Annotated in this window: 54 protein-coding genes, 1 pseudogene and 1 riboswitch (2 of these 56 cut by a window edge); of the genes and pseudogenes, 22 read left to right on the plus strand and 33 right to left on the minus strand. The window is 67.5% G+C overall.

The window, feature by feature from the left end; all coding sequences use genetic code 11:
* Window positions 1–154, minus strand: partial view of a DUF1206 domain-containing protein gene (locus tag BLR03_RS11675; protein ID WP_091252843.1) — the beginning only. It extends 653 nt beyond the left edge of the window; 154 of the gene's 807 nt are visible here — the first part of the coding sequence; its start codon is at window positions 152–154; its stop codon lies off the left edge, out of view.
* A 138-nt stretch (window positions 155–292) separates the two neighbouring features.
* Window positions 293–1249 carry a tRNA (guanosine(46)-N7)-methyltransferase TrmB gene (gene trmB / locus BLR03_RS11680; RefSeq protein WP_254788422.1) on the minus strand — a complete coding sequence of 319 codons (957 nt, stop codon included), beginning with the start codon at window positions 1247–1249 and terminating at the stop codon, window positions 293–295.
* A gap of 172 nt (window positions 1250–1421) precedes the next feature.
* Here trmB and BLR03_RS11685 point away from each other — a divergent pair, with 172 nt between their 5' ends.
* Window positions 1422–2654: an MFS transporter gene (locus tag BLR03_RS11685; RefSeq protein ID WP_254788439.1), complete on the plus strand. Its 1233-nt coding sequence runs from the start codon at window positions 1422–1424 to the stop codon at window positions 2652–2654.
* 79 nt (window positions 2655–2733) lie between these two features.
* Here BLR03_RS11685 and BLR03_RS11690 read toward each other — a convergent pair whose 3' ends face one another.
* Both BLR03_RS11690 and BLR03_RS11695 read right to left on the minus strand, forming a co-directional pair.
* Complete coding sequence (locus BLR03_RS11690; RefSeq protein WP_091252733.1) at window positions 2734–4023, minus strand: MFS transporter; 1290 nt, start codon at window positions 4021–4023, stop codon at window positions 2734–2736.
* Between the two features lie 23 nt (window positions 4024–4046).
* Window positions 4047–5312 (minus strand): M20 metallopeptidase family protein, encoded by a 1266-nt coding sequence (locus BLR03_RS11695; RefSeq protein WP_091252734.1) that lies wholly within the window; start codon window positions 5310–5312, stop codon window positions 4047–4049.
* A 194-nt stretch (window positions 5313–5506) separates the two neighbouring features.
* Here BLR03_RS11695 and BLR03_RS11700 point away from each other — a divergent pair, with 194 nt between their 5' ends.
* Both BLR03_RS11700 and BLR03_RS11705 read left to right on the plus strand, forming a co-directional pair.
* A complete protein-coding gene (locus BLR03_RS11700; RefSeq protein ID WP_175460509.1) occupies window positions 5507–6538 on the plus strand; it encodes an Lrp/AsnC family transcriptional regulator in 1032 nt (343 codons plus the stop codon).
* Between the two features lie 184 nt (window positions 6539–6722).
* Window positions 6723–8162, plus strand: coding sequence for an MFS transporter (locus BLR03_RS11705; RefSeq protein ID WP_091252849.1), 1440 nt, complete (start codon window positions 6723–6725; stop codon window positions 8160–8162).
* Between the two features lie 133 nt (window positions 8163–8295).
* On the opposite strand, the gene cycA is transcribed toward BLR03_RS11705, so the two are convergent.
* From cycA to BLR03_RS11745, 7 genes are all read right to left on the minus strand, one after another.
* Window positions 8296–9822: a D-serine/D-alanine/glycine transporter gene (cycA, locus tag BLR03_RS11710; protein WP_175460510.1), complete on the minus strand. Its 1527-nt coding sequence runs from the start codon at window positions 9820–9822 to the stop codon at window positions 8296–8298.
* 433 nt (window positions 9823–10255) lie between these two features.
* Entirely contained in the window at window positions 10256–10681 is a 426-nt protein-coding gene (locus BLR03_RS11715; RefSeq protein WP_175460511.1) for a hypothetical protein, read from the minus strand.
* Window positions 10678–11331, minus strand: coding sequence for an Asp23/Gls24 family envelope stress response protein (locus BLR03_RS11720; RefSeq protein WP_254788424.1), 654 nt, complete (start codon window positions 11329–11331; stop codon window positions 10678–10680). The genes BLR03_RS11715 and BLR03_RS11720 overlap by 4 nt, the downstream gene beginning before the upstream one ends.
* On the minus strand, window positions 11328–11915 hold the full coding sequence (locus tag BLR03_RS11725; protein ID WP_254788425.1) for an RNA polymerase sigma factor: 588 nt from the start codon (window positions 11913–11915) through the stop codon (window positions 11328–11330). The genes BLR03_RS11720 and BLR03_RS11725 overlap by 4 nt, the downstream gene beginning before the upstream one ends.
* Window positions 11916–12068: 153 nt before the next feature.
* Entirely contained in the window at window positions 12069–12299 is a 231-nt protein-coding gene (locus BLR03_RS11730; RefSeq protein ID WP_091252739.1) for a CsbD family protein, read from the minus strand.
* 733 nt (window positions 12300–13032) lie between these two features.
* Window positions 13033–13701: an SAM-dependent methyltransferase gene (locus BLR03_RS11740; RefSeq protein ID WP_091252740.1), complete on the minus strand. Its 669-nt coding sequence runs from the start codon at window positions 13699–13701 to the stop codon at window positions 13033–13035.
* The gene (locus BLR03_RS11745) at window positions 13698–14792 is read right to left on the minus strand and encodes a class I SAM-dependent methyltransferase (protein ID WP_175460512.1); all 1095 of its coding nucleotides are present in this window, start codon (window positions 14790–14792) and stop codon (window positions 13698–13700) included. Before BLR03_RS11745 ends, BLR03_RS11740 begins: the two co-directional genes overlap by 4 nt.
* Before the next feature lie 263 nt (window positions 14793–15055).
* On the opposite strand from BLR03_RS11745, the gene BLR03_RS11750 reads away from it, so the two are divergent.
* Both BLR03_RS11750 and BLR03_RS11755 read left to right on the plus strand, forming a co-directional pair.
* The gene (locus BLR03_RS11750) at window positions 15056–15361 is read left to right on the plus strand and encodes a hypothetical protein (RefSeq protein ID WP_175460513.1); all 306 of its coding nucleotides are present in this window, start codon (window positions 15056–15058) and stop codon (window positions 15359–15361) included.
* Between the two features lie 340 nt (window positions 15362–15701).
* A complete protein-coding gene (locus BLR03_RS11755) occupies window positions 15702–17609 on the plus strand; it encodes a DEAD/DEAH box helicase (protein ID WP_091252743.1) in 1908 nt (635 codons plus the stop codon).
* A 91-nt stretch (window positions 17610–17700) separates the two neighbouring features.
* Here BLR03_RS11755 and BLR03_RS11760 read toward each other — a convergent pair whose 3' ends face one another.
* From BLR03_RS11760 to BLR03_RS11785, 6 genes are all read right to left on the minus strand, one after another.
* On the minus strand, window positions 17701–18351 hold the full coding sequence (locus tag BLR03_RS11760; RefSeq protein ID WP_091252745.1) for an MBL fold metallo-hydrolase: 651 nt from the start codon (window positions 18349–18351) through the stop codon (window positions 17701–17703).
* 20 nt (window positions 18352–18371) lie between these two features.
* Complete coding sequence (locus BLR03_RS11765) at window positions 18372–19394, minus strand: aldo/keto reductase (RefSeq protein WP_091252748.1); 1023 nt, start codon at window positions 19392–19394, stop codon at window positions 18372–18374.
* Window positions 19395–19536: 142 nt separating this feature from the next.
* Entirely contained in the window at window positions 19537–19944 is a 408-nt protein-coding gene (locus tag BLR03_RS11770) for a DMT family transporter (protein ID WP_091252750.1), read from the minus strand.
* A 2-nt stretch (window positions 19945–19946) separates the two neighbouring features.
* Window positions 19947–20270 carry a DMT family transporter gene (locus BLR03_RS11775; protein WP_091252752.1) on the minus strand — a complete coding sequence of 108 codons (324 nt, stop codon included), beginning with the start codon at window positions 20268–20270 and terminating at the stop codon, window positions 19947–19949.
* Between the two features lie 9 nt (window positions 20271–20279).
* Window positions 20280–20347: riboswitch (guanidine-III (ykkC-III) riboswitch) on the minus strand.
* A 75-nt stretch (window positions 20348–20422) separates the two neighbouring features.
* Complete coding sequence (locus BLR03_RS25210; RefSeq protein ID WP_091252754.1) at window positions 20423–21190, minus strand: cache domain-containing protein; 768 nt, start codon at window positions 21188–21190, stop codon at window positions 20423–20425.
* 64 nt (window positions 21191–21254) lie between these two features.
* Complete coding sequence (locus BLR03_RS11785; RefSeq protein ID WP_091252756.1) at window positions 21255–21995, minus strand: FadR/GntR family transcriptional regulator; 741 nt, start codon at window positions 21993–21995, stop codon at window positions 21255–21257.
* 282 nt (window positions 21996–22277) lie between these two features.
* Here BLR03_RS11785 and BLR03_RS11790 point away from each other — a divergent pair.
* The 4 genes and pseudogenes from BLR03_RS11790 (at window position 22278) to BLR03_RS11805 (ending at window position 26489) form a co-directional block, all read left to right on the plus strand.
* Window positions 22278–23351 (plus strand): annotated as a pseudogene (locus BLR03_RS11790) (ABC transporter ATP-binding protein).
* Between the two features lie 115 nt (window positions 23352–23466).
* Window positions 23467–24654 carry an ABC transporter substrate-binding protein gene (locus BLR03_RS11795; RefSeq protein WP_091252758.1) on the plus strand — a complete coding sequence of 396 codons (1188 nt, stop codon included), beginning with the start codon at window positions 23467–23469 and terminating at the stop codon, window positions 24652–24654.
* Window positions 24655–24724: 70 nt separating this feature from the next.
* Entirely contained in the window at window positions 24725–25654 is a 930-nt protein-coding gene (locus BLR03_RS11800; RefSeq protein ID WP_175460514.1) for an ABC transporter permease, read from the plus strand.
* Between the two features lie 13 nt (window positions 25655–25667).
* The gene (locus tag BLR03_RS11805) at window positions 25668–26489 is read left to right on the plus strand and encodes an ABC transporter permease (RefSeq protein ID WP_091252760.1); all 822 of its coding nucleotides are present in this window, start codon (window positions 25668–25670) and stop codon (window positions 26487–26489) included.
* A 17-nt stretch (window positions 26490–26506) separates the two neighbouring features.
* Here BLR03_RS11805 and BLR03_RS11810 read toward each other — a convergent pair whose 3' ends face one another.
* Complete coding sequence (locus BLR03_RS11810; RefSeq protein ID WP_091252762.1) at window positions 26507–27112, minus strand: HutD/Ves family protein; 606 nt, start codon at window positions 27110–27112, stop codon at window positions 26507–26509.
* 116 nt (window positions 27113–27228) lie between these two features.
* Here BLR03_RS11810 and BLR03_RS11815 point away from each other — a divergent pair, with 116 nt between their 5' ends.
* On the plus strand, window positions 27229–27831 hold the full coding sequence (locus BLR03_RS11815) for a phosphoribosylanthranilate isomerase (protein WP_091252764.1): 603 nt from the start codon (window positions 27229–27231) through the stop codon (window positions 27829–27831).
* Window positions 27832–28023: 192 nt separating this feature from the next.
* Here the strand turns inward: BLR03_RS11815 and BLR03_RS11820 are convergent, their stop codons facing one another.
* The 8 genes from BLR03_RS11820 to BLR03_RS11855 form a co-directional block, all read right to left on the minus strand.
* Window positions 28024–28752, minus strand: coding sequence for a LamG domain-containing protein (locus tag BLR03_RS11820; protein ID WP_254788426.1), 729 nt, complete (start codon window positions 28750–28752; stop codon window positions 28024–28026).
* A gap of 74 nt (window positions 28753–28826) precedes the next feature.
* On the minus strand, window positions 28827–29006 hold the full coding sequence (locus tag BLR03_RS11825; protein WP_091252766.1) for a hypothetical protein: 180 nt from the start codon (window positions 29004–29006) through the stop codon (window positions 28827–28829).
* A complete protein-coding gene (locus tag BLR03_RS11830) occupies window positions 29003–29380 on the minus strand; it encodes a hypothetical protein (RefSeq protein WP_091252768.1) in 378 nt (125 codons plus the stop codon). The genes BLR03_RS11825 and BLR03_RS11830 overlap by 4 nt, the downstream gene beginning before the upstream one ends.
* The gene (locus tag BLR03_RS11835) at window positions 29370–31238 is read right to left on the minus strand and encodes a hypothetical protein (RefSeq protein WP_254788428.1); all 1869 of its coding nucleotides are present in this window, start codon (window positions 31236–31238) and stop codon (window positions 29370–29372) included. The genes BLR03_RS11830 and BLR03_RS11835 overlap by 11 nt, the downstream gene beginning before the upstream one ends.
* A 23-nt stretch (window positions 31239–31261) precedes the next feature.
* Complete coding sequence (locus BLR03_RS11840) at window positions 31262–33355, minus strand: glycosyltransferase (RefSeq protein WP_091252769.1); 2094 nt, start codon at window positions 33353–33355, stop codon at window positions 31262–31264.
* 11 nt (window positions 33356–33366) lie between these two features.
* Window positions 33367–34467, minus strand: a complete 1101-nt coding sequence (locus tag BLR03_RS11845) for a hypothetical protein (protein WP_091252861.1) — start codon at window positions 34465–34467, stop codon at window positions 33367–33369.
* A gap of 99 nt (window positions 34468–34566) precedes the next feature.
* A complete protein-coding gene (locus tag BLR03_RS11850; protein WP_091252771.1) occupies window positions 34567–35565 on the minus strand; it encodes a glycosyltransferase family 2 protein in 999 nt (332 codons plus the stop codon).
* Between the two features lies 1 nt (window position 35566).
* Window positions 35567–36346: a glycosyltransferase family 2 protein gene (locus tag BLR03_RS11855; protein WP_254788430.1), complete on the minus strand. Its 780-nt coding sequence runs from the start codon at window positions 36344–36346 to the stop codon at window positions 35567–35569.
* Window positions 36347–36734: 388 nt separating this feature from the next.
* Here BLR03_RS11855 and BLR03_RS11860 point away from each other — a divergent pair, with 388 nt between their 5' ends.
* Window positions 36735–37712: a glycoside hydrolase family 16 protein gene (locus BLR03_RS11860; RefSeq protein ID WP_091252864.1), complete on the plus strand. Its 978-nt coding sequence runs from the start codon at window positions 36735–36737 to the stop codon at window positions 37710–37712.
* A gap of 73 nt (window positions 37713–37785) precedes the next feature.
* Here the strand turns inward: BLR03_RS11860 and BLR03_RS11865 are convergent, their stop codons facing one another.
* Window positions 37786–38892, minus strand: a complete 1107-nt coding sequence (locus BLR03_RS11865; RefSeq protein ID WP_254788432.1) for a metallophosphoesterase — start codon at window positions 38890–38892, stop codon at window positions 37786–37788.
* A 336-nt stretch (window positions 38893–39228) separates the two neighbouring features.
* Here BLR03_RS11865 and BLR03_RS11870 point away from each other — a divergent pair, with 336 nt between their 5' ends.
* The 3 genes from BLR03_RS11870 to BLR03_RS11880 all read left to right on the plus strand — a co-directional run bounded on the left by BLR03_RS11870 (window position 39229) and on the right by BLR03_RS11880 (window position 40849).
* Window positions 39229–39783: a YceI family protein gene (locus tag BLR03_RS11870; protein ID WP_091252773.1), complete on the plus strand. Its 555-nt coding sequence runs from the start codon at window positions 39229–39231 to the stop codon at window positions 39781–39783.
* Window positions 39784–39886: 103 nt separating this feature from the next.
* Entirely contained in the window at window positions 39887–40303 is a 417-nt protein-coding gene (locus BLR03_RS11875; protein ID WP_091252775.1) for a YccF domain-containing protein, read from the plus strand.
* A gap of 72 nt (window positions 40304–40375) precedes the next feature.
* The gene (locus BLR03_RS11880) at window positions 40376–40849 is read left to right on the plus strand and encodes an SRPBCC family protein (protein WP_091252778.1); all 474 of its coding nucleotides are present in this window, start codon (window positions 40376–40378) and stop codon (window positions 40847–40849) included.
* Window positions 40850–40917: 68 nt separating this feature from the next.
* On the opposite strand, the gene BLR03_RS11885 is transcribed toward BLR03_RS11880, so the two are convergent.
* Entirely contained in the window at window positions 40918–41787 is an 870-nt protein-coding gene (locus tag BLR03_RS11885) for a DUF4031 domain-containing protein (protein ID WP_091252780.1), read from the minus strand.
* 167 nt (window positions 41788–41954) lie between these two features.
* Between BLR03_RS11885 and BLR03_RS11890 the strand changes: the two genes are divergently transcribed.
* From BLR03_RS11890 to BLR03_RS11905, 4 genes are read left to right on the plus strand one after another with little or no spacing between them, the layout of a single operon-like run.
* Entirely contained in the window at window positions 41955–42365 is a 411-nt protein-coding gene (locus BLR03_RS11890; RefSeq protein ID WP_091252782.1) for a TOBE domain-containing protein, read from the plus strand.
* A complete protein-coding gene (gene modA, locus BLR03_RS11895) occupies window positions 42362–43144 on the plus strand; it encodes a molybdate ABC transporter substrate-binding protein (protein ID WP_091252784.1) in 783 nt (260 codons plus the stop codon). The genes BLR03_RS11890 and modA overlap by 4 nt, the downstream gene beginning before the upstream one ends.
* Before the next feature lie 7 nt (window positions 43145–43151).
* Entirely contained in the window at window positions 43152–44015 is an 864-nt protein-coding gene (locus BLR03_RS11900; RefSeq protein WP_254788434.1) for an ABC transporter permease, read from the plus strand.
* Complete coding sequence (locus BLR03_RS11905; RefSeq protein WP_091252786.1) at window positions 44012–45061, plus strand: sulfate/molybdate ABC transporter ATP-binding protein; 1050 nt, start codon at window positions 44012–44014, stop codon at window positions 45059–45061. The genes BLR03_RS11900 and BLR03_RS11905 overlap by 4 nt, the downstream gene beginning before the upstream one ends.
* A gap of 124 nt (window positions 45062–45185) precedes the next feature.
* Here BLR03_RS11905 and BLR03_RS11910 read toward each other — a convergent pair whose 3' ends face one another.
* Entirely contained in the window at window positions 45186–45677 is a 492-nt protein-coding gene (locus BLR03_RS11910) for a carboxymuconolactone decarboxylase family protein (protein ID WP_091252787.1), read from the minus strand.
* Between the two features lie 1165 nt (window positions 45678–46842).
* On the opposite strand from BLR03_RS11910, the gene clpB reads away from it, so the two are divergent.
* A complete protein-coding gene (clpB, locus tag BLR03_RS11915) occupies window positions 46843–49512 on the plus strand; it encodes an ATP-dependent chaperone ClpB (RefSeq protein WP_091252789.1) in 2670 nt (889 codons plus the stop codon).
* 121 nt (window positions 49513–49633) lie between these two features.
* Here clpB and BLR03_RS11920 read toward each other — a convergent pair whose 3' ends face one another.
* Window positions 49634–50443 (minus strand): septum formation family protein, encoded by an 810-nt coding sequence (locus tag BLR03_RS11920; protein WP_175460515.1) that lies wholly within the window; start codon window positions 50441–50443, stop codon window positions 49634–49636.
* Window positions 50444–50735: 292 nt separating this feature from the next.
* On the opposite strand from BLR03_RS11920, the gene BLR03_RS11925 reads away from it, so the two are divergent.
* Both BLR03_RS11925 and BLR03_RS11930 read left to right on the plus strand, forming a co-directional pair.
* Window positions 50736–50969, plus strand: a complete 234-nt coding sequence (locus tag BLR03_RS11925) for a DUF3073 domain-containing protein (RefSeq protein ID WP_091252794.1) — start codon at window positions 50736–50738, stop codon at window positions 50967–50969.
* A 233-nt stretch (window positions 50970–51202) separates the two neighbouring features.
* Window positions 51203–52000, plus strand: a complete 798-nt coding sequence (locus BLR03_RS11930) for a VOC family protein (RefSeq protein WP_091252796.1) — start codon at window positions 51203–51205, stop codon at window positions 51998–52000.
* Window positions 52001–52092: 92 nt separating this feature from the next.
* Here the strand turns inward: BLR03_RS11930 and purM are convergent, their stop codons facing one another.
* The 3 genes from purM to BLR03_RS11945 form a co-directional block, all read right to left on the minus strand.
* Entirely contained in the window at window positions 52093–53262 is a 1170-nt protein-coding gene (gene purM, locus BLR03_RS11935; protein ID WP_091252798.1) for a phosphoribosylformylglycinamidine cyclo-ligase, read from the minus strand.
* Window positions 53259–54959, minus strand: coding sequence for an amidophosphoribosyltransferase (gene purF / locus BLR03_RS11940; protein ID WP_091252799.1), 1701 nt, complete (start codon window positions 54957–54959; stop codon window positions 53259–53261). Before purF ends, purM begins: the two co-directional genes overlap by 4 nt.
* A gap of 77 nt (window positions 54960–55036) precedes the next feature.
* Window positions 55037–55405 carry a hypothetical protein gene (locus BLR03_RS11945; protein WP_254788435.1) on the minus strand — a complete coding sequence of 123 codons (369 nt, stop codon included), beginning with the start codon at window positions 55403–55405 and terminating at the stop codon, window positions 55037–55039.
* 89 nt (window positions 55406–55494) lie between these two features.
* On the opposite strand from BLR03_RS11945, the gene BLR03_RS11950 reads away from it, so the two are divergent.
* A protein-coding gene (locus BLR03_RS11950; protein ID WP_091252801.1) for a class I SAM-dependent methyltransferase crosses the window boundary here: on the plus strand, window positions 55495–55792 show its start. The gene runs 551 nt beyond the window's last position; only the first 298 of its 849 coding nucleotides appear in the window; its start codon is at window positions 55495–55497; the stop codon falls past the right edge of the window.

Raw genomic sequence — 55792 nt, forward strand, 5'->3', positions numbered from 1 at the left:
CGTCGGCCTGGCCCTGGCCGCCCATGGCGAGCCGGATTGCGACCAGCCCGATGAGGAAGTGCAGCAGTCCCGACACGGCGAACCCCGCCCGAGCCACTACTTCGAGCGGCTTGGAATTGGTGACTTCCTCGGCGACCTCGGCGGCGTCCTTCATTTCTTCTTTGATGATCGTTTCCTTAGTGCTCACTGGCGAGTCCCGTTCCGGAGCCCTGGCAGCTGCGGCAACCGAACTTCTTCCGTAATCGTGCCACGCGCAGAGGTTCAGGAACAGATTCCCGCGAGCCGGTTCTTCCTAGCGGCGGCGGTAGCTGAGATCGAAGATCAGGCGCCCGGCTTCGTGGGCCTTGTTCTCAAAGCTGGTGAGGATCCGGCCCTCAAACCGCGGCGCCCAGCCGCCGGTCCCGTCGACGCCTTCGTTGGGCCCGGTGTGTTCGGTGCTGACCGGCGCCCGGCCTTCCTTGACGGGCGCTCCGCCCACCCGGGATTCGACGCCGGACTCCCAGACCTGGGTCAGGGGGCTGTCCGCACCGGCGCGCTCACCCTCGTGCAGGTTCTCGAACTCCGCAGAGCCCGCCATGACCTCGCGGACGTGGACGGCGTAGTTGGACCAGTCGGTCGCGATCCGGAAGATGCCGCCGGGCCTGATGGCCCTGGCCGCGAGGTCGGCGAAGGCCGGCTGGATGAGGCGGCGCTTGTGGTGCCGGGACTTGTGCCACGGATCCGGAAAGAACACCCACAGTTCCGTGACGGAACCGGCAGGCAGCATGGTGGCGAGCACCTCGGGGGCGTTCGCCTCCACCACCCGGACGTTGCTCAGCTTGCGGCTGTTGATCTTGATCAGGGTGTTGGCCAGGCCGGGGGTGTAGACCTCCACGGCCAGGAAGTCCTTGTCCGGGTTTTCCTCGGCGGCGTGGCAGACGGCGTCGCCCAGCCCGGAACCGATCTCCACAATCAGCGGAGCCTTGCGGCCGAATTCGGCTTTGGCGTCGAAGACGTAGTCCGGGTGCACCGAGGTGTTGGCGACGTGGCGCGGGACCTCCACCGCCCAGCGGTCTGCGTGCTCCTCCCAGGCGGCCTGGCGGCGTCCCTGCAAGCGTGTGCCGCGGCGAACGAAGCTGACCGGACGGCCCCCGTACGTGCCGAACGAGGCCTGGCTGCCCGGGGTCACGGGGCGGGGCAACTGCGTCTCGTCCGGGACGCCGGGCTCCGAGGATTCCGGCGTGCCGGGGGATTCTGGGGATTCGCTCATCCTTTCCAGAATAGTGGAGACCCGCCTACCGAAGTGATCGGCAGGTTGGTCGGACAGTGACGACGGTGACACGGCAGCCGGCGAAGAGCCTGCCAGAATGGGGTCCGTGATTGTACCGAAAAGCTCCCAGGACCCGACTGCCAGCGGCATCGGGATCGACGACCGCCCTGGCCTGCTGGTGGATGCTGAGATCGACGACGTTCCCGCGGCGGAACCCACCCGGGTCGGCAGCCGCCGCGGCCTGGCCTACCTGGGCGTGTGCCTGGTCCTGATCGGGCTGAACCTCCGCACGGTGTTTTCGAGTTTCTCCGCGGTCCTGCCCGAGGTGACAGCCGACGCCGGGCTGCCAAGCTGGGCCGTCGTCGTCCTCACCACGGTGCCGGTGACCCTGCTTGGGGTCTTCGCCCCGCTCGCCCCTGTCCTGGCTCGCCGCTTCGGCGCCGAGCGGGTATTGCTCGGTGCCATGGCGGTTCTCACTGGAGGGCTGCTGCTGCGGCCGGTGGAGCTGCCGGGAGCCGGTCACCTGCCGGCCCTGTTCGCCGGAACCGCCGCGTGCGGCGCCGCGATTTCGCTCTGCAACGTGCTGCTGCCCGGCGTCGTCAAGCGCGACTTCCCACACCGCCTGGGCCTCATGGGAGGCCTCTACACCACGGCGATCTGCGCCTCGGCTGCCCTGGGTGCCGGCTTCACCTTCCCTGTTTTCCGGGCAACCGGGCAGTGGACAGCGGCGCTTTGGTTCTGGGCGCTGCCCGCCGGCGTCGTACTTCTGCTGTTCCTGCCGCTGGCCATCAGGCAGCGGCACGCCCGGCACCAGACTTCACACGGCGGCGTAAATGTGTGGCGCTCGGCGGTCGCGTGGCAGGTGACCCTCTTCATGGTCCTGCAGGCCATGATGTCCTTCAGCGTTTTCGCCTGGCTGGCCCCGATCCTGCGCGAACGGGGTGTGGACGGCGGCACGGCCGGCCTGATCGTCGCGGCCTCGATTGTGCTGCAGATGCTGGGCTCGCTGTTCGCGCCGGCGCTGGCCACACGGTTCCGGGACCAGCGCGCCATCAACACGGTGGTGGCCCTCATGACCGGGGGAGGGTTCGCGCTGAGCATCTTCGGTCCCACCGAATTCCTCTGGCTGTGGACCGGCTTGCTGGGCCTGGGCCAAGGCAGCCTGACCGCCGCCGCACTGACCCTGATCATGGTCCGTACCCGCGACGGGCACACCGCGTCCCACCTCTCCGGCATGATGCAGGGCGTGGGCTACGGGCTTGGCTCCAGCGGCACCCTCCTGGTCGGCCAGCTCCACCAGGCCACCGGATCCTTTGCCGCGGCGGGCGTCCTGTTCCTGCTGGTGGGCTCGCTGGCCGCCGTGTTCGGCTACAGGGCCGGGCGGGACCGCTTCGTCGGCGGCTGACCCAACTAGCTAGCAGCAGGGGCCGTTATGACGTCTCATAACGGCCCCTGCTGCTAGCCAGTTGGGTGCTGCCCCTGCTTTAGAGGGTGAGGTCCTTGCCCTTCGTTTCCGGGATGGTGAAGACGAACACCGCGGAGATGGCGAGCAGAAGCACGGCGTACACGTTGAACAGCTGCGGCATCTGCACGGTGGTGCCGAGCCACTGCTGCAGGTAGGGTGCGGTGCCGCCGAAGACCGCCACGCAGATCGAGTACGGGACTCCGACGCCCACGGTGCGGATGCTCGTGGGGAACAATTCGGCGTAGACGGCCGGCACAATCGCAGCGCTGGCGGCGATGAAGATCAGCATGACGGACATGCTGACGGCCAGCTGCCAGGCGGAATCCTTGAGCAGGGCGGTCATCGGGAAGTGCATGATGCCTGCGCCGATCGCACCGGCCCACAGCACCTTCTTCCGGCCGATGCGGTCCGCCAGTTTGCCCCAGAAGGGCAGCGCCGCGATGAATACGATATTGCCGATCACGCCGGCCCACAGGGCCTCGCCGCGGTCGATCTTCAGTGCGGTGGTGGCGTAGCTGGGGGCCACAACGCCCCAGATGTAGTAGATGACGGTCAGGCCGACTGTCAGGCCGATCACCTGAAGGGCCTGCTTGCGGTGGCGGACAATCTGCGGCCAGATCGGGGCGCGCTTCTCCGCCGAGGCTTCGCCCTCAAAGACGTCCGTTTCGTGCAGCCGGGACCGCATGATCAGCGCGTAGAGACCCATGGCCGCGCCGATCAGGAAGGGGACGCGCCAGCCCCACGCGTTCATGACTTCAGTGCTCAGGGTCATGTTGAGCACGGCACCCAGCAGGGTTCCGAACAGGATTCCCACCGTGCCGGAGGTGTAGATCAGGGTGGCCCAGTAGCCGCGGTGTTCCTTCGGCGCCATCTCGGACAGGTAGGTCTGCGACGACGGCAACTCCCCTCCGTGCGCCAGTCCCTGGACCAGGCGCGCCACCAGGAGGGTCAACGAGGCCCAGGCCCCCACCGCGGCGAAGGTCGGCGCGATGCCGATCATCAGGCTGCCCACCGACGCCAGCCCCACGGCCAGGGTCATGGAGGCCTTGCGGCCGATCCGGTCGCCGATCCAACCGAACAGGAAGCCGCCGAACGGGCGGGCAACGAAGCCGACGGCGAAAATCGCCAGCGTGGACAGCACCGCGGACGCAGGGTCCGACTTGCTGAAAAGCTGGCTGGCGATGAACGGCGTGAACGTGGCGTAGATGGCCCAGTCGTACCATTCAACGGCGTTGCCGATGCCGGTGCCGATGATCGTCTTGCGGGTGGATGTCCGGGTTGCCGGCGTCGTGGACGCGGTTGTAATCATGGTCTTCTCCCTCGGGGGTGGGGCTAGGAAAGGGTGGAGGCGGCGACAGGGGCGGCCGCGGCGGGAGCGTGTGCTGCCGTAAGCGCGGCCAGCCTCGATATGGCGAGCTCCGCGTAGAGTGCGGCGCCGTCAGCCAGCACGCCGTCGTCGAACGTGGCGTACGGGGAGTGATTGAACGCGGACGCGGCGGGGTCGGCGTCGCGGGGGACGGCGCTGAGGCCGATGAACGTGCCGGGGACCTCGGCGAGCACCCTGGAGAAGTCCTCGGAGCCGCTCAGCGGGGTGGCCCAGCGGGCGAGCCGGGAATCGCCGAACAGGCCCTCAATGACGTTCTCCGCGGTGTGCGTTTCGTCCTCGTCCGTGATGGTGAGCGGGTACTCCTGCTGGTAGTCGACGTCGACGTCGAGGCCGTGCGCCGCTGCGATGCCCTTCAGCAGGCGCGGCACGGCGTCCATCATCTTCTGCCGGGATTCCTCGGAGAAGGTCCTGATGGTGGCCTCGATGCGTGCGGTTTCCGGGATGATGTTGCGCTTGGTGCCGGCCTGGAGGACCCCGACCGAGAGGACGACGGGATCGAACATGTTGAACTGGCGGGTGACCATGACCTGGAGGGCGGTGACCATCTCGGCGGCCGCCGTCACGGGGTCCTTGGCCGAATGCGGGGCCGAACCGTGGCCACCGGCGCCGAGCACCGTGACCACCAGCCCGTCGGACGAGCTGAGCATGACGCCGGGTTTGGTGCAGAAGGTGCCGTGCGGTTCGAGGGCGGAAAAGACGTGCATGCCGTAGGCGGCGTCCACGCGCCGGCCGGCGGCATCCAGCACGCCTTCGCGGATCATGTGGCTGGCGCCGTCGAAGCCTTCCTCGCCGGGCTGGAACATCAGGACGACGTCGCCGGCCAGCCGGTGCCGGCGTTCGGCCAGGAGGGTGGCGGCCCCTGCCAGCATGGACGTGTGGAGGTCATGGCCGCAGGCGTGCATGGCGCCGTCGATCCTGGACGTGTAGTCCACGCCCGTCTTCTCCTGTACCGGCAGGCCGTCCATGTCCGCGCGGAGAAGGACGGCCGGGCTGTGGTCCGTGCCGGCTCCGGGAGCCTGGCCGCGCAGCACCGCGGTGACCGACGTCGTGCCCTGGCCCAGGGTGATCTCGTAGCCGAGCCCGTCGAGCGCCTTCAGCACTTTCTCCTGGGTCCGCGGGAGCTCCAGGCCGATCTCGGGCTCCCGGTGCAGCTCATGGCGGAACCGGGCCAGGTCCGCCTGCATTTCCCGGGCGTCTGCGGTGATCGGCACGTTTTCTCCTTGCTTGTCGTTTGACGAAATCGCTTGATTGACGAATTGGTTTTGTCGCTGCGGCTTGGTTCGGGTCCGCTGAGGACCGCCTGCGTCTATTCTGAAGTGACACGGTTCACATGCGGCTAAAGGCCTGAAAAAATGCAAAAACAGGCTGGAGTCGCAGTTTTCGTGCACAAATGAGGGGAAGAATAATGGAACTCAGCGAGGACGACCTCGCCCTGATCAACGTCCTGCAGATCGCTCCGCGGCTGAGCTGGGCGGATGCCGCGGAGGTGCTGGGCGCCCACGCCACCACCCTCGCCGCCCGCTGGGAACGGCTGCGGGCCTCAGGCGTCTCCTGGGTCACCGCCCACCTGATCGGCGACCCGCACCAGATGTGCCTGGCGTTCGTCGCCGTGGATTGCGAAATGAACCGGCGCGAGGACGTCACCGCCAGGCTCGCCGAGATGCCGGAAATCGTCACGGTAGAAGAGGCAGCCAGCAACCGGGACCTCATGCTGACCGTCATTACGCCCTCCCTGGACGACTTCAGCCTGAAGGTCATCTCGCAGCTGAAGGAGATCGACGGCCTCGTCAAATACCAGACCGCACTGTGCACCAGGCTGCACGCCAGCGGCGGCTCCTGGCGGCTCAACGTGCTGAGCCGCGCACAGCAGGCCGCCGTGCGGGCATTGGCCGGCGCCGAGACCGCCGGAGCCGCCCAGGCCGCCGCCCTCGGACCGTTGCCGGAAAGCCACCTGGCGCTCCTGCCGTTCCTGGCCAGGGACGGACGCGCCACGGCGGCCGACATTGCCCGCGGTCTGGGACGGCACCCTGCCACCGTGCAGCGGCAGCTCAACCGGGTGCTCGCCAGCGGCATCCTGTCATTCCGGTGCGAGGTAGCTCAGAAGTTCTCGGCTTTCCCCGTGACCTGCCAGTGGTTCGTCAACGTCCCCGCCGGCCGGCATGAGGCAGCCGCGGCCGAGCTGAAGACCATGCGGAACGTGAGGCTCAGCGCCTCCACCACAGGTCTCACGAACTTCGTGATCATCATGTGGCTGCAATCCCTGGCCGACGTCATGACGATCGAGCTGGCGTTGCAGCAGAAGGTGCCCGGGATCGAGCTCGTGGAAAGCGTCGTCATGCTGAGCACCGTGAAACGCGTGGGGTGGATGCTGAATCCTGACTCGCGGGCGAGCGGCGCCGTCGTGGTCCCGGCCCAGGGGCTCGATGCGGCCGGCTGACCGGCCGGACGGCCGGTGCCGGGGCGCGCAGCTGATGTGCGCGGGGTGCCGCTCTTGTAGGCTGTGGCACGTGCCACGAACCGACCCACACGATAGTCAGAAACTCAGTCGGAACTCCAGCCAGAAACCTAGTCGGAACTCCAGCCGGAACCCCAGCCAGGAATCCGTCCCGGAATCAGCCGGCATCTTCCACCGCAGCTACCTGCTGGTGACGCTCGGTGCCTGCGCGCTGGTGTTCCTGGCGGCCTTCGAGTCCCTTGCGGTGACCACCATCATGCCGCTCGTCAGCCGGGAACTGGACGGCGCAAGCCTCTACGCGTTGGCCTTTGCCGGGCCGCTGGCCACCGGGGTGATCGGTATGGTGGCCGCCGGCAGCTGGTCCGACCGCAAAGGACCCGTGGCGCCGCTCCTGGCCGCGGTGGGCATGTTCGTGCTGGGCCTGCTCATCGCCGGTACCGCCGGGACCATGCCGGTTCTCGTGTCCGGCCGGCTTGTCCAGGGACTGGGCGGGGGTGCGCTCACGGTGGCCCTCTACGTGGTCATCGCCCGGGTCTACCCGCCAGTGCTGCATCCGAAGATCTTCGCCGCCTTTTCCGCGGCCTGGGTCATCCCGTCCCTGGTGGGCCCGTTCGCTGCCGGCGTCGTGGCGCAAGTGGCCGGCTGGCAGTGGGTTTTCCTCGGCGTGGTGGGACTCGTGGTCCCGGCCCTGCTCCTGACGGTGCCGGCCCTGCGCGGCCTGCACGGAACCCCGGCCCGGGGCACGGGAGGTGCCGCCGCCGCGCCAGCCCCAGGGGCGGCAGGCGGTGAGGCGGCAGCCCTCGAGACTGCCGGGGGTGCCCGTCCGCCGGGCGGTCCGGCCAAGTTGGCGTTGGCAGCCTTGGCAGCGCTCGCCGTGCTGGGCCTGAACCTGTCCGCCGAGGTCCAGGGGGCCGGCGGCGTGCTGGCGGCGGCCGCCGTCGCCGTCGCACTTGTGGCCGTCCGTCCCCTTATGCCGCGCGGAACCCTGACCGCCCGGCGCGGCCTGCCGAGCGTCATCCTCACCCGCGGGCTCGCGTCCGCCGCATTCTTCGGCGCCGAGGTCTATCTGCCGTACCTGCTCGTGGAACGCTATGCCTTCGCCCCCACTTTTGCGGGCCTCACGCTCACCGGCGGTGCCATCGCCTGGGCGGCGGCCTCGGCCATCCAGGGCAGGCTGGGAACCCGGCTGGAGCACCGGCGGGCGGTGCGGATCGGCTCGGCCCTGGTCCTCGGTGCCGTTGTCCTGGCGTTCGTGACGACGGTACTGGCCTGGCCGGCCGCTGTCGCGATCGGGGGCTGGATCCTCGCCGGGGGCGGCATGGGGCTGATGTATCCGCGCCTGAGCGTCATGACTCTGGCCCTCTCCACCAGGGACACGGAGGGATTCAACAGCTCGGCCATGTCCATCTCGGATTCGCTCGGCGGCGCCCTGGCCCTCGCCGGCACGGGAGTCGTCTTTGCCGCGTTCTCGACGACGGCGTCGACGGCGACAACGGCGGCGTCGTTCGCCGGAGTCTTCGCGCTGACGGCGGTGATCGGCGTCGCCGCCGTGGCTGTCGCGCCGCGCGTCGCCGTCGTCCCGGCTGCCCTCAGGACACGGGAGTAAAGGCACCGCAGGCGATCGCACGATCAAGGGCAAGGAGCCCCGGCCGGAAGAATCCGGACGGGGCTCCTGCACGTCCCGTCACGGCGTGTCCGTGCCGGGGTGTCTCTGTCGAGGCTTAGCGGAGGCTCAGGGGTCAGACGGTGGTGCGGACGACTTCCTCCGAGCGGACGGCCTGCCATTCCACAATCCGCGCCTGCTGCAGCGGTGTCTTCCGGTTGAAGTGCCAGGCGGCGCCCAGCAGCAGGAACCAGATGGGGGCCACGAAGAGTGCCAGGCGGGTGTCATCGGCCTGTGCCAGCGCGACGAGCATGAAGACGAAGAACGCGAGGACCACGTACGGCATGAAGGCGGAGCCGGGCATCTTGAACTTCGACGCCGCGTGCAGGGCCGGCCGGCGGCGGCGGAAGACGATGTAGCTGACCAGGATCATGGACCACACGAACATGGTCAGCACGGACGCCACGGAGGTGACGATGGTGAACGCGCCGATCACGGAGTCGCCGGCGTAGAGCAGGACGAGTCCGGCCAGCAGGAAGATGCAGGAGAACAGCAGCGCGTTCTGCGGGACCTTGCGGCTGCTCAGCTTGCCGAAGGCCTTCGGCGCGTTCCCGTCCTGGGCCAGGCCGTAGATCATGCGGGAGGTGGAGTAGATCCCGGAGTTGGCGCTGGAGGCCGCGGAGGTCAGAACCACGAGGTTGATGACGACGGCGGCGATCCCCAGCCCGGCGAGGGTGAACATGCCGATGAACGGGCTGCTGGCGGGATCGATGGTGCGCCACGGGTTGACGGCCATGATGACTACCAGGGCGCCGACGTAGAAGAGCAGGACGCGGACCGGGATGGAGTTGATGGCACGCGGCAGGTTCTTCTCCGGGTCCTTGGTCTCGGCGGCGGCAGTGCCCACCAGTTCGATGCCGGCGAAGGCGAAGATCGCGATCTGGAAACCGAGGATAAAGCCGAACATGCCGTGCGGGAACATGCCGCCGTCGTTCCACATGTTCGCGAGGTTGGCTACCGCGCCGTTGGGGGACGTGAAGTGGGTGGCGATCATGATCGCGCCGGTGGCGATCAGGGCCACGATGGCTACGACCTTGATGATGGCAAACCAGAACTCCGCTTCACCGAACGCCTTCACGGTGGGGAGGTTCAGGAGGACCAGCACCACGGGGGTGAGCAGCGCCGGGATCCACAGGGGGGTGCCGGGCGCGAGCTTGTCCACGTAGCCGGAAATGGCGACGATGTCCGCCACCCCGGTGACAACCCAGAAGAACCAGTAGGACCAGCCGGTGAAGAAGCCGGCCCAGGGACCCAGGAGGTCGCCGGCGAAGTCACTGAAGGATTTGTAGTTCAGGTTGGAGAGCAGGATCTCGCCCATGGCCCGCATGACGAAAAACAGCATGAAGCCGATGATCATGTAGACGAAAATCACGGACGGGCCGGCGAGGGAGATGGTCTTGCCGGACCCCATGAACAGGCCGGTGCCAATGGCGCCGCCGATGGCGAGCAGTTGGATGTGTCGGTTGCCCAGGGCACGGGCGAGGTGCGGCTCGCGGCTCCCGGCGGATGCGCCGTGGGCGGAGACGGCGGTTCCAGCAATTTCAGATGGTGCAATGTCGGATTCTGCAGTGGCCGGAGCGGCCGTGGTGATGCGTTCAGACATGAGGCTTCTTCCTTGTCACAGGCGGTCGCAGCGGGCGGGGGTTCCGCGATGCGGTCCGCACGGATCCGTCAGAGTGTGACGGAGGTAACAGTTTTGGCGGGTAGATCAAGATTAGGGCCGGTATTTGGCGGTCCCTGTTGCCGCGGCGGCCCGCGTAGGTGAACCAGCCGGTCGGTGATACGTCGTGCTGATGCCCGCCGCACGGAGGTCCGGCACGGTGCCGGAATGGGCCTGGAACCCGCGTCCTTCCCGGGCTTTGGGGGAAGAAGCGACGCTGGCGCAGCTGTCCGTCGCGGCCGCTGACGCCGCTCTTCCGCCACTCACCCATTCGCGGGCGCCTTCGACAACTGTCGAACATCTTAGCCTCAGTTGTCGTCCGCTGTCTTTTGTCACATTTTTGAGCCGCGAAGGCGGCTCCGCCGGCGCCTGCAGCCTAGTGGGTGACGCTTTGGTCGCCGCCGATGTGGACGATGGCGACCTCGACAGACACGGGCTGCGGGCTGAAATGCCGCCGCACCGCGGCGGCCACCGCCCGGGCCACGTCCGGCGCCGGGTACGCCCTGCTCACTCCGATGCGCGCCTTGACCGTCGTTACCACTGTGCCGGTGCCGGACTCGGTGACGTCCACCGGAGAAGGTGTTGCTGCGCCCGCGGCGGACCGGGCCGCCCCCGCAATCGTCTGCCACAGCGGACGTGCCGGATATACCGTCGTCACGCCGTCGACCGCCAGGATGACCTCCTGGAGTTGTGCCGGCGGCGACGCTGCGGAGAACGCTGCGGGAGCGAGCACTCCGGAAGAGCGCGCTGCGGCGGGTGGCGCCACGGGTGTTCCGTTCCCGGGAAGCAAGGGCTCGGTCATGGCTCCTCCTGTGGAGTCGGCGGGCCTCCGGGCCCGGGGGGCTGCTCCGGATGCTGGGGTTCAGGGTTCAGGGGCCCCGGCTTTCCGGGCTCCAGGACGTCGGTGATGGTGACGTCGATCGCCGTGATGTTCAGTTCGGTCTGCCGGGCAAGGGCCGCGGCCAACTTCCAGCGCAGGGTGGCGGCACGGTCCTCCAGCGGATGCCCGTACACCACGGCGAGGTCGACGCCCACGGTGATGGGCGCCCCGGGCCGGGTGACGTCCCCGTACAGGCGGCATTTTCCGGCGGCGGTGCCGGGAAGCGCATCCGCCACGGAGCGGATGAGTGCCGAAATTGAGCCCTCCGTCTCGGTGAGGACGTCCTCGGGTGAGTCGGAGCGCAGGGGAATGCTCCGGCCCGGCCGCAGTTCCAGGCGCAGGTTGCCCAGGATGGTCTTCATCCAGTCATCGCTTCCGCTGCCGGCGGCGGCGGTGTCGGCGTCGAGCAATTCATGGCCCAGGGCCGAGAGGCTTCGCAGGGATGCCAGTCCGGACTGGCATTCGGGACAGTCCGCGAGGTGGCCGGGATCGCCGATCCGTCCGGTGTCCAGGTATTCGCTCAGGTCTGCGAGGCTGTGCCCGCAGCCGAGAATGTCGCCGGGAGAGCTCATCGCCAGTCCTCCATTTCGCGGGCCAGGGTGATGCGTGCCCGGGCAAGGCGGCCGCGGACACTGGCAGTGCTGATGTTCAGGGTTTGCGCAATTTCCTCATAGCTTTGGTCATTGAACTGCTTCAGCACCCAGCAGCGGCGCTGCTCCTCGGGCAGGGCGGCGAGGGCGGCCTTGAGGGCATCCAGTCGGGAACCGTTCAGGGCGGCGCTTTCCGGATGGTCCTGGTGAGCGGTCCCCGCGCCGGCCTCTACCCTATGGTCCAGATCCCCGATGTTGGAATGGTTTCTCCGCTTGCGCAGGTGGTCAATGCTGCGATTGCCGGTAATGCGCAGCAGCCAGCTCTTCACTGCGTCGCCGTCGCGCAGGGTATCGAGCTGTTTCCAGGCCTGCATGAGCGATTCCTGCACGACGTCGTCGGCGTCGGCGAGGGAGCCGGTCAGGCGGCGGGCGCAGGCCCGCATGAGGGGGCCGTGCCGGCGGGCCAGCGCCTCAAAGGCTGCCGTGTCGCCGTCGGCGGCCCGTCCGGCCAGTAATGCGTCCGGTACGAGGTCCAATTGATGTGGCGCCGAGGGTGAACCAGTCACGAGTCTGTCGCTTTCCTCTGCTTCCATAACGGGCCTTCCGAGCGGGGCTTTCAGTGCCCGCCAGCCCGGGGCCCGGGCTGCTTGCTGCGGTCCGGGAATCCCTGCCCTGGGCGGGGCCTCCCGGACCGCAGAGTCGTTGCACGGCGTCCGGCCCTATTCTTTGCTGAAGCCTTCCTTGAGCTTCCGCGCGGCGTCCTTGAGGTTTTCTCCGATGTCGGCGGCGGCGTCCTTGACCCGCTCGCCGGCCTCCTGCAGCTTGGCGCGGGCCTGCTCCTGCTGGCCTTCGCGCTTGAGGTCCTCGTTGCCCGTCAGCCTGCCGGCACCTTCTTTGGCCGCACCGATGTGGTGGATGACCGTGTTGTTGACCTTGTCGTCGGTTCCCATGATGTTCCCTTTTCTGTCATTGCTAGGCGACGCAGTAGAGCCGTAGGTCCGCCCGGGCTAGCGGGCGCGATCAGGTCCAGCCACCTTGGTCCTGGTGCCACTGGTGATTCGGACCAGAACCGGAAGCGGATGGCCCAGCAACGCGTCGATACCCTGGGCCAGTTCCTTTGCGGTATCCGCGATCTCCCGGGGGATGCTCCCCGCCGGGCCTGAAGCCGCAGCCGGAGTCCCGTTTTGCCCCTGGATTCCCAGGACGAGACCGATGCCCCGAGCACCAGGCGGTTGCCCTCGAGTGCTTGCTTGACGGCCGCCGCGATGAGCCCGGTTTCGACCACGGTGGTGCCGCGGTCGCCGTCGACCCCCCGTCCGACCCTGGGTGTCCGGCCGCCGCCCTGCGATGCCAGCCAGGCGATGCTCAGCCCGGCCGCCAAGACGAGCACGGCGACTCCCGCCACGGCCCGCCAAGAGCGGGCCGGGACCGGAATCGGTGCCGAGGGGAGGAAACTTCCGGCATGGTCCATGAGGGACGATCCCCTGGCCGCCCAGGTGGCCGCAACGCCAGGCATCATCCCGGCAGCGGCCGTTGCCGCCCCGGCTGCGAGCAGCCCGAGCCCGGCCAGCGCCAGCAGGATCCGGCTCCCTGGCGCCGTCATAAGTGAGACGGGTCCGGAGCGGACTTCCTCACGGTCGAATCGGAGCGAGCTGCATCACGTGAGGTTTGGGGTAGGTCACGCTATTGGGCGGCCAGCCGGGTGGCGCGCAGTACGGCGTCCGTGAGCGACGCAGCCTCGCCCTCGGGGCCGATGACGCTGCGATGCCGGCTGTCGAGGACTTCCAGGCGCCATTGGGGCTCCTCGATCCGGAGCTCATGTGCAAGCTCCTCGGCGGTGAAGAACTTCTCTGGCGTATGGTGCCCGCCCCACGGCGGCAGGCCGTCGGGGTGGTGGCCGACGATCAGCAGGGTGCCGCCGGTGCGCACCGCGGCCGCGGCGAGCTGCAGCGCCTGTTGCCACGGCATCTGGGTGGAGTGCAGGAACTGGGCCGTGACGAGGTCGAACAACCGGTCCGGGACCCAAGTGGCCAGATCCTGCTGCACCCACTCGATCTTGGCCGACTGACCCCGTTCCTGGGCGTGGGCGGCCGCGCGTTCAAGGGCGACGGCCGAGACGTCCAAGGCGGTCACGGTCCAGCCGCGGGCCGCTAGCCAAATGGCGTCCGCGCCCTCGCCGCAGCCCAAATCCAAGGCCTGGCCGGGACTCAGATGCGCAACCTCCGCGATCAGCTGTGGATTCGGCTGCCCGCTCCACATCCGCGGGCGGCTGCTGTACTTTTCGTCCCACATCCGGGCGGTGCTGACCGGCTCCGCAGGATCGGCGTGATGCTCGTGGCTGTGTTCCGTCATGGTTTCCCCTCATCGTGGTGGGCGGCCGGGTTATGAAGGCCGTCTTCCGATTGGCTGTTTGCCTGCGCTCCGGTCTCCTGCGCTCCGGTCTCCTGTGGGCTGTGCCCGACGGCGGCAGGTACGACCGCGGTGACGAACCCGGCCGGCGCGGACCGCCGTCGGGTCTCCCGGCCGAAATTCCTGTGTTCCTCAAGGACCAGCCCGAAGGACGCGACAAAGTCCGCGGCACTCTTCCTGGCCGGGGGTGTGTTGTCGATGCCGAAGGTCAGGGGCTCGCCGACAAAATTCGTCGCCGCCCGGGCGTACCTCATGTACGGCGACCGCGAGGCGACGATTTCCCGGGAGAAGTAGTCAAAGGCCAGGACGCTGCCGGGGGCGGTCCGTGCAATCCTGCGCAGTGTCGCCTCGACGGAGGCCCGGTCCAGGTACATGGTCACCGCCTCCCAGAGGAAGAACGTGGGCCTGCCGGGGTCAAACCCCGCGGCCACCAACTTCTCCATCCAGTCCTCGGTCTCGAAATCGGCGGACACATAGGTCGCCAGGTTTGTGGGCAGGCCAGCCTTTTCGAGCATTGCGATCTTGTGGGCCTGGGTCCGGGGCATATCGATTTCAAAGTAGCGCACGCGGTTCTCCGGTGACAGCCTGAACGCCCGGGTGTCGAATCCCGCCCCAAGGACCACGAGCTGGTCCACGCCGGCAAGATGCCGCTGGATGGCGGCGTCGTAGTAACTGGTGCGCGCTGTCGACTGGTGGTGCACCGGTGCGTGCCCCCGGTAGGGATAGCGGTAGATCCTGGGAACGTAGCCCGTTAGCAGGTGGCCCACCAGGGTGGGTGCCGTCTCCAGCCGGACCCCTTCCTGGGACACATTCGGCATGACCGCCATGAGCCGGTCCGCAGGGTCATCCAGCCTCGTCTGCAGCCGGTGCTGCATACAGCGGGTGTAGAGGGAGGCGAACACGGTGGCCGAAACGCCCGTCCGCCGGCTGTACGCGAGCATTCGGGGGACTGTCGCGACGTAGGCCGCCACCCCTAGGGGAAGCAGGGCCAGTTGGATGACCCGAAAGGTTCCAGCGGCAACTATTCCCGGCATCGTTGCCCGTCTCCTCTCGCCGCCCCATCCGCCCACCATGCTCCTCCGGGACGGAACCGGGGTCAATAACGGCGGCGGCAACAACGACGGCCTCAACCAACGACGGCCTCAACCAACGACGGCGGTAACTAGCGACGGCGGTCAGCGGCTGCCTTGGCGCACAGCCCTGCGGACACATGGAAATCACGCTCCGGAAACCATTCCGAAACCTCCATCGTGAATGCTGGGCACAGGACGTTGGACCGCTGGGGAAGGCACTGATCATGGACGTTGAAGAAGCACGGCACATCCGCAGCTCAAGTGAGCTGAACGTGGGGGACGAGATCGAGGCCTGGCACAACGGCAAACTCTTCCATCGGGGCACGGTAACGCAGACGGTCACGGCCGTGGACCTGTTCTGGATCCTGGACTCCCGGACGGGGACGCGCCGCCTGATCGACGCCGAGGCGCTCATTATCCTGCGGGCAGCGGACCAGGGCACGGCCAAGGCGGCGTCCCGGGCAGCCGCCCGCACGCCCGCCCAGCCGTCCCACATGCCGCTGTTCCAAGCGCCCAGCCTGGCCGGCTAGGAGCTGCACCAAGGTCACGGAAACGGGATCCGACCCGGACGGATGCTAGACTGGTGAAACTTGATGTGCAGTGATGCCTACTCATATTCGGTTGACCGGCTTCGGTCCATCAACCGGATCTCCTGCCGGGTTCCTTCGGGGCCCGCCCGCAGGGAGTGGGTTTTTTCATGTGAGAGGCACATCCTGCGTCGATGAACGCGTTCCATTTGGTCCTGGCCGCCGCTAGCTGAAGTTTGGCAGCAGCCCGGTTGACCACCTGACTTTTCTTCGGCGAACCCCTGAGCCAACCGGCGCCGGGGGCCGATATCCGCATGGATACCGCCTGAAAGACCCTGAACTTATGACTACTTTTGCTGCCCTCGGCACGCCCAAGGCCCTCGCTGACACCCTCACCGCGCAGGGGATCGTTGAACCGTTCCCCATTCAGGTCAAGACCCTCCCGGACACCCTGGCCGGACGCGACGTTCTGGGCCGCGGCCGCACCGGCTCCGGCAAGACCATCGCATTCGCCATCCCGCTCGTGGCACGACTCGCCGAGCGCGAAGCCAAGCACTTCCGCAAGCCAGGCCGCCCGATGGGCCTGGTCCTCGCACCGACCCGCGAGCTGGCCACCCAGATCAACGCGACCATCGAGCCGATGGCCAAGGCCATGGGCCTGAACACCACCGTGATCTACGGCGGCATCTCCCAGGCCCGCCAGGAAAAGGCCCTCCGTGCCGGCGTCGACATCGTCATCGCCTGCCCGGGCCGCCTGGAGGACCTGATCCGCCAGCGCATCCTGACCCTCGAGGGTGTCGAGATCACCGTCCTGGACGAGGCCGACCACATGGCCGACCTCGGCTTCCTGCCGGTCGTCAAGAAGCTCATGGACATGACCCCCAGCCAGGGCCAACGCCTGCTGTTCTCCGCCACCCTGGACAACGGCGTGGACAAGATCGTCCAGCGTTACCTCTCCAACCCGCTGACCCACGCGGTAGATGAATCACAGGCCGCGGTGACCACCATGGAACACCACGTGCTCGTGGTCAACGACCAGACCGTCAAGAAGCAGCTGATTGTCGAGCTCGCCTCGGGTGCCGGCCGCCGGGTGCTCTTCCTGCGCACCAAGCACCACGCCCGCAAGCTGGCCAAGACCCTGACCGACGCCGGCATCCCCGCCGTCGACCTTCACGGCAACCTCTCGCAGAACGCCCGTGACCGCAACCTGGCCGAGTTCTCCTCCGGCGAGGTCCGCGTCCTGGTCGCCACCGACGTCGCCGCCCGCGGTGTCCACGTCGACGACGTCGAGCTCGTCATCCACGTGGATCCGCCCACGGAGCACAAGGCGTACCTGCACCGTTCAGGCCGTACGGCCCGCGCGGGCTCCGACGGCACCGTCGTCACGCTGACCCTGCCGGAGCAGCAGTCCGACGTCAAGAAGCTCATGAAGGCTGCCGGCGTCGAGGTTAACTTCGAGCGCGTTACCGCCAACTCGCCGCTGGTGGCCGAGCTCGTGGGTGAGATGGCGGACAAGATCGATCCCCGCACCCGTGCCGCGCTGCTGGCCGCCAAGGCCGCCCAGCACGGCGGCGGCACGTCGACCGGCGCCAACGCCGAGCGCAAGCGCGCCCGTCGCACCACCCAGGCTGCACCCACTGCGGGTGGCCGGGGCGGCCGTGGCGGACGCGGACGCGTCGGAGCCGAGGCTCCCCGCACCGATCTGCCGCGTGCCGAGCGCCGCGCCGTCGCCTATGAAGGCCAGGCCGCTGCCCGGAACGCCGCTGAGCGCGTCGCGGAGAAGAACCAGGACCGCGCCGACGCCGAGCGCGCCGAGCGCCGGAATGCGCGTGGCCGTGGCCGCGTGACTGCTTACGGGCACCACAACGATGTCCCGGCCGCCGGCGGACGTGCCGCTGCAGGCCGCGGTTCGGACGGACGCGCCGCAGAAGGACGCAGCGACGCCCGGGGCGCTTCGGCTCCCCGCAGCGGTGCCCCCCGGACCGGCGGTGCTCCCCGCACGAGTGGCGCTCCCCGCACGGGGGCTTCGGCTGGCGGCCAGCGCAGCGGACGTCCGGCAACGGGCCAGCGTGCCGCTGCCGGTGCCAAGTCCGGCGCGAACTCGGCGGTCTGGTCCTCCAATACCGGCGGCACCTCCGGCGGATCCTACACAGGCGGCGGCAACGGCCGCTCCAGCGAGGGCCGTCCGGCACGCAGCGGCGGCCCCCGCCGTGCGTCCGCCCCGGCGTCGAACGAACGCCGCAGCCGCTAACAAGCCCGCTTAACCACCATCGAGTGCTCCGTAAGTGCCCTTTAGAAGGTTCATAAGGGCTGTTCTGGAGCACTCGATGAGGTTTCTGGCTTTACCAGCCGCGGACGCGCCACTCTTCCAGATGCGGGCGTTCCGCGCCCAGGGTGGTCGGCTTCCCGTGGCCCGGGTGCACCACGGTGTCATCCGGATACACGTCGAACAGCCGCTCACTCACATCGGTGATCAGCTGGGCAAACCGCTCCGGATCATTCTGGGTATTGCCCACGCCGCCGGGAAACAGCGAGTCTCCAGAGAAAATGTGAGCCGGGCCGTCCGGGTCCTGGTACACCAGGGCCACCGAGCCCGGCGTATGTCCCCGCAGATGGACCGCGGTTACGTCGAACCCGTCGAAGTTGCCGACGTCGCCGTGGTCCAGCAGCACATCGACCTTCACCGGCAGTTCGGGGGCGTCATCCGTCCCGGCCGCCGTCTTGGCCCCGGTTGCTTCCACCAGTCCCTGCAGCGCACGGACATGATCCCAGTGCTGGTGGGTGGTGGCAATCAGCTCCAGCTTCGGCGTCGCGGATGTATCCGCGGCGGCGTCCGCGAGCAGCCCCTGGATGGCGGCCAGATCATCGGCCGCATCGATCAGGAGCTGCGCGCCGGACGCCTTGGCCGTGAGCAGATACACGTTGTTGTCCATCTCGCTGACCGAAATCCGGCGGATGGTGATGTCACGTAGCGAGTGAATGAGTGAGTCCATGGGCTTCAGTCTAGGACGCGCTATTCCCGGCCCTGGGACACCCAGCTGGGGTCTGCGGAACGGGAGCCGACGACGACGTCCGCGGCGGCTTCCAGCGTCTCACGTTGCGCCGGCGTGAGGTCCAACGACAAGGCGCCGAGGTTCTCATCGATCCGGTCTGCCTTGCGCGTGCCGGGGATGGGGACCACCGGCAGCCCGAGCTTCCGGCCCTGGGCCAGGAGCCAGGCCAGCGCCACTTGCGCCGGCGTTGCCGGTTTCCCGGACACGGAGAGCTCAGCGGCGACGGCCCGTACTGCGTCCACCACGTCCTGGTTTGCCGCGGCAGCGTCCTGGGCGAAGCGGGGGATGTTGCGGCGGAAGTCGTTGCTGCCCAGCGCCGAGGCGTCCACGGTGCCGGTGAGGAATCCCCGGCCCAGCGGCGAGTAGGGCACGAAGCCCACCCCGAGCCCGGCCGCGGTAGGAACAACGTTGCGTTCCACATCGCGGCTCCAGATGGACCATTCGCTCTGGACAGCCGCGATCGGGTGGACGCTGTTGGCTTCGCGTAGCTCCTCTGCCGTCACTTCGGACAGGCCCAGGTGCCGCACCTTGCCGGCCTGCACAAGCTCCGCCATGGCCTCCACGGTTTCCACAATCGGAACGCGGGGGTCACGGCGGTGCATGTAGTACAGGTCGATGGTGTCGGTGCCGAGCCGCTGCAGGCTGCGATCCACCGCCTGTTTCACGTAGGCCGCATCGCCGCGGATATCCGTGTAGCCGGCCGACGGGGTCCCGACCAGGCCGAATTTGGTGGCCAGCTGGACGTCGTCCCGCCGCTCCTTGAGCAGCCGCCCGATCAGCTCCTCGTTGCTGCCACCGCCGTAGATGTCCGCCGTGTCGAGGAACGTGACGCCGGCGTCGACCGCGTGGTGCAGGGTTTTCAGGGCCTCGGCCGGGTCCACATCACCGTAGACAGGGGTCAGGGCCATGCCGCCGAACCCCAGGGGGCTGACCGCGAGGCCGTCGCCGAGCTGGACTTGTGGTGCCGTCACCTGGGTCTCCATTCGCACTGTGAGTGGTTCCGTCCTTGCCAAGAACCCCTGAGCGCGCGCGGCTATTCCGGGCCCCGCGGGAGGGACTTCCCCACCTTTGACGCTGGCGGGGCCAGGACGACGGCGCGTCCCGGGGACCCGCCGTCGTCCTGCCTTAGACGTGGGGGGATTCCGCGGGGGACGGTGACCGCTTAGCTTCCGGGGCTGCCGTGTCCCCGGCCGGCAGCAGTTTCAGTCCCGCCGCGCAGCCGACAATCCCGGCGATGAACACCAGCTTGAGCGGACTGGCCGGTTCGACTCCGGTGGCCATCGCCCAGCCGACCGTCAGCGCCGCGCCGATCCCCACCCAGACCGCGTAGGCGGTGCCGAGCGGGATGCGCTTCACAGCCGTGCCGAGCCCCAGCATGCTGAGAGTGGCCGTCACCGCGAACACGAGCGTGGGCAACGGCCGGCTGAACCCGTCGGACAGTCCCAGGGCCGTCGCCCAGACCGCCTCCAGCACGGCGGAAGCGAGCAGGATCAGCCAGGCAGCTAGTGATCCCGGTGCCCTTTTCGCGCTCATTTTCACGCCACCAGCTTCAGGCCGACGACGCTCGCGGCAATCCCGCCGAGCAGCAGGAGGCGGCCCGCCGTCGGGCGTTCAACCTTGGTGATGATGGCGTATGCGGAGGTAAGTACCACCCCGACCCCGACCCAGACGGCGTAGCCGGTGCCGGTCGGGATGGACTGCAGGGCGACGGCAAGGCCCCCGGTGCTGGCGAGGACGGCGACGAGGAAGACGAAAGCCGGGACCAGCCGGCGGCGGCCCTTGGCCTGCGAGGTGCGGTGCAGGGCGGCGGCCCAGACGGCCTCCAGCGCCCCGGAAAGGATGAGTATTAGCCACGACATGACAGCTCCTGTGGCCAGTCTTGTCGCGTGCCGGGTACTGAACCGTCGTCCGGAGGCCCGGAAAAAGGGGGCCTTGGAATCCAAGTTTAGCAACTTCGCCGTCACGGCCCGGCGGCGGAGCCCGCGGATCAGCCCGGCGTCACAGTCCGTTGTCACAGTCCGGTAGCGTCGCTCCAAACCGTGAACGTGCGCCCCACAGGGTAGCGCCTGCACGGCTCGTCCGGCACGGTGAGGTCTCCGGCATCGATGTCGGACGCCGCTGACGCCACGGCCCGGCCGTCGGCGTTGACCAGGGTGGCCCGGTCTCCGATTCGCCGCAGGGCCGGCATGGCCCCGCGTTCAAGGCGCTGAACCGTGACGTCAATGCCCACGATTCCTGCGACCGGGCCGTCCGGACGGGTGAACACCGGGTGCGTGAAGGTCAGGACGTACTCATCGCTGCACAGGAAATCCACGTAGGGCCCGGTGACATGCGCCTGGCCTGTTTCCACCGGGGTCCGGAACCATTCAGCCTTGACGTAGCGGCTGATGGAGTTGGGGCTGAAGTTGGCCAGGGCGTCCACGGGTTCCAGGTCCGGGCCCTGCCACCAGGCGATGTAGCTGCGCTCCGGCCCGAGCAGCCCGGCGTTGGCAATGAACCCCGCGCCTGCCGCGTAGCCGTCGGGCAGCTGCACCAGGTCCTCGACCACCGGCCGGATGAGCTTGTCCACGGCGGTGCCCGTAACTTTGCCGGACATGGCGGCCAGGGCTGCCCCGGCATCGGCGGCCCACGCCGCCAGCCGGTGCTCGATGCCGGCGATGGTGGAATCGAGCTCGGCGACGGCCCGCTCGGCGGACGCCTGGGCCGGGTCGGTCCCGGCCGGCGCGGCGGAGGGACCTGCGGCGGAGGGACCTGCTGCGGTGGAAGTGGTGTCGGACATGGTTGCTGCCTTAGCTCGAAGGGCCGGGACGGTGCGGTCAGGGAAAGCGCTCAGAGGGGTGCGGTCAATAGCGTTTGGCCTGCTCGGTCAGGAGCCAGTCGGTGGTGGCGGCAATGAGGGCTTTGACCCCGGTTTCGGCAGCCGCCGGCTGGTGGGCCTCGATGGCTGCCGCCACGTCCTCGAGGATCAAGGTGGTACGCCCGCGGTAGCCGGAGTCGGCGCAGGGCAGCAGCGTGAGGATGCCGAGATCGGCCTGCAGCCGGATCAGCTCCCGGGCCAGCCGCGCGGAGCGGGCAATGGCCGCGACTTCCAGCAGGAACTCGGACAGCGCCAGGCGCCAGCTCAGGGAGTCGTCGTCCGCTGCCGGGATGAACGAGCGCAGGGTGGCGACGTCGGCGGCGTCGGAACGCCGGGCCGCGACACCTGCGCAGGCCGCGGCGATCGCCTGGTAGTGCAGCGCCAGGTCTCTGATCTGCAGCCGGCTCACCTCGTGCAGTTGGGCCAGGGCCCGTTCCCGGGAGGGCAGCACGTTGTCGGCGATGAAGCTCCCGCCGCTGCGGCCGCGCGCGGTCCGGATGATTCCCGAGGCTCGCAGCTGGGACAACGCTTCCCGTGCCGTCACGGCGGACACCCCCAGGGCAGCGGCAAGTTCGGTTTCGTTCGGGAGCCGCTGGCCGCTGGTCAGCAGCCCTGTCTCCACCGCCTGTTCGATCCGGGCGCACACTTCGTCCACGAGCCTGCGGGATTTGATCGGCGTGAACACGGCCGCCAAGCTCCGGGAGGCGCCCTCCGGCGACAACAACATCAGGGCCTCCCTTCCCTCCGGCGGTACGCGGCCGCCCCGGCCGGGGCATCCGTGCAGGATTCAACGGCAGCGTCTAAGTGCAACGTCCGAGAGCATCTTCCGGCGACGGCGCCGCCGTGCGCCGTCCGGGCTGATGTCATCCTAATCCGGGCTTTGCCGGAGGGTCTATACATAAAACCTATGAAGTAATAGCATTTTGGCCAGCAGCCCAGTGTGGACTGGATCACATGCCGCTGCATGGCTCTCTCGTGGACGATCCGGCAACGAAGTAAGGCGCACCGTATGACCGAAACACTGGCCGCTGGCACCTCCACCGGAACCGACGAGGTTCCGGCGATCCGGTTGCGCAAGCTCACCAAGGTTTTCGGGGATACCGTCGCGGTCAACGCAGTGGACCTGGATATCCGCCACGGGGAATTCTTCTCCATGCTCGGCCCGTCCGGCTCCGGCAAGACCACGGTGCTGCGGCTGATCGCCGGCTTCGAACTGCCGACCTCCGGCACCATTGAACTCGAGGGCAAGGATGTCACGGCGAAGGCGCCCTTCCAGCGGGACGTCAACACCGTCTTTTAGGACTATGCCCTGTTCCCGCATATGTCCCTCGTGGACAACGTCGCCTACGGGCTGCGGGTGCGCGGCATGCCCGGGAACCAGCGCCGGGAGCGGGCCCGGGAGGCCCTGGATCGCGTCCAGCTGGGGAAGTTCGTCGGCCGCAAACCCGCCCAGCTCTCCGGCGGCCAGCGACAGCGCGTTGCCCTGGCCCGGGCGCTTGTTGTCGAGCCGAAGGTCCTCCTGCTCGACGAGCCGCTCGGTGCCCTGGACCTGAAGCTCCGGCAGCAGATGCAGGTCGAACTCAAGGAATTGCAGCGTTCGCTGGGCATCACTTTCATCTTCGTCACCCACGACCAGGAGGAGGCCCTGACGATGAGCGACAGGATCGGGGTGTTCAACAACGGCAGCATCGAGCAGATCGGTACGGCACACGAAATCTACGAGCGCCCCGGCGACATCTTCGTGGCAAATTTCGTCGGTACCTCCAATATTTTCGACGCCGGCCAGGCCCAGTCCGTCTACGGCCGGCCCGAGCCGCTGTGCATCCGACCTGAACGGCTGCGCGTCGCCTGGGCCGGGGAACCGGAGCACCGGGCCGGCGTCACGTCCCGGTCCGGATCGGTGACGTCGTTCGTGTACGTCGGGCACGCCACCCAGGTGCGCGTGCAGCTCGACGGCGGCCCCGCCGTCGTCGCGCTCGTCCCGGAAAAGCTTCCCGGCAGCGACGCGGAGCTGGTGAACCGGCCCGTCACTGTCAGCTGGGACGACGACGCCGTCGTCTGGCTTCCGGCGCACGGCTCCTGACGCCGGGGTGTGGAGGGCAGACACCCGGCCGTCCGCGCGGCGTTTCCACCCCGCAGATTTTCACTCCTAGCGATTTACCCCTACATCGATTCACCCCCATCGAAAGGTAAGGATCATGGCACCAAGAACGAAGGCCTCCCTCGTGGTCGGGGTGGTAGCGGCGGCGGCGCTCGCGCTGGCCGGCTGCGGGACCAGCGGCGGATCGGGTTCCTCACCATCGGCGCAGCCGACCAAGACCGAGATCGGCGCCGGTGAAGGCCAGCTATCCATCCTCGGGTGGCCCGGGTACGTCGAGGACGGCAGCAACGACCCGGCGGTGGACTGGGTTCATCCCTTCGAGCAAGAGACCCAGTGCAAGGTCAGCTTCAAGCCCTTCGGAACCTCGGATGAGGCCGTGACGCTCATGCGCACGGGGCAGTACGACGTCATCTCGGCCTCCGGCGATGCCTCGCTGCGCCTGGTGGCCGGCCAGGATGTGCAGCCGGTCAACATGAGCCTGCTGAAGAACTACCCGGACATCTATCCATTCCTGAAGGACAAAGCCTGGAACACCGTCAACGGTGTGAACTACGGAATGCCCCACGGCTGGGGCGCCAACCTGCTGATGTACTCCACGGACAAGGTCACCCCGGCGCCCACCTCCTGGAGCGCGGTGTTTGACGACGCCGCCAAGAACACCGGCAAGGTCACGGCCTACGATTCGCCCATCTACATCGCCGACGCCGCCGTCTACCTCATGGCGCATAAGCCGGAACTGGGCATCAAGAACCCCTACGCCCTGGACAAGGACCAACTGGCCGCCGCCGTCGATCTGCTCAAGCAGCAGCGCACGCACATCGGCGAGTACTGGAGTGACGTGGTCAAGGAGGTCCAGGCCTTCACATCCGGGAGCACCGTGGTCGGCACCACCTGGCAGGTGGGGGCGAACATCGCGGTGGCCGACGGCGCCAAGGTCGCAACCCTCATTCCCTCCGAGGGTGCCACCGGCTGGTCGGACACGTGGATGATCGGGTCCAAGACCAAGAATCCCAACTGCGCCTACAAGTGGCTCGACTACATCGCCAGTCCCAAGGTGAACGCCCAGGTGGCCGAGTACTTTGGCGAATCCCCGGCCAATGCGAAGGCCTGCGACCAGACCAAGGATCCCAAGCACTGCGAGACGTACCACTCCGGTGATGCAGCCTATGCCGAAAAGATCTGGTACTGGACCACTCCGGTGGCCGAATGCCTCGATGGCCGTAAGGACGTCAAGTGCACAGACTATTCGGAATGGACCAAGTCCTGGACGGAAATCAAGGGCTGACTCCGGCAACGGACAGCACCGCATCCGGAAAGAACAGCAGGCCCCGACGGCCGGCAGAAATTATGGCGAGATGGCACAACAGATGCAACAGCGTCCGCCCGGCGCACCCCGTGACGCCGGGGCTGTACCGCGGGCGAGGGCCCACGCGTTCTCGGCGTTGCTTCACCGTTCGCCCCGGCTGAGGCTGGCCGCGCTGCTCACGGCCCCGGCAGGGTGGCTGGTGCTGGTCTACATTGCCGCCCTGGCGGCGCTGCTGATCACCGCGTTCTGGACGGTGGACACCTTTACCGGAGAGGTGTCCACGGTCTGGACCACCGAGAACATCGTCACGGTCCTGACCGATCCGGTGTATCAGCGGATCACCCTGCGGACCTTGTGGATCGCCGTGGCGGTCACCGTGATCGATATGTTCCTTGCGTTGCCCATCGCGTTCTTCATCGCCAAGGTGGCCAGCGCCCGCTGGGAGAAGCTGCTTGTGGTGGCCGTGCTGATGCCCTTGTGGGCCAGCTACCTCGTCAAGGCCTACGCCTGGCGGAATGTCCTGGCCGAGGGCGGCCTGCTGGAATGGCTGGGGGCTCCGATCGGCCTGTCGTCTCCGGGGTACGGCGAGACCGCCGTCATCCTGACCCTGTCCTACATCTGGCTGCCGTACATGATCCTGCCGATCTACGCGGGCTTTGACCGGGTGCCCGACTCCCTGCTGGAAGCCTCCGGAGACCTGGGCGCGAAGCCGCTGACCACCATGCGACTTGTGATGCTTCCGCTGCTGGTCCCCTCCATCATCGCCGGCACGATCTTCACGTTTTCCCTGTCGCTTGGGGATTACATCACCGCGCAGATCGTCGGAGGAACCACCCAGATGCTCGGCACCGTGGTGTACGCGAACGTCGGCGCCGCGAACAACCTCCCGTTTGCGGCCGCGGTGTCGCTGGTTCCGATCGCCATCATCATGTTCTACCTCTTCATCGTCCGCCGCACCGGCGCCCTAAACAACCTGTAGCGCGAGGAGCATCATGAGACTTTCCCGTAGCGCCAAGGTGGTCCTGGGCATCGTTTCCGGGCTGGTGCTGTTGTTCATCTACACCCCACTGATGCTGGTGGTGGTGAACTCGTTCAACGCGGACCGGACGTTCGGCTGGCCGCCGAAGGGCTTCACCCTGGAGTGGTGGGGCAAGGCTTTTGACTCGCCCGGCGTCAGGGATGCCGTCGTGTCCTCCCTGTGGGTGGCGGTGGTCGCAACCATCATCTCGCTGGTGCTGGGGACTCTGCTGGCGATGTCATTGCAGCGTTACAAATTCTTCGGCCGCGACGTCATCAGCCTCCTGGTGATCCTGCCGATCGCGCTGCCCGGTGTGGTCACGGGCATTGCCTTGAACAACATGTTCACCACCATCCTGGGCGTGCCGTTGAGCCTATGGACGGTGGTGATCGCCCACGCCACGTTCTGCATGGTGACCGTGTTCAACAACGTCATTGCCCGGCTCCGGCGAACGAGCGCCGGCCTGGAGGAAGCCTCCGCCGACCTTGGCGCCGGCGTCTTCACCACCTTCGGCCTGGTGACATTCCCCCAATTGCGCTCGGCCCTGCTGGCCGGTGGCCTGCTGGCCTTCGCACTGAGCTTCGACGAGATCATCGTCACCACGTTCACGATCGGGGCCGGCGAGACCACGCTGCCGATCTGGATCCTGCAGAACCTCTTCCGTCCGAATCAGGCGCCCGTCGTCAACGTCGTGGCCGTCGTGCTGATCGTGGTCTCGATCGTTCCCATCTGGCTCGCGCAGCGGCTCTCGGGGGACTCTGTAGGCGTCAGCGGAGCCCGCGTGAAAGCGGACTAAGGCTTGTCCCTTCCTCGTTAGGCAGCCGGGTCGATGGAGACGACCGCCAGGAATCCGCGGCCCAGGATTTCCGGCGTCGCGGTGTCGGAGCCGACGACGGCGTCATAGCGGTTCAGCTCGACGGGCCCCGTCTCCGTCCCGGTCCCGGGGCTGACGGTCGCCTGGCCCTGCAGGAGGATGCCGAACTGGCCAGCGAACACCGGATGGGCGCGCTTCTTGGACAGCTCGATGATGGAGGTGTAGCCCTTGAAAGCGCCGTTGCGGGTGATGACGTTCAAGTCCCGGATGTCGCCGGTGGGCAGTGCCCCGGCAGAATCCGCGTCGCCGGAGAACCGGAACGGGCGGTACTTCTCGAGTGGATGCTCGGCACCGTCCACGCTCAGGAGCAACAATTCGCCGTCAATGACGGTCAGCACGCGGTCCATCCCGGCGAAGGCCGAGAATTCCCCGGCTTTGGAGACCTCGGCAATGCTGACCCGCCAGTCCCACCCGCTGTCATCCGCTGTGTTTTGCGGGGCGGTTTGCGCGGCCGCGGTCCGGGGATGGCGTGCCAGTTCGCGGGTCACCCCGCCGCCGTTGCGCCAGGGGTGGGCTTTGAGCTCGGCATAGCGGATGATCTCCATGGCTTCAGCCTATCGGCCCGCGCCGGCCCGCCCGGCTGCAGGCGCTGACGCAAAGTCGGCGCTGGCTGTCCGGTCTTGCTACCGTCAGAGGCAGGAAGCGTGCAGAAGGAGCCCGAATGTTTGTCAAAGTGTGCGGTCTCAGCACCCCGGAGTCGGTCCGCGCCGCTGCCGAGGCCGGCGCGGACGCGGTCGGCTTCGTCCTGACCCGCAGCCCCCGGGAGGTCACCCCGGATCAAGTCAGGGGCCTGCTCACCCATGTCCCGCCCGGGCTGCCGGCCGTGGGAGTGTTCCGTCACGAACCGGCGGCCGACGCCGTCGCCGCGGCCCGAGAGGCGGGCCTGGCCTGGGTCCAGCTCCACGGCGACCGCTCACCCGCGGACGTCCGGACGGTGCACGACGCCGGGATGAAGCTGATCCGGGCCGTCACCATGGGTGCCGCCCCGGAAGCCTTCGACAACTGGGGCGAGGAGCTGCTCCTGATCGACGCCGCCGTCCCCGGCTCCGGCGAGGCCTGGGACTACGGCTCCGTGCGGGCGAAGGCTCTTGGCGGGCGGACATGGCTCCTTGCCGGCGGCCTCGACCCCGCCAACGTGGCCCGGGCGGCGGCGGAGGCCGGCGCCTGGGGCGTCGACGTCTCCTCCGGTGTCGAGTGCGCCCGTGGCGTCAAGGATCTGGCCAAGATCAGGGACTTCGTGCGGGCCGCCAAGTCCGCGGAATAGGGCCGGCCTGCCCCGTATCGCACACGCAGCATTGGGCGCACACAACACAGGGCGCACACCACACAAGGCACACACCACGGCGCACATGCGGGAGAGTGGCAGCCGGGGAGGGTTCCCTGTCTGCCACTCTCCTGGCGGAATGGCATCAAGCGATGCTCCCGCCGCCCGCGCTTGTCCGCGTCGGGCCAGTTTCTACGAGCGTTTGATGATGACGTCGTCGATGTATTCGTCGCCCTTCTGCCGGTAATGCTCGGCGCCGAGCTGAACCTTGCTCAAGCTGCTGCCCAGCATTTTGACGCTGGTGCTGCTGTACTTCTGTACGCCGTCGAACCACACCTGGATTGTTGACGTGCTGCCATTGGCTGTCACCCGCATGCTGACGTGGTGCCAGGCGCTCAGGGAGATGCTTCCGGAGATCAGCTTCGTGTAGACAAAAGTGCCGTCCGGTGCTGTTACGCGCAGCCACAGCTGCCCGTTGCTGTTGTACCGGTAGATGTCGGCAACCCTGGTGGAGCCGGAGAAGTACCGGAAGTACGGAACGTCGTTGCCGGAGACGCCGGCAACAGTGATGTTGAACCAGCCGTCGGCGTAGGCGGTCTTCGTTCCCGAGGGAAACGCCGGGGCGGAGAGATTTGCCAGCGAACCGGAGTCCGTGGTCACGTGCAGCTTGGCTGATTTCGTCCCGGTATGCTTCGTCGAGGTGGAAATAGTTGCCGTACCCGTTCCGGATACTTGGGGGACGAGGCCGCACCAGCCGCCCGCCTCGAAACTTGTGGCGAGTACGAGGGTGCCCGGGTACGAGTTTGTCGGGGCGGGACTACAGGTTGCGGCGGTAGCCGCCTGGGCGGAACCGAAAACAAGGGAACCGGCTACGAGCAATCCGAGCGTCCCCACCGTGCTGAGTGCTTTGAGTTTTCTCATTGAGACTACTTTCCGTGCGTGGTTCGACTTGTTTGGGTGGGCTTATGCCGATGCGCCGGGCGGGCTGGCCTCGTTCAGGCCAGCTGCGCCAACTGAACCAGCTCCACTACGGCCGAGATGCCGACTACGGCCAGCAAGGCCGCGGTGATTATCTTTACTGCCCGCGGCAGCGCCTGGTCCGGCTTCAATACACGCAGCACATCGCAGCTCACGAGTGCGGCAACTGTGGCGAGTCCGATCACGACGATGATCATTTCGCACGCACCAGGACGCGCTTTGGCCGCTTGAGCTCAATGCCAAGGAAGGCGAGGGTCAGGATCGACAGAATGCATACTCCTGCCGGAGGTGACCAGAGCCGTGCATAGATCATCGCCGTCGCCACGAGGGTTGACATCGTGAGGCTGAAGGCGATTGCGATGGCGATGCTGAGGGGGAGAGCGCCAGTCGCCTGGGCTGAGCGCGGGGGGTCGAGGCGGAGCAGCAGCACCAGCGCTGTCCCGGGACCGGCCAGCATCAACAGGCCTATGACCGCCAGGCGCAGGCCCTCGGGGCCGACGAACGAGAGCGGTATGGCGGCCACGGCGACGGCTGCCGTCGCATAGCTCACGTAGCTGCGTTCACTTGCCATTGCTAACTCCTTGGATGTGAAAAATCACGCCGCCGGCGTTTTCATATACCTTCGTCCAGCCGGGACTGGTGGCGCAGGTCGCGATAAAACGTTGGAGGTCGCCCGCGGGAGTCGAGCCGCGAAGATCGGCTGCCGCCTGCTGGCTTTCGGTCACGATGAGGTACGCGCCGGCTTTGTGGGCGATCTTGTTGGCCGCGTCGCAGGTGAGCGGCGCCGCGTTGGGAACGGGCTCGGCAGCAACGAGCGACCGGTAGTCATAATCCGCGTAGTGCTGGAATCTCCACGGGGTGTTGCGAACTGCCTCGATGAGGATGGAGCCGGTGGGCGCCATCGAATAGAGACGGTTCACTACAGCGATTTCATCGTTATTGAAGCTCTCCATGCTGTCATTTCCGTATCGGGAAACGACCGTGGCCGTCGCCAGCACCGCGCCCATCAGCAGCAGCCCGATGGCCCGCCGCATGCCCAGCCCGGCGGACTTGTCCGACATCAGCGGCAGCACCACCAGACACACAGCAAACGGCAGGCTGAACAGATACAGGCGCAGTAGCAATTCACCGCCATAAGGCTGGAGAGGAATCAACACCAACGGAGCAAGGGCCCCGGCCGCGGCCGTCAGCCACGGCGCCTTCCGCCGGTAGCCCACAAAGGCGCCGACAGCGGCGAGAATCCAGACCAGCGCGACCTCGGCCATGCGCGTATACACGACGAACACGTGGGCATCACTGCCTGAGACCCGGGTACTCAGCGCACCGAAGCTGTTCGCACCGATGTCACCGAGCGAGCCGAACAGTTGGCCGAAGTGCCCCTGCAGGAAGGCTGACGCCGCAAAGAGCAGCCAGCCCACGGGCAGGATCACGGCAAGAACCGGCAGGAAGCGCAACCGGAGACGGCCGGTCAGCAGCATTGCGGCCAGGATGGGGATCACGGCATAGGGGGTGAGCTGATGTGAAGCCGTCATGGCGAGCAGCATCAGCCCGCAGACCACGACGAGCACGGCCGCATCCGTCCGGGGCGGTTCCATGACGCCCTGCCGGGGGACCGCGCCGTCCAGCTTGCTGACATTCCGGGAAAGCCATCGCGAGAACCGGGTGCGTTCCGTGGGCCACGCCCACCCGCCAAAGACGCTCAGCAGGCAGGCAACCAGGGTGAGCAGTAGGAAGAACGAATAGGCCTGCGGGGACAAATAGTCTTGTCCGATCCAGCTGGCCAGGTAGAAGATCCAGACGGCCGCCCAGGCCTGGCGAGGATTTGCCGTCAACCGCCGGGCCAGGGCCAGCAACGGTGCCAGCATAAGGATGTTGATCCCCACGGGCGCCCACGTTGCGATACCCATAAGGTCTTTGGCTCCCGACGCTCCGGAGAGCATTCCCAGCAGGTTGAAGAATCCGGGCCAGTTGAAGTACGCGTCCAGCCCGGGATCCAGCTGACCCGTTTGGGCAATGTTGTCGGCAATGCCCAGATGGCGGAAGCTCGCCTCGAGCCGGGGCAAGCCGTGGATGACGGGATCGGCACCATTCAGGACAACCGCCGTGACCAGCAGTTGCCAGGTCAAGAGCGCAGGAACGAGCCGGCGCAGGCTCAGCGAGGCGACGAATCCGACCAGGCTGAGTGCGAGTGCGACGAAATAGGCCGGCGGGAGGACGTCGATGAGTCCGGCCCCGTCGATTCTCAGGGGGTCGACCTGCGCCATGCTCCAGACGCCCAGGACGAGGGCGGCCGCGGCCACCGCAGCCAGGGCGCCGACATGCCACGCAGGAGTCAGGCCGAGGTTACGGTGGGTGGGCGGTTTGGCACCGCCGTCCCGGAGCTGCGCGTCATGCCGGTGGGGGGTGCGCACAGGGGGGCTTGCTGCCATTTCGTGTGTCATGATTTCTCGATTCAGGTCGGCTGGTGCCGCGCCGCTGAAGGAATTTCGCCTGCGGTGGCGGCGGGCTTCACTCGGGTCAGGGTGACCAGACGCCGAGCAGCGATCACTGACGCTGTCGCTTGGGCGACGGCCCAGAGCACGGAGACGCCGGTGAGGCCGTAGTTGACGGCGACGGCCGCGGCGGGGGCCACGACCAGGACGGCGGCCAGAGTGGCGACCACTGTGGCTTCGAAGAGTCGCCCTTGGGCCCGGCACAGCCCGTAGTAGACCTGCGTAACGCAGCTCAGGAGGAGTGCCGGAACGAGTACGGGAAGAAGGACCCACGCGGACGCATACTGCGGCCCGAGGAAGCCCAGTAGCAGGGGCCCGGCAACCACCAGGATCAGGCCGGCCACGAGAGTCAGGACCAGGCTGGCCCGGAGCGCTGAGGCGACGAGGCCCGGCCGCGCCCGCGTTCCCGCGAGGGCCGTCTGCAGGGTGAAGCCGGCTGACTGTGGGACGAAGAACACGGCGGAGGCCATCATCCACACGATGTACCAGGCGGCAGTGGAGGAGGGACCCAGGGTGGACGCGACGATGAGCGGAAGCAGGTAGCCCGGTGCGCGGTCGGCGAGCATGAGGGCGTGGTTGGGAAGTCCCGGTTTCAGGAGTTTCAGGGCCGGGCCGGGCCGGAGGCCACCCTTCCAGTCCGGGGATACCTTGGCCCGGGCAAGCTGGCGAAACCCCACGAGGACGCTGGCCAGCGCACCGGCCGCAACGGCGCCGACAACGACGGACAGGTCCCGGATTCCGACGGCGAACCCGGCGGCCAGGAAGGCAAGCTGCACAAGGCTCTGCACCAGGCTCCGGACCAGGGTGCGGTCGGCGCGTTGCTGGGCCACGCCCACATGATCCAGCTGGTACGCGCTGGCGGCCAGGAGCGCCGTGGCCAGGAACAGGACCGTGACCAGGGGATCGTTCCACGCCTCGCCCACGCCTGTGCCGAGCCACCGCGTGATGACGACCAGCAGGCCCGCGCCAAACAGGGAAGACGTAGCGACGGTGAGCAGGCTGGTGGCGACGAGGCGTCGGCCGCCGTCAGTTTCCGTCGGAAGCAGTGTCAGCGTGGCGGGGCCGACGCCGAGCATCCCCAGCTGAACGGTCAGGAGCGCCGCAGACACCACCGCGGATCCGAGGCCTATTTGCTCTGCGGGCAGGACGAGGGCCGCCAGCGCCCAGAATAAAAAACCCGTGATCATTGGCGCGATCCGCGCGGCGGCCAGCCAGGCCGCGTTCCCTCCAACCGAAATGGGCTTATGGGCAGGGCGCAGAATCTCGCCGAACATGGCGCGGTAGTTGTAGAGGAAGAATCCCATCCAGTACGGCAGGAAGCGGGGAGCCTTGAAGAGGGACAGGCCCACGCCCCGCACTGTGGCCAGCAGGGGCAGTATCGCCATCCAGCCGGCACGGCCCGGATGCTTTCGGACGGTTCGGGCCATTCCGGCCCCGTCCTGGAGCCACTGGTCGCGGGCGTAGTCAAACGTGTCGTCGAACCGGTGCCTGACCACCACGGAATCGGAGACGCCAAGCCGGTACCCTGCCTGTTCCAGGCGGATCCTGAGCTCCACATCTTCCCCGGAGCGGAAGTCGTCGTCGAACCCGACCGAAAGCAGCACGTCGCGGCGCATCAGTGTGGCACTCACGCCGAACCAGCTGCGCACCCGGCTGTGGTTGTGGTGCCAGGCCAGCGCCGCGCCCCAGTACCCGGGGCCGTCGGCTTCGCTGGCCAGACCGAACTGCAGTCCGTCGTAGCCGCCGGACTCGAATTCGTCCAGCAGCCGGCGCAGGCTGTCCGGCGGAAGGACGACGTCGGCGTCGATCAGCGCGACTACCTCACCAGTGGCGGTTCGGGCGCCGAGCATGCGGGCGGCCGGCAGCCCGCGACCTTCGTCGGAGATGACGGTTGCCCCGCACTCGCGGGCGATTGCGGCGGTGTCATCCGTCGAACAGCCGTCGACGACGATCATCTCGTGCGGATGTTGGCTGCGGATTGACTCGAGGCACTCGCGCAGCCAGGCTGCGGCATTGCGCGCCGGAACCACGACCGACACCTTCAGATCGCTCACGTGGGCTCGCCTCACTCATCCAGTTTTGAGCGGACCAGGTTCGCGATGTAGTCAGAGGCCTGGTCCGCGGACCAGGCTGCGGGCAGCCGCAGAAGCCAGCAAGGAACGTCCTCCAGAGCCCGTCGCACCACGGCCGCTTTTTGGCCGAAATGATCCTCCAGCGGGACGAGGCTGGTGGCACCGAGGGCCTCGACGAGCCGCCGCGACACCATGGGCAGTTCCGAATGGAAGTTGCCGACGACCCGGGACGTCATCCACTCGGCACTTCGTGCTTCCAGCCGTGCGTCCGCGCCGTCAAAGCGTTCAAGGAAGATGGCGAGCTGGGTCGGCGCCGCGGAGGAGATCCGCTGCGCTCCGAAGACGTGCTCCGGCTGTACCATGCGGTGTTCGGGGGACCATCGCCGCGTGAAGGCGGCCGTTCTTGGATAGCGGACAATGACCGGGTGGACTGCCGTGGCCAGGTGGGCCACGGGTTTTGTCATCCATCCGGGGGCCAGGGGCTTGCGGGTCCCCCGGAACATGTCCGGGTAGATGGCACGGTGGTGGGGTTTGATGAACATCGGTTTGGCGTAGCCCATGAGCATTCCGCCGGCGCCCATGAAGGCCCAGTCGTCGGCCATGAACCGCACATCGGGCATGGCGACCAGCTTCGCCACCGTGCTGGTCTTTCCGACCCCGCCCCAGGCCGGGAGGAGGACCCCGGAACCGCGGAAGTCCACCACCGCGGCGTGGATCATCGCCGTCTCCTCCTGAACGCACAGACGGTCCAGCAGCGGGATAACAGAGGTCAGGAGTTCACCGGCGCCTTCGACCCGGTAACCGTCTTTCGTCTCGATGATCTGGACGTGGTCTGCTGGGATGTAGAGGGAGTCTCCGGTGAAACGGTAAGCATCCTCCGCGTGCGACTGGCTGGAAATCGGCGATATCTGTCCGCCGACGGTTATCCGCCGTGGCGCAGTGGAGTCCCCCAGGAACGGGGCGAACATATCCCGCAGTTGCGGTTCACCCGGCGTCCCGGCCTCCACATCTATGCCTACGATCCCGTGGACGTCGAAGGAGACTCCTGCAGAAGCACTAATCGGCTGTTTCACGTCGCGTTCAGACTGGCTCATGATCCAAGCTTTCTGGGGTCGGGGTCCTGCGGTCAGGTGGTTCAGGGTGCAGATGATGCACCGGGCGGTGTACGGGGACGGATGCGTCATCTGCTCGGTTCACTGGACTTCCCTCCAGGCATCTTCCGCCGACACCGGGGCCGGTTTCAGCGGGACGGTTGCGGCAGGCAGGCGGCGGCCGCGTACATAGCCGGTCGCGGTGGCCGCGAGGACGGCGATGATGACGGCCGCCCTGCCGAGTCCGGCCGGGTCTTCGCCGCGCAGCCAGCTGCGGATTCCGGCAAACACCGCCCGGGGCAGGACCTGCCGCACGTAGCGCCGTTCGGGGCCTAGTGCCCGCTTGTGGCCGACCACCCTGCTGACCTGCGCTTTGGAGATCCCTTCGGACCAGGAGCGTGCCAGCATGTAGCGCAGCGTGCCGCGCGTGGCAGGGACGTGGTGATGCACGAGGGCCGCGGGTTCATAGACCACCCGGGAGCCGGGAGCGCCGATTACGGCGCGGATGCATAGCTCGGTCTCTTCGCAGCCCAGCGGGGTGGCGTCCTGGCGTCCCAGGGCTGTGTTGAATCCTCCGACGCGGCCCAGGACATCGGCTCGGAAGGACATGTTCGCGCCAATGACGTTGCGGACCTCGGCGGCGACTTTAGGCATTCCCCGGTACGTGCACCCGACAATCCAGTCGAGCTCGTTGGCGAAGTGGCCCGGCCGTCCTGCTTCCCAGAGCGGTTCCACCCGGCCGCCCACGGCCAGGACGTCAGGGTCGTCGTAGAGGGCGACGAGCCGCTCGATCCAATCCGGCGCGGCCTCGGCGTCGTCGTCGAGGAACGCCACGATCTCTGCCTTGGCAACGGAGGTTCCGGTGTTTCGGGCGCCGGAGAGGCCCTTGGGGCCGCTATTCTCGACAATTACTGCATCCGGGACGGTAAAGATCAGCCGCTTGTAGAGGTCCACGTTGTAATCGACGACGACGATCGTCTGCTTGGGCGGGACGGTCTGGGTGCGCACCGAGTCCAGGGCGCCCATCAGCATGTCCCACCGGTCCTCCGAATAGGAACAAATCACCACAGATACTGCCGGCAAGACTGAATGCTCGGACATCTTATTCACCTGCCCTTATGCCCAGAACGCTGCTGGGATCGGTGGGGACGTGTGGGAACACCACGCTGGGGTACTTGTACTTGACTCTTCGCAGGGCCTCGGGGCGGGCTCCGGCGGTTGGAGCCTCCCAGCTCACGCGCTCGCGGGCAAGGGTGCGCAGAACCCGCCAGCCGTCCCGGAAGGTGTGCAGGTTCGACTGCCCGGAGATGCGGGAGAGTTCATGGCTGGGAACCTCGGCAATGCGCAGGCCTGCCCGTGAGGCCCGCACAATCAGTTCCGTTTCAATCTCGAAGCCATCCGACTTTAGCTCCAGAATGTCAACGCATTCGCGGCGGAGGGCGATGTAACCGTAGCAAAGGTCCGAGTAGTCGCTGTGGAGAACGGCATTGGCCAGCCCGGTGAGCATCTTGTTTCCCCCGCTGCGCAGCCACGTGAGATCGTCTGAGCCGCCGCCCGTCACATAGCGTGAGCCTTTCACGAAGTCGTATTCGTGCTGGAGCGGAGTCACCAGCCAGCCGATCTCCTGGGGGTCCATGCTGCCGTCGCCGTCAAGCATGACGATGATGTCGCCGGAAGCCGCGGCAAAGCCGGCCCGCACCGCGTTTCCTTTGCCCGGGCGGGGTTCAGCCACCACCACGACGTCCAGGCGCAAGGCCCGCGCGACCTCGACTGTGGCGTCCAGGGAACGGCCGTCAACGATTACCACCTCATCCACGTAGGAGGGCATGCGCCGCAACACCCACGGCAGGTTCATTGCCTCGTTCAGAGTGGGAATGACCACACTGACGGAGGGATTTGCCGGAGGGGGCGTCGTTTGGGGGCGCGCGTTCGGCTTGAGATTCGGGATGGACACTGGCCTCACCACTCAATGACGTGTTTCTGCTCGCCTCAACTGCAGCGCTTCCCGGCTGCTCTCACCGAAAACTAGACCCAACGCTGACGCTTACAGTTGCCGACAACTTAGTAAATTACCCCAGGGTTAAAGTCTGGTCACGGCACCTTGCATTAACCTTGGATTAACTTGATGATTCAACTAAAATGGTCGGGAAACGGTTGATGGACCGATGCCTCCATGCCACACTGGCCGGATGCGGACATACGTGCGTAGGGGGCGCGTGCCGATAAATCGCCGTCGCCCCCTCACTTCCCGGGTTGTGCTGTTTCCCGCCATGGTTCTTGTCTCCGCCCTGGCGCTGGCCGGGTGCGGCTCCGATGCCGCTCCCCGCGGTGAGCGGCCGCTGTTCACGTCTGTTTCGCCCTCGCCGGCCGCTCCGTCAGCCGCCCAGCCGACCGGGTCCCCGTCCACCGGTTCCCAGCCGGCGGTCCCGACCGGGTCTGCCGAAGGCGGCGCCGCGACTGAGCCTGCTCCCCGCTCGGGAACCAGCCAGGCACCGCTCCCGGCCCGGACCACGGATGTGTCCATGACGGCTAATCTGCCAGGCTGGAAGCAAGTGTTTGTCGAGGACTTCTCCGCCGGCGACGTCCCGCTGGGCGGCTTCCCCGGCCCCCTCTACAGCGCACGATGGAGCGCCGGCTACAAGGACGGGACCCCGGACACTGCCGGGCAGAAGAACCCTGGAAAAACGGGCTACTATCCGTCGAAAGTCCTCAGCGTCCGCAACGGCTCGCTGGACTGGTATCTCCACACGGAAAACGGGATCACGATGGGGGCGGCGCCGATGCCCAAGATCCCAAACGCCAGCTCCAATCCGCCGCGGGACAACAGCCTCCTCTACGGCCGGTATTCGGTCCGCTACCGGGCTGACGCGCTGCCGGGCTTCAAGACCGCCTGGCTTCTGTGGCCGGACAGCGGCGTCTGGCCTCGGGACGGCGAAGTCGACTTCCCGGAAGGGGACCTCGCCAAAATCATTTACGGCGCCGTACATTACGACCGCAACGGCGCGGACGCCTTCGAGAAGCTGGATTCGGACCAATCCGTCACATCCTGGCATGTGGCCACCATGGAATGGAGCCCCGGTCGGATCGAGTTCTTCCTGGACGGACGGTCCTTGGGCGTCAGCACCAAGGCGCCGACGACACCCATGCACCTGATCCTGCAGACCGAGTCGTGTCTGACCGGCTGCCCCGCCCCGGAGGCCCAGGGCCACGTGTCCCTCGACTGGATCAGCGTCTGGGTGCCGGCCTGATTCTCACGGCTCTACCGGCTCGTGCAGGGGACGTGAAGCGGCCGTAGCCCGAAGGGCGCCCGGCACCGGGCCTTCACCTGCGGCGGAGGGTGAAGGAATCCGTGAAGGTGTATCCCTCTGCCGGAACGAAGCGGGCCGCCAGTTGGTCCGCCGTCGCCGTGACATCGAGTGTCCCGAAGGCCGGATCCCGGTTCTTTCCGGACGTGCTGGCGAAATAGCCCATTTCCGGGTCATCGGATTTCACGTTGTAGAGTCCGACGCCGCCGACTCCGACCGTAGCGAACACGGTTCCGGAGCCCTGGTTCATGGAGTTGCCGGTATCGGCCAGGCAACCGGAGGTGAAGCTGGCGGGAACGAGTTCCGCGCAGTCCCCGCCCGTGGCCAGCTGGTGGGTCCGCTGATAGATGTGGTCGTGGCCGGACAGGACGAGGTCCACTTTTTTGTCGATTAGCATGTTCGTGAAGTCCTTTCCCGCCTGGCAGCCATAGTTGCCGACGCTCAGACAGGGGGTGTGCATGCCCACCACCGTCCACGGGATGTTCTGCGATTTGGCCCCGTCGATCGCGTCGGCGGTCCAGCGCCAGCGTTCGCTGTCCCTCGAGTAGTCCAGCGGCTCGCCGCCCCGGAAATCGATGCCGGGGGAGACCATAATGAAGCGGACCACGGGATTCTGCTCGGGAACATCGACGCGCCATTGCGTCCCGTATTCGCCCTGGAGACCAGGCAGCCTGTTGGGCAGGCACTGGACAAATTTCTCGATGTCGCCCTCGTGGCCGTCGCTCTCGTGGTTCCCTGTCACCAGTTGGTACGGAAAGTCCCCGCCGAGGCGTGCGGTGACCATGTCGCAGAACTGCTGTTCGATGCCGGCTTTGTACGTGAAGTCGCCGAGGGCGAGGTTCAGCTGGGGGCGGAGGCCGGCAACGACGTCGAGCACTTTCTTGGCGCCTGTACTGACGCCGATATCGCCTTGGGCGGTGAAGTGCACGGCTTCGCCGGGCGACGGCGCGGGGCCCGACGTCGGCGTGCCCGGCGCCGGTGCCGAACCCGACGACGGCGTGCCCGGGCTTGGGCGCGGTGCGGGTTCCGGCGGCCCGGGCTGGCAGGCGGAAAGCAGCAGGCTCAGGATCAGCAGGCAGGCGCCCAGACCGGCCTTGCCACGTTTCCCCAGGGACCTGGCCACGATTCCTCACATCACTCGGTTAATCAGGACTGTGTTAGGCAGCACTGTGCGAATAGTTCTGCGAAATTGGGTGATTGCCCCGCGTTTATAGGCCAGAGTAACCCGGCCGTGGAGTGAAGGCCAGAGAACGCGTTGGCCCCAGGCCGGGGAATCACGTGCCGTCCCGGTCGTCCGATCAGGCGCCGTCACAGGTGCCGGAAGTCCGGAATCCGCACGCACGGCGTCAAGTGCCTGCGGGACCCTAGCCCGGGATGGGGTTCCTCGTTAGCATGCAGGGTGGGGGAATACCCCGATCGCTCTGGCGGGACAGCCCGCCCCCGCTCGAAGGAGACCATTGTGACGTTGCCCGAAGGTTTGACCCCCGGAGTGTGGACACTGGACATGTCCCACAGCGAAGTCGGTTTTAGCGTCCGCCATGCGGGCATCAGCAAGGTCCGCGGCCGCTTCAACGAGGCCTCCGCGGAGGCCCGGGTGCGCGATTCCCTGGCCGACGCGAGCCTGCACGCCACGGTCAAGACCGCGAGCTTCGATTCTGGGGACGCCAACCGCGACAACCATGTCCGCGGCGCCGACTTCTTCGACGTCGAGAAGTACCCCGAAATGACCTTCCGGGCCACCGGGATCCGGGGCGACGGGGAGGACTATGTGCTGACCGGCGACCTCACGATCCGCGATGTCACCAAACCTGTCGAGCTCGAAGTTGAATTCACCGGGGTCGCGGTGGACCCGTTCGGCGCCACCCGGGCCGGCTTCAGCGCAGAGGCGGACATCAGCCGCAAGGAATTTGGCCTGACCTGGAACGCCGCCCTGGAAGCCGGTGGGCTGCTGGTCAGCGACAAGGTCAAGATCAGTGTTGAAGCGGCCATGGTCAAGCAGGCCGACGCCTCATAACCGGTCGGCCGGAAGCGGTACCTGGGAGTCAGCTCCGAAAGCCGGGGATTATTCCGGGCCACCCCTCAGGCCGAATGCCACTCCCACGGGCGAGAATGGAACCATGAAGACACTTCTGAACATCATCTGGCTGCTCTTTGGCGGCCTGTGGCTGGCCCTCGGATACTTCTTTGCTGGAATCGTTTGCTGTCTGCTGGTCGTCACCATTCCGTGGGGCATCGCCTCGTTCCGCATCGCGTCCTATGCGTTGTGGCCGTTCGGCCGCATGGTGGTGGACAAGCCCGGCGGACACGGCGCGTTTGCCCTGCTGGGCAATGTCATCTGGCTGCTGGTGGCGGGCATCTGGATCGCGATCGGGCACGTTGTCACGGCCTTCGCCATGGCCATCACGATTATTGGCATTCCGCTGGCGATCGCCAACCTCAAGCTCATCCCGGTCTCGCTGATGCCCCTGGGCAAGCAGATCGTCCCGAGCAACACGCCCTATGTGACGGCCTACAGCCACGACCGCCGCTACTAGGGCGGCGGCGCAGCCGGCGGAGCCTGGCGGGCACTTCCGCCACCGGATCCACGGAAATCGAGGGAGAGGATCATGAGCGAACTGGCGTCCGGGGACACAGACCTCATGCTGGTGATTGTCCGCGAGTTCAGGGCACCGATCCGGGTCGTCTGGTCCGCGCTGACGGACCCGGACCAGGCTCCGGAGTGGTGGGGCCCGCGCGGCTTCCACGTCCCGCGCGAGAGCATCGACGCGGACTTCGAAGTCGGCGGCCTGTACCGCGCTTGCATGATCCAGGACAGTACCGGGCAGGAATTCTGGTGGAGCGGGGTGCATACGGATATCGAGCCGCCGCAGCTGTTTGTGTTCACCCATGCCTGGGACAAGCCGGACGGCACCCGAGGCTTCGAAACCGAGGTAACCATCCAGCTGGACGAGATCGACGGCGGCACCCAAATGACGTTCACCCAGGGCCCGTTCGACTCCGCGGCCAGCCGCGACCGCCACGGCGAAGGGTGGCGGGAGTCGTTCGACCGGCTGGCGAATCACCTCAGCGTGGCCGCCTAAGCCTCACCGCTGAGCACGGCCACGCGTCCCTGCTGGCGGCGGCTGCTACGGCGCCGCGGGTACGCCGTTCACCCGAGTTCGCCCTGCAGGTTCCGGCGGGCAGCCTCCAGCCACAGCCCGCGCCCGCGGTCAGTGTGAAACAGCGGATCAAGCTGCAGCAGCTGGCGGACGACGGCGGCGCGGCCTGCCGCGAAGTCGGCGTCGCCGATGTGGGCGAAGTCCTCCCTGACGGCGGCCAGATAGCGGGCGTAGGCCTCCGGTTCCCCGCCGAGGACGGAGAGATCGGCGTCGCTAAGCAGGGCGCCGGCGTCGTCGCCCGACTCCGGACGGTGGTCCGCCGTCAGCAGCACCAGACGCACCACCTCGTCCACTTCGTCGGCAGGGAGGCCGGCGTGTCCGAGCCGGTCTTCGGCCAGCCGCGCCGATTCTTCCTCATCCTGGCCCGCGACGCCGCGGTACACGGCGTCGTGGAACCACGCGGCCAGCACCACGGCCCGTGGCGGACCGGCCGGGTCGCAGAGCAGGTCCAGGGCCTCCAGCACGGCCAGCAGGTGGGTGCGGCCGTGGTATTTCCGGTGCTCCTCGCCCCAGCGGTCCAACAGGTCCAGGAACAGGGCGTCGTGGCCCGGCAGTACCTCGTTCCAGCGGTTCAGGAGCGGGACCCGGAGGGACTTTCCGCGCCGACGGGCAGGAATCCGCAACCCGCTGGCAATCAGCTTCCGGACCAGGACCCGGCCCTCCACGGGGACAGCGCCCGCCGCCACCAGGGCCTCGTACCGGGCCTCAGCGACGTCATAGTGGTCGCCGTCGAACGCCCGCCCGGGAATGCCGGCGGCCGCGGCGAAGGCGTGCAGCTCTTCAAGCGACGTGTCCGACACGAGGTGGGAAAAGCGGGTTCCGTGGGCAGGCCAAAGCGGAGGATCGACGTAGACGGCCATGGAGGCAGTCTAGCGCCGACCCCCGGGACCGGCCCGGGCGTCGGACGTGCGCCAGCCGGAACTGCGCCGGCCCGGCCCCCGCTGGCCGAGACGGCTCCGGCTCACAAAGTCTGCCTATGCGGATATTTCTCAGTGAAAAAACCGCAAATGAGGAATAATATGGACTTATGCCCAAGATTCGCGTCTCCGAAGCAGCCCGATTTCTCGGCGTTAGCGACGACACCGTCCGGCGCTGGATCGAACAAGGAAGCCTGACCCCGCTGAAGGATGATTCCGGCCGGCTGGCCGTGGACGGGCTCGAGCTCGCGCAGCTCGCCCGGGAACAGGCCCAGCTTCCGGAGGACCCTGCCCGGGTGGGCAGCTCCGCCCGGAACCGTTTCGTGGGACTCGTGACCGCCATTACGGCCGATACCGTGATGGCGCAGGTGGAGCTACAGTGCGGGCCGTTCCGCGTCGTGTCGCTGATGAGCAGCGAAGCCGTGCGAGACCTCGGGCTGGAACTCGGCTCCGTCGCCACCGCCGTCGTTAAGGCCACCACCGTGATCATTGAAACGCCCAAGGGAAAGAGCCTCGCATGAGCCTCCGCACGAAGATCGCCGCCGTCGCCATGGCTGCAGCCATGGCCGCTGCCGCCGCCGGTTGCGCCGCGTCAACCGGCCAAAATCCCCCGGCAAGTGACTCCGGGAAGACTCTCACCGTGTTCGCCGCAGCATCGCTGAAGGCACCCTTCACCAAACTCGCCACCATCTTCGAGGAAAGTCACCCGGGCGCCAAAGTGGCGTTGAGTTTCGCCGGGTCATCCGATCTCGTCACCCAGATCAGCCAAGGAGCCCCCGCGGACGTTTTTGCCTCGGCGGACACCAAGAACATGGCCAAGCTCGCTGACGCCGGCCTGTTGGACGGTGCGGCCGCGAATTTTGCCACCAACGTCTTGGCGATCGCCGTCCCGCCGGCCAACCCCGCCTCGATCGCGTCCTTCGCCGACCTTGCCCGTCCCGGGGTTCGGGTGGTGGTCTGCGCCGGCCAGGTCCCCTGCGGTGCCGCCACTGCCGCCGTCGAGAAAGCCACCGGCATGACGCTGAAACCGGTCAGCGAGGAGTCCTCCGTCACCGACGTCCTGGGCAAAGTCACCGCGGGTGAGGCCGACGCGGGCATCGTCTACGTCACGGACGTCAAGGCTGCCGGTGACAAGGTCAAGGGGATTCCCTTCGCTGAAGCGGACAAGGCCATCAATACCTACCCCATCGCCACAGTCGGTTCCAGCAAGAATAAGGAACTGGCCGCGGCCTTCAATGCGCTGGTCACCGGTGCTGAAGGTAAAAAGGTCCTGAGCGATGCCGGGTTCGGCGCACCGTGAGACGCGCATGAGGCACGGCTATCAGGGTGTCCCGCGCTGGATCTACGTCCTCGCTGTGGCGGGGTCCCTGTTCGTCCTGCTGCCCCTGGCCGCCATCGTCGCGAAGGTCAACTGGGCGGAGTTTCTGCCGCTGGTCACGTCGGAATCGTCCCTGACCGCGCTGGGATTGAGCCTGCGCACCTCCGCGGCCAGCACGGTGCTGTGTATCGTGCTGGGCGTGCCGCTGGCTCTCGTCCTGGCCCGCGGGCAGTTCCGCGGTCAGCGGCTCCTCCGCTCCTTCGTGCTGCTGCCGCTCGTCCTGCCGCCCGTCGTCGGCGGCATCGCGCTTCTCTACACTTTTGGCCGGCAGGGTCTGCTCGGCCGCTCGCTGGAACTGGCCGGTATCCAGGTCGCCTTTTCGACGACGGCGGTGGTCCTGGCCCAGACCTTCGTCGCACTGCCCTTCCTGGTAGTGAGCCTTGAAGGGGCGCTGCGCTCGGCCGGGAGCCGGTACGAGGCCGTCGCCGCGACTCTGGGCGCCCGCCCCACCACGGTGCTGCGGCGCGTAACCCTTCCCCTGGTGCTGCCCGGGTTGGCTTCCGGCGCCGTGCTTTCGTTCGCGCGCAGCCTTGGCGAATTCGGCGCCACGCTCACGTTTGCCGGCAGCCTGCAGGGCGTCACCCGGACCCTGCCGCTGGAGATCTACCTGCAGCGCGAGACCGACGCCGATGCCGCCGTCGCGCTGTCCCTCCTTCTTGTCGCGGTGGCGGTCGCCGTCGTCGGGCTGTCCTACCGGCGCCCCGGGACGGCCGGCGGGCGGGGATTCAGCGGGGCTGAACGCGCAGCGCGGGACGGGGCGCCGGAGCCGGCGCCGGAGAGAGCGGCGCCGTGAGTGTCCGGATTGACGCCGCCATTGCCGCCCGCGGCTTTGACGTGTCCCTGAGCCTGGCGCCGGGGGAAACCGTCGCCGTGCTGGGCCCCAACGGGGCCGGCAAGTCCACGCTGCTGTCAGTCATTGCAGGCCTGCTCCGGCCGGACGCAGGGAGGGGCGACGTGGACGGCAAGGTCCTGTTCGACCTCAGTCCCGCGACGAACACCTGGACGGCGCCCCACCGGCGCGGCACTGTCCTCCTGGCGCAGGAGCCGCTGCTGTTTCCGCACCTGAGCGCGCTGGACAACGTGGCCTTCGGCCCCCGCAGCGCCGGCGTGGCCAAGGCCACGGCCCGGGAAACCGCGCGGCACTGGCTGGCCGAAGTAGACGCCGTCGACCTCGCGTCCCGGCGGCCCGGGGAACTCTCCGGAGGCCAGGCACAGCGGGTGGCCGTGGCACGGGCGCTGGCCGCCGACCCCGAGGTGCTGCTCCTGGATGAACCCATGGCGGCCCTGGACATCCACGCCGCGCCGCTGCTGCGCCGACTGCTCAGGCGCGTCCTCGCCGGGCGCCGGGCCGTCATTGTCACCCACGACGTCCTGGACGCCTACATGCTCGCCGACCGGGTGATCGTCCTGGAAGAGGGCAGGATCACCGAGGAAGGCCCGGTCCGCGAGGTGCTCCAGCGCCCGCGCAGCCGATTCGCCGCCGGTCTCGCCGGGCTGAACCTGGTGGCCGGCACCGTTACCGCCGCCGGTATCCGGTCGTCCGAGGGGCTGGAATTTGCCGGTCAGCATGATGCACCGCTGGTCCCCGGGCAGGCAGGCGTGGCCGCGTTCCCGCCGTCGGCCGTGTCCGTGTTCCTCTCCGAAGCGCACGGCAGCCCGCGGAACTCGTTCCGGGTGAGGCTTACGGACCTCGAGCCGCACGGGGACCAGATACGGGTCCGCGCCGGCGAGCTGGCGGCCGACATCACTCCGGCCGCCTCCGCGGACCTCGGCCTGGCGCCGGGGCTGGAGGCCTACTTTGTGGTCAAGGCCGCGGCGGTGTCCATCTACCCGGCGTAGGTTGCTGTCTTGGCGGGGTGTGGTTGGCGTGGATGGTGCTGGTCAGTCCCGGGCCGGTCAGCTGCGGGCGGCGCGGACCGGGCGGCGCGGACCGGGTGCTGGCTGGCCGCGCCTATCTTGCGGGTCAGCCGCGGGCGGCGCGGACCGGGTGCTGGCTGACGATGGAGACACGGTTGAACGCGTTCATCGTGATCGCCAGCCAGCTGACGGCGGAGAACTCCTCGGCTGTCAGGTGCTTGCGGGCTTGGGCGCCCTCGCGGTCGCGGGCGTGGGCGTCGGCGATGGCGGTGATGGCCTCGGCCAGAGTCAGGGCGGCCCGTTCCTTGTCGGAAAAGAGAGCGGTGTCGCGCCAGGCGGGAAGCACAGCAAGACGCTGGGCCGACTCGCCGTTCTTGACTGCATCGCCCACATGCAGGTCCAGGCAGTAGGCGCAGCCGTTGATCTGCGAAATGCGGACATTGAGCAGCTCGATCAGCTTCCCGTCCAGGCCAGCCTCTGCGGCGGCTTCCTTGGCTTTCAGGCCCAGACCGTTGAGCGCGCGCCAGGCGGCAGGGTGTTCCTTGTCCAGGAAGACACTCCGGTGCCCGGGATTCTGCGGTGCCGACGTCTCGTTCATGGATTCCACAATACCGACGAGCTTCCGCGTGCCCCGGAGCGTCGTGTGACAATTTTGTCAAACATATGACAAGCTTTGGAGGTGGGAGTGATTGGTCCGGCGGCTGGTTCCTTGGGGGACCCGGCCGCCGTGCCGCTCCTTCCCGGCCGGCACTCCTTGCCAGCGGGCTGGCCCTGCCGAGTTCTGCCAAGCGCTGCGGGGCATGCCCCGCGTCCGGACTTGGTTGCGAGGATAAGTCCTGTGGCTGCGCCGACTCCGGAGGACATGTCCAGTGGTCGCCTGCCCCAGCCGTGGACATGTCCAGTTTTGAGGTCCACGAACGGGCATGAGGGGAGTATGTCCCCTCATGCAGGTCAGCCGCGGGCATGTCCCGCGGTTACGAGCGTCAGCGGAGGACATGCCCCGCTGTCACACGGTGCTAGGGGGCGAGATGTCCAGCCTTCAACGCGGTGCGGAGGGTGAGGGCATTACCGACCAGCTCCAGGAACACTAAGTCATCCCTCGCTGCGCGTCGAGGGGCTCCTGTGGGCATGCTCATTGACCGGCCCTGGGGCGGCGCACCGGTTCATTCTTGGTGCCGGCCTTGGCGGCCATGCTCATTCTGGATGCGGGCTCCTGTGGGCATGCTCATCTTTTTCGCCCTGCTGGATTGGGCATGTCCAGTCTTTGATTCGAACGGTGGGCGTGCTCATCGGTCTGCAGTGGCGTGGGGGGACATGCTCATTCCCGGCGCCGAAGCCGGGGCCATGCTCATTTTTCGCGCCTGGAAGGACGGGACATGTTCATTCCTGGATTCGACCAGTGGACATAGTGGGATTATGTCCATTCTTGGCGGAAAGGGGAACGCATGTTCCGGGCGGCAGCGGTCCGGGTCGGAGGTGTGCGGCCCCGCACCCTGCGGCACGCTGCCCCGCAGCCCCGCAGCCCCGCAGCCCCGCAGCCCCGCAGCCCCGCAGCCCCGGGCCCCGCAGCCCCGGGCCCCGCAGCCCCCGGCCCCGCACCCCCGAGCCCCCGGCCCCGCGCCCCCCTCGGCCCGTGCCAGCGGGGACTCCGGCCCTAGACAGCTGTTTCGCCGTCGGCAAACATGGACCCAAAGGGACCCAATGCAAAGTTGAGCGGAGTACACTCAACTTTAATATCAGCATGTTCCCGAAAGGAGCTCTCTTTGGACGCCAAATTCACCACCAAGAGCCAGGAGGCTCTTGCGGCTGCCGCCATGAACGCCTCGACGGCCGGAAACCCGCAGCTCGAACCTGCACACCTGCTCAAGGCGCTCATGGATCAGCGGGAGGGCGTTGCGGTCGCACTCCTCCGCGCCACGGGCACGGACCCGGATTCCGTCAGCGTCCAGGCCAGCTCCGCCATCAAGTCACTTCCGTCCACCTCCGGCAGCTCTGTGCAGCAGCCGCAGCTGTCCCGCACCGCCCTGCAGGCCATCAAGAATGCCCAGAACGAGGCCGAGCGCCTCGGCGACACCTTCGTCTCCACCGAGCACCTGCTGCTGGGGCTGGCGTCCGGAAGTGACGCCGTCGGCAAGCTCATGCGCGACGCCGGCGCCTCCCACGAAGCCCTGCTCGCCGCCCTGCCCGGGCTCCGCGGCGACCGCAAGGTGGATAACGCCGACCCGGAAAACACCTTCCAGGCGCTGGAGAAATACGGCACCGACCTCACCGCGATCGCGCGCTCCGGAAAGCTGGATCCGGTGATCGGCCGCGACGCCGAGATCCGCCGCATCATCCAGGTCCTGAGCCGCCGTACCAAGAACAACCCCGTCATCATCGGCGAACCCGGCGTGGGTAAGACCGCCGTCGTCGAAGGACTTGCCCAGCGGATCGTCGCCGGGGATGTCCCCGAGAGCCTGCGCGGCAAAACCCTGATCGCCCTGGACCTTGCGTCCATGGTGGCCGGCGCCAAATACCGCGGCGAATTCGAGGAGCGGCTCAAGGCCGTCCTGGAGGAAATCAAGAGCTCCGAGGGCCAGATCGTCACCTTCATCGACGAGATCCACACGGTGGTGGGGGCCGGTGCGACCGGGGACAGCTCCATGGACGCCGGCAACATGCTCAAGCCCATGCTGGCCCGCGGCGAGCTCCGGCTGATCGGCGCCACCACTCTCGATGAATACCGCGAGAACATCGAGAAGGATCCCGCCCTGGAACGCCGCTTCCAGCAGGTCTTCGTCGGGGAGCCGAGCGTGGAGGACACCATCGGCATCCTGCGCGGCCTCAAGGAGCGGTACGAGGCCCACCACAAGGTCGCCATCGCTGACTCCGCCCTGGTCGCCGCCGCCACGCTCTCCAACCGCTACATCTCCGGGCGGCAGCTGCCGGACAAGGCGATCGACCTCGTGGACGAGGCAGCGTCCCGGCTGCGCATGGAGATCGATTCCGCCCCGGAGGAGATCGACCAGCTGCGCCGCTCCGTGGACCGCCTGACAATGGAGGAACTGGCCCTGGCCAACGAAACCGATCCCGCATCGGTGGAGCGTCTCGCCGCGATCCGGGCGGACAAGGCGGACAAAAATGAAGAACTGGCCGCCCTCAACGCCCGCTGGGAAGCCGAGAAGGCCGGCCTGAACCGTGTCGGCGACCTCAAGGCCAGGATCGACGAACTGCGCTCCGCCGCCGAGAAGTTCCAACGCGAAGGCGACCTTGAGGCTGCCTCGCGCATCCTTTACGGCGAACTGCCCGCCCTCGAGCGGGAACTCAATGAAGCCGCTGAGGCGGAGTCGGCCCGGGTGGCCGGCGGCGGCGCCAAGCAGGATCTCATGGTGGCCGACGAGGTCACCGCCGACGACATCGCCGAGGTCATTTCGGCCTGGACCGGCATTCCCGCCGGGCGCATGCTGCAGGGCGAGAGCCAGAAGCTGCTGAACATGGAGCACGTCCTGGGCGAGCGGCTGATCGGCCAGAAGAAGGCCGTCGCCGCGGTCTCCGACGCCGTCCGCCGCGCCCGCGCCGGAATCAGCGATCCCAACCGGCCCACCGGCTCCTTCCTGTTCCTCGGTCCCACCGGCGTCGGCAAGACCGAACTCGCCAAGTCCCTCGCCGACTTCCTCTTCGACGACGAGCGCGCGATGGTGCGGATCGACATGTCCGAATACTCGGAAAAGCACTCCGTGGCGCGCCTCGTCGGTGCCCCTCCCGGGTACGTCGGCTACGAGGAAGGCGGCCAGCTGACCGAGGCCGTCCGGCGCCGGCCCTACTCGGTGCTGCTGCTCGATGAAGTGGAAAAGGCCCATCCGGAGGTCTTCGACATTCTCCTGCAGGTGCTCGACGACGGCCGTCTCACCGACGGCCAGGGCCGCACTGTGGACTTCCGCAACGTGATCCTGGTGCTCACGTCGAACCTGGGCAGCCAGTTCCTGGTGGACCCCACCCTCGACGCCGAGGCCAAGAAGAACGCTGTCATGGCCACCGTGCACGCCTCCTTCAAGCCGGAGTTCCTGAACCGGCTGGATGAAGTGGTGCTGTTCGATCCGCTGAGCGTGGAAGAGCTGTCCCGGATCGTGGAGCTGCAGGTCAAGGAGCTGGGCGAACGCCTCAAGGGCCGCCGGCTGAACCTTGAAGTCACCGAGGGCGCCCGCGCGTGGCTGGCGGTAACCGGCTTCGATCCCGCCTACGGCGCCCGGCCGCTGCGCCGGCTGGTGCAGCGCGAGATCGGTGACCGGCTGGCCAAAGCCATCCTGGCCGGCGAGATCTCCGACGGCGACACAGTTGTGGTGGACACCGCGCCCGACCTCATGGAACTCACCATGGGCGGGCCGGCGGTCACGGACCGGCCCGACGGCGGCGCGTCCACCGGCAGCGGCCTCTCGGTCCGGCGCAAGGAGTAGGCGCCGCCAGAAACAGTAAGTTAAACGCCGCTGGCAGCCGGGTCATCCCGGCTGCCAGCGGCGTTTAACCCGGTTCGCTAAGGCCACGCCAAGCTAGGGCGGGGCAACGCAGTGCAGGGCTCTAGGGAAGCAGGGACTCCATGATGACGTTCCCGCCGTCCGTCACGGCATAGCAGTCCACCCGGCGGTCGCCCTTGTTCCAGCTGCTCGAACTCGGGTAGGCCAGCTTGTAGCTCAGCGCGTAGTCGCCGGCCTTGTCCGTCAGGGGTGCGTCCTTGCAGGCATCGCGCGCCTTTTGCTTGAGCGCATCCCGGCCGGGGTAGGAGTCATCTGCCGCGTACCTCTCCACGGCGACCAACTGGGCCGAATGGCCGGTGGCGCAGTCCACGATCGTGGACTGCTCGGCATTCGGGTCGAAGTCCTTGAAACAGTCACGCAACTGGAAGTCCAGGGGACTGACGCCTTCCAGCGGCAAGGCTCCCCGGCTGGCCGGAGCCGACGCCGACGCCGACGAGGTTGCGGGGGCAGGGCTGCTGCTATCCGCGGAGGGCTGGGCGCTGCCGGCAAACGAGGCCACGGCCCACCACACCAGAAGCCCGAGGACGACGAGCACGGCCGTGGCCACGCCGAGCCGCTTGGGCCCTTGCCGGCGGATCCGGCGGGCGAGGGGGCGTGCGGTGTCTGAGACTGCTGAGGTGATGCCGGCGAGGCTGACGCCTGAGAGCTTCGCGGACAGGCGGTTGGCGGTGGACGGTTTCGTGGCCGCGGGGTCGTCAGTCCGGGGCGCCCCGGCCGGCCCGGCGGCCCTATCCGCCGGAGATGTCGCGGTCCGTTCCGGGTCGGCCGTCACAACGGGCAGGGCGGACGTCGGCAGCCTCGAAGGCGGCGGCGGGACGGACCCGGCGTCGTGCCTTGGATTCTCTTCAGTCACTGAGAAATTCACCACTTCCGTGCATCTTTGCCGGGGCTGGAGGCCCGGCATTGTCACCCTTTTCCGGGCGCACATCACGAAACTCTATCGAAGAAGCGAGTGGGGGCGCATACGCCGGGGACCGCGACGGCGGCTTCCGGAGGCGCAACACTGTCCCCAGGGGGCGGGCCGGCAAGCAGTTGACGCCGAAAGCATGTAATCTAGGTGTACGACAAATTGACCAAACATTCCGGGGCCTCACCGATCGCCAAAGGTGACCACCTCCGGTCCAAGTACAAAAGGGGGTCACGCCATGGGGCGCGGCCGTCAAAAGGCAAAAGCTACCAAGCAGGCTCGGGACATCAAGTACTACTCCCCGAACACTGACTATTCGGCCCTTCAGCGGGAGCTCACGGGCCCGGGAAGTCGTGCCACGAACCACTTCACGGATGACCCGGTCGAGCCGGATTATTCGGCGTATGTGGATAAGTACGCGGACGATTTGGAAGACGACGACGACGAGGTAGATTCCCGTCGGATTGGTTAGTCGACGCTTCCGCCCGGGAGCTTTGCCCGGGGGGAACCTTCCGGCACTGCGGTGCCAGCCATAGATTTTCAGGCCGCCGGCCACACCTGTGCTTCAGGCGTGGCCGGCGGTTTTTCTTAAGCCCCCGGGCGGACCACCTCGCGACGCCGCGGAGTTGTCACCACCGGGGCCCCGGGCTACGTTGAGCGTGCCGGATTTTCCCGGACACGACGCCGACGCCCGGAAGGACAGCCATGACCATGCGCACAGGATTCGCCGAGGGCGAGCTCTGCTGGACCGACCTCCAGACCAGCGACGTGGAGGCGGCGAAGGCCTTCTACGCGGAAGTTTTCGGCTGGCGGTACGAAGACCTGCCCACTCCGGACGGACGCAGTTATGCGAAGGCCTTCCTTGGCGATGACCTCGTGAGCGTCATCGCCCCGCAGACGCCTGGGCGGGAATCCGCGGGCCAACCGGGCTGCTGGAACGTGTATTTCGCCACCGACGACGCCCGGGACCTGGCTGCCGAACTGGCCCATTCCTCCGGGCATCTTGAGTTCGGCCCCGAGGCCGTCGGCGACACCGGCGTCATGGTCTTCTTCGCCCCGCCCGGCGGCGGAACCACGGGTGCCTGGCAGGCCGGCAGCCACTTCGGAGCTGCCCGGAGCCAGGAGACCGGCGCCCTGGTGTGGGCCGAGCTGCTGACGCCCGAGCCGCAGGCCGCCGTCGGGTTCTTCCAGCAGCTCTTCGGGCATGAGGTGACCGAATACCCCCAGGACGACGGCGGCACGTACACCACGCTCATGGTGGACGGCACCGAGGTGGCCGGGATCGCGCGGGTGCCCGGCGATGCGCAGGACACCCTGCAGCCCGGGTGGCAGGTCTACTTCGGCGTGTCCGATGTTGCGGAAGCAGTGAAGGCGGCGGTGGCCGCGGGCGGCGTCGTGCTGGTGGCGCCGGATGAGGGAGAACCGGAGGACGCCGAGGAAGCCGGCACCATCGCCACGCTCAGGGACCCGCAGGGCGGCGTCTTCAGCGTGCTGGAGGTCTAGAACCGAAGGCTTAAACAGATCGAGTGCTCCACAACGGCCCTTATGAAGCTGCTAAAGGGCGGTCTTGGAGCACTCGATGCGGGTAGAGGCCTTTAGGCGTAGGCGTTGACCAGGCGGACCGCGCCGCCGTCGACGCCCTTGGCGCCCTGGACGTAGTCGGGGCCGGACTTGATGATCGAATCCGAGTTCTCCTCCACCGTGCCCATGACCCAGGACGGCAGACCGCGGTCGTTGAGCCGGTTCACGGCGGCATCGGCAGCTTCCGGGGAAACGATGGCGACCATGCCCACGCCCAGGTTCAGGGTGCGCTCGAGGTCGGCGAGCGGGACGTTGCCGAGCTCGGAGACCAGCTTGAAGATGGGCGGCAGTTCCCACGTGGCGCGGTCAACGGTGGCGAGCAGGCCCTGGGGGAGGACGCGGGCGAGGTTGGCCGCGAGGCCGCCGCCAGTGACGTGGCTGAAGCCGTGCACGGCCTTGCCGCCCGCGGAGCCGTTCACCGGGAAGGTGCGGGCGAGGTCCAGGCAGTCGGCGGCGTAGACGCGGGTGGGCTCCAGGAGTTCCTCGCCCAGGGTGCGGCCGAGTTCGGAGACCTGCCGGTCCAGGGCCCAGCCTGCGTGGTTGATGACGCGGCGGACCAGGGAGTAGCCGTTGGAGTGCAGGCCCGAGGAGGCCATGCCGATCACGACGTCGCCGGCGCGGACACGGTCCGGACCCAGCAGGGCGTCGGCCTCGACCACGCCGGTGGCTGCACCGGCGACGTCGTACTCATTTTCGCCGAGCAGGCCGGGGTGTTCGGCGGTCTCGCCGCCCACCAGGGCGGTACCGGCGACCGAGCAGGCGGCCGCGATGCCGCGGACGATGTCCGCGATACGTTCCGGCACAACCTTGCCGCAGGCGATGTAGTCGGTCATGTACAGCGGCTCGGCGCCGACCACGACGATGTCGTCTACCACCATCCCGACGAGGTCAAACCCGATGGTGTCGTGGATGTCCATGGCCTGCGCGATGGCCACCTTGGTGCCGACCCCGTCGGTGGAGGTGGCCAGGAGGGGCCGCTTGTAGGTCAGCAGCCGGGAGACGTCGTAAAGACCTGCGAACCCGCCAACGCCGCCGATCACCGAGGCGTTGTGGGTTGCCTTCACGGCATCCTTCATGAGTTCGACGGCGCGGTCTCCCGCTTCGACGTCGACGCCGGCGGAGGCGTAGGTGATGCCGGCGTTCTGGGCGGCGTTCATGTCAGCGGCCGGGGAGGCGGAAGTCATACTGGCTCTTTCTTGTCGGCTTTGGTGACGCGGTCGGCATCGGTGAGCAGTTCTTCGAATTCGGAGTCCGGCCCCGGATCGCAGCCCGTGGCGCCGGCCTTCTCGGCCGGGTCGTCCGAGATCGACGTGCCGGGTTCGGCGTCGGGGGCGTCGGACCCGGCCTCCGCCGGGGCGGCCGGCGCGGAAGCGTCCGCTCCGGAAGCAGCTCCGCCGTTGGCAGGAAGACCGCCGAGGTCCGTGCGCTCGAGCAGGTTCTTGCCGAGCTTGTCTGCGCCGGGCAGCTCGATCGGGTATTTGCCGGTGAAGCAGGCGGTGCAGAGGCGTTCGCGCGGCTGCCGGGTGGCGGCGATCATGCCGTCCTCGGAGATATAGGCCAGCGAGTCGGCGCCGATCGCCTGGGAGATCTCGTCGATGGTGGCGCCGTTGGCGATCAGTTCCGCGCGGGATGCGAAGTCGATGCCGTAGAAGCATGGCCACTGCACCGGCGGCGAGGAGATCTTGACGTGCACGGAGGCGGCGCCGGCTTCGCGGAGCATCCGGACGATGGCACGCTGGGTGTTGCCGCGGACGATCGAGTCGTCCACCACCACGACGCGCTTGCCGCGGATCACGGATTCCAGGGCGTTGAGCTTGAGCCGGATGCCGAGCTGCCGCAGGGTCTGCGACGGCTGGATGAAGGTGCGGCCCACGTAGGCGTTCTTGACGAAGCCGTGCGCGAACGGGATGCCGGATTCCTCGGCGTAGCCCACGGCGGCGGGCGTGCCGGATTCCGGGACCGGAATGACAATGTCCGCTTCCTGGGTGTTCTCGCGGGCCAGCTGGCGGCCCATCTCCACCCGGGATTCGTAGACCGAGCGGCCGGCAATGGCGGCGTCCGGGCGGGCAAGGTAGACGTATTCGAAGACACAGCCGGCCGGGGTCGCGTCGGCGAAGCGCTGGGAGCGGACGCCGTCCTCATCGATCGCGATGAATTCGCCGGGCTCGATTTCGCGGATAAAGCTCGCGCCGACCGTGGCCAGGGCTGACTGCTCGGAGGCGACCACCCAGCCGCGCTCCAGCCGGCCGAGGCACAGCGGGCGGATGCCGTAGGTGTCGCGGGCCGCGTAGAGGGTTCCCTCATCCATGAAGACGAAGCAGAAGCCGCCCTTGATCTTGGGCAGGAGCTCCAGGGCGGTCTGTTCGAGGGACTTCCCCTCTTCACCCTCCAGGAGTGCCGTGACCAGGGCGGTGTCCGAGGTGTTGCCCTGCTTCATCTCGCCGCTCAGGTTTCCGCCGTTGCGGTCCGTGATCATGGCCTTGAGCTCGGCCGTGTTCGTCAGGTTGCCGTTGTGGGCCAGCGCCACGGTGCCCGTGGAGGTCGCGCCCAGGGTGGGCTGGGCGTTGGCCCAGTGGCTCGCACCCGTAGTGGAATAGCGGCAGTGGCCGACGGCCAGGTGCCCGGTCAGGGTGTTCAGCGTAGCCTCGTCGAAGACCTGGGATACGAGGCCCATGTCCTTGTAGACGTTGATCCGCTTGCCGTCGCTGGTTGCAATACCAGCCGACTCCTGACCACGGTGCTGCAATGCATACAGCCCGTAATAGGTAAGTTTTGCTACTTCTTCACCGGGTGCCCAGACCCCAAAGACGCCGCATGCGTCCTGAGGGCCTTTTTCGCCTGGGAGAAGATCATGAGAAAGTTTTCCATCGCCGCGTGCCACTGGTCGATTATCTCACGATGTGCGCTAAGACTTTTCCGGCGCCCGGTTTATGACCTGCCTGCAGGCTCAGGCGCGGCTCAGGCGCGGTTCTCGCCGTCGGCGTCGGGTGCGGAGTCCGGAACGGACTCGACGACGGCCCGCTCGGTGCGGCGGACGCTGATCCGGTCCAGGACCAGGGCCGCCACGGCACCGAGAATGACGCCGCCGGCCGCGCAAAGGACCATGAAGAAACCAAAAACGGAGCCGCTGTCGTAGCTGGCATCACCCGGGAGGGCGTAGGCGATGACGGCCGCCGCAACGACGCCTACGAGCCCGCCCAGGATCAGGAACGGCACGTACTTCGGCGCCCGCCGGACGGTGACCTCGCGTCGCTCCGGAACGCTGCCGGGGGCTGACTCGCCGTGGGGTTCGGTGCCTGCGGTGCCGGGGATTTCGTGGGAAGACATGCCGTTAAGCCTACTGCCCTTCGACTCATTGCCGGAGACCCGTTCCGGGAGCAGACTAGGGCTAGGAACAGACGAGCCAAGGATCCGCCATGTTAGCCTCAGCCGACCGCGTTCGCGACGAGCAGCGCCTGCTCTGGGATGAGTTCTCGGCGGCCTGGAAGAAGTGGGACGTTGAACTGCTCGACTGGCATGCCCCGTTCGGGGACGCCCTGCTTGAGGAGCTCCGGCTGCGCCCCAGCTCCTGGGTCCTGGATGTCGCGGCAGGCACGGGGGAACCTGCGCTCAATGTGGCCGGCCAGGTGCCGGACGGGCGGGTGGTCCTCGCTGACATTTCCGCCGGTATGCTCCGCGTGGCCGAAGAAAAGGCATTGGCCCGGGGCCTGCGCA

It is taken from the genome of Arthrobacter sp. ok909 (genome assembly GCF_900104405.1).
Classification (GTDB): Bacteria; Actinomycetota; Actinomycetes; order Actinomycetales; family Micrococcaceae; genus Arthrobacter; species Arthrobacter humicola.

Excerpts from the sequence above, each read along its gene's own strand:
- BLR03_RS11810 (WP_091252762.1), bottom strand. The coding sequence starts at position 27,112 with ATGGAGATCATCCGCTATGCCGAGCTCAAAGCCCACCCCTGGCGCAAC.
- BLR03_RS11930 (WP_091252796.1), top strand. The coding sequence starts at position 51,203 with ATGACCATGCGCACAGGATTCGCCGAGGGCGAGCTCTGCTGGACCGAC.
- BLR03_RS11925 (WP_091252794.1), top strand. The coding sequence starts at position 50,736 with ATGGGGCGCGGCCGTCAAAAGGCAAAAGCTACCAAGCAGGCTCGGGAC.
- BLR03_RS11765 (WP_091252748.1), bottom strand. The coding sequence starts at position 19,394 with ATGGAGACCCAGGTGACGGCACCACAAGTCCAGCTCGGCGACGGCCTC.
- BLR03_RS11910 (WP_091252787.1), bottom strand. The coding sequence starts at position 45,677 with ATGAACGAGACGTCGGCACCGCAGAATCCCGGGCACCGGAGTGTCTTC.
- BLR03_RS11795 (WP_091252758.1), top strand. The coding sequence starts at position 23,467 with ATGGCACCAAGAACGAAGGCCTCCCTCGTGGTCGGGGTGGTAGCGGCG.
- BLR03_RS11825 (WP_091252766.1), bottom strand. The coding sequence starts at position 29,006 with ATGATCATCGTCGTGATCGGACTCGCCACAGTTGCCGCACTCGTGAGC.
- BLR03_RS11860 (WP_091252864.1), top strand. The coding sequence starts at position 36,735 with ATGGTTCTTGTCTCCGCCCTGGCGCTGGCCGGGTGCGGCTCCGATGCC.
- BLR03_RS11775 (WP_091252752.1), bottom strand. The coding sequence starts at position 20,270 with ATGTCGTGGCTAATACTCATCCTTTCCGGGGCGCTGGAGGCCGTCTGG.
- BLR03_RS11820 (WP_254788426.1), bottom strand. The coding sequence starts at position 28,752 with ATGAGAAAACTCAAAGCACTCAGCACGGTGGGGACGCTCGGATTGCTC.
- BLR03_RS11835 (WP_254788428.1), bottom strand. The coding sequence starts at position 31,238 with ATGGCAGCAAGCCCCCCTGTGCGCACCCCCCACCGGCATGACGCGCAG.
- BLR03_RS11755 (WP_091252743.1), top strand. The coding sequence starts at position 15,702 with ATGACTACTTTTGCTGCCCTCGGCACGCCCAAGGCCCTCGCTGACACC.
- BLR03_RS11770 (WP_091252750.1), bottom strand. The coding sequence starts at position 19,944 with ATGAGCGCGAAAAGGGCACCGGGATCACTAGCTGCCTGGCTGATCCTG.
- BLR03_RS11885 (WP_091252780.1), bottom strand. The coding sequence starts at position 41,787 with ATGGCCGTCTACGTCGATCCTCCGCTTTGGCCTGCCCACGGAACCCGC.
- BLR03_RS11690 (WP_091252733.1), bottom strand. The coding sequence starts at position 4,023 with ATGATTACAACCGCGTCCACGACGCCGGCAACCCGGACATCCACCCGC.
- trmB (WP_254788422.1), bottom strand. The coding sequence starts at position 1,249 with ATGAGCGAATCCCCAGAATCCCCCGGCACGCCGGAATCCTCGGAGCCC.
- BLR03_RS11800 (WP_175460514.1), top strand. The coding sequence starts at position 24,725 with ATGGCACAACAGATGCAACAGCGTCCGCCCGGCGCACCCCGTGACGCC.
- BLR03_RS11720 (WP_254788424.1), bottom strand. The coding sequence starts at position 11,331 with ATGAGCTCTCCCGGCGACATTCTCGGCTGCGGGCACAGCCTCGCAGAC.
- BLR03_RS11700 (WP_175460509.1), top strand. The coding sequence starts at position 5,507 with ATGGAACTCAGCGAGGACGACCTCGCCCTGATCAACGTCCTGCAGATC.
- BLR03_RS11815 (WP_091252764.1), top strand. The coding sequence starts at position 27,229 with ATGTTTGTCAAAGTGTGCGGTCTCAGCACCCCGGAGTCGGTCCGCGCC.
- BLR03_RS11830 (WP_091252768.1), bottom strand. The coding sequence starts at position 29,380 with ATGGCAAGTGAACGCAGCTACGTGAGCTATGCGACGGCAGCCGTCGCC.
- BLR03_RS11890 (WP_091252782.1), top strand. The coding sequence starts at position 41,955 with ATGCCCAAGATTCGCGTCTCCGAAGCAGCCCGATTTCTCGGCGTTAGC.
- BLR03_RS11945 (WP_254788435.1), bottom strand. The coding sequence starts at position 55,405 with ATGTCTTCCCACGAAATCCCCGGCACCGCAGGCACCGAACCCCACGGC.
- BLR03_RS11880 (WP_091252778.1), top strand. The coding sequence starts at position 40,376 with ATGAGCGAACTGGCGTCCGGGGACACAGACCTCATGCTGGTGATTGTC.
- BLR03_RS11805 (WP_091252760.1), top strand. The coding sequence starts at position 25,668 with ATGAGACTTTCCCGTAGCGCCAAGGTGGTCCTGGGCATCGTTTCCGGG.
- BLR03_RS11900 (WP_254788434.1), top strand. The coding sequence starts at position 43,152 with ATGAGGCACGGCTATCAGGGTGTCCCGCGCTGGATCTACGTCCTCGCT.
- modA (WP_091252784.1), top strand. The coding sequence starts at position 42,362 with ATGAGCCTCCGCACGAAGATCGCCGCCGTCGCCATGGCTGCAGCCATG.
- BLR03_RS11715 (WP_175460511.1), bottom strand. The coding sequence starts at position 10,681 with ATGACCGAGCCCTTGCTTCCCGGGAACGGAACACCCGTGGCGCCACCC.
- BLR03_RS11850 (WP_091252771.1), bottom strand. The coding sequence starts at position 35,565 with ATGTCCGAGCATTCAGTCTTGCCGGCAGTATCTGTGGTGATTTGTTCC.
- cycA (WP_175460510.1), bottom strand. The coding sequence starts at position 9,822 with ATGTCTGAACGCATCACCACGGCCGCTCCGGCCACTGCAGAATCCGAC.
- BLR03_RS11730 (WP_091252739.1), bottom strand. The coding sequence starts at position 12,299 with ATGGGAACCGACGACAAGGTCAACAACACGGTCATCCACCACATCGGT.
- BLR03_RS25210 (WP_091252754.1), bottom strand. The coding sequence starts at position 21,190 with ATGTCCGACACCACTTCCACCGCAGCAGGTCCCTCCGCCGCAGGTCCC.
- BLR03_RS11740 (WP_091252740.1), bottom strand. The coding sequence starts at position 13,701 with ATGACGGAACACAGCCACGAGCATCACGCCGATCCTGCGGAGCCGGTC.
- purM (WP_091252798.1), bottom strand. The coding sequence starts at position 53,262 with ATGACTTCCGCCTCCCCGGCCGCTGACATGAACGCCGCCCAGAACGCC.
- BLR03_RS11750 (WP_175460513.1), top strand. The coding sequence starts at position 15,056 with ATGGACGTTGAAGAAGCACGGCACATCCGCAGCTCAAGTGAGCTGAAC.
- BLR03_RS11785 (WP_091252756.1), bottom strand. The coding sequence starts at position 21,995 with ATGTTGTTGTCGCCGGAGGGCGCCTCCCGGAGCTTGGCGGCCGTGTTC.
- BLR03_RS11760 (WP_091252745.1), bottom strand. The coding sequence starts at position 18,351 with ATGGACTCACTCATTCACTCGCTACGTGACATCACCATCCGCCGGATT.
- BLR03_RS11875 (WP_091252775.1), top strand. The coding sequence starts at position 39,887 with ATGAAGACACTTCTGAACATCATCTGGCTGCTCTTTGGCGGCCTGTGG.
- BLR03_RS11745 (WP_175460512.1), bottom strand. The coding sequence starts at position 14,792 with ATGCCGGGAATAGTTGCCGCTGGAACCTTTCGGGTCATCCAACTGGCC.
- BLR03_RS11845 (WP_091252861.1), bottom strand. The coding sequence starts at position 34,467 with ATGAGCCAGTCTGAACGCGACGTGAAACAGCCGATTAGTGCTTCTGCA.